The organism is Paenibacillus sp. 01T47 (assembly GCF_056398245.1).
Genome location: NZ_JBFTPA010000004.1, coordinates 115,344 through 173,014, shown reverse-complemented (window position 1 = coordinate 173,014; position 57,671 = coordinate 115,344). Strand labels below are relative to the sequence as shown.

At 43.5% G+C, this 57,671-nt stretch carries 55 protein-coding genes and 1 pseudogene (2 of these 56 cut by a window edge); 21 read left to right on the top strand and 35 right to left on the bottom strand.

Annotated features, from left to right (window positions below; translation table 11 throughout):
• Positions 1–370, bottom strand: the beginning of a protein-coding gene (locus AC1DOV_RS10740) for an alcohol acetyltransferase (protein WP_477549903.1). It extends 902 nt beyond the left edge of the window; the window shows 370 of its 1,272 coding nt (coding positions 1–370); it begins with the start codon at positions 368–370; its stop codon lies off the left edge, out of view.
• Between the two features lie 122 nt (positions 371–492).
• Here AC1DOV_RS10740 and AC1DOV_RS10735 point away from each other — a divergent pair, with 122 nt between their 5' ends.
• A complete protein-coding gene (locus AC1DOV_RS10735) occupies positions 493–1,314 on the top strand; it encodes a MerR family transcriptional regulator (RefSeq protein WP_477511104.1) in 822 nt (273 codons plus the stop codon).
• A gap of 62 nt (positions 1,315–1,376) precedes the next feature.
• Here the strand turns inward: AC1DOV_RS10735 and AC1DOV_RS10730 are convergent, their stop codons facing one another.
• Genes AC1DOV_RS10730 through gap form a run of 4 tightly spaced genes read right to left on the bottom strand, consistent with a single transcriptional unit; the run spans position 1,377 to position 6,025 of the window.
• Positions 1,377–2,177: a pyruvate, water dikinase regulatory protein gene (locus AC1DOV_RS10730; protein ID WP_477550046.1), complete on the bottom strand. Its 801-nt coding sequence runs from the start codon at positions 2,175–2,177 to the stop codon at positions 1,377–1,379.
• Entirely contained in the window at positions 2,177–4,834 is a 2,658-nt protein-coding gene (gene ppdK, locus AC1DOV_RS10725; protein ID WP_477549902.1) for a pyruvate, phosphate dikinase, read from the bottom strand. Before ppdK ends, AC1DOV_RS10730 begins: the two co-directional genes overlap by 1 nt.
• On the bottom strand, positions 4,821–5,000 hold the full coding sequence (locus AC1DOV_RS10720) for a GapA-binding peptide SR1P (protein ID WP_477511106.1): 180 nt from the start codon (positions 4,998–5,000) through the stop codon (positions 4,821–4,823). Before AC1DOV_RS10720 ends, ppdK begins: the two co-directional genes overlap by 14 nt.
• Positions 4,976–6,025 carry a type I glyceraldehyde-3-phosphate dehydrogenase gene (gap, locus tag AC1DOV_RS10715; protein WP_477549901.1) on the bottom strand — a complete coding sequence of 350 codons (1,050 nt, stop codon included), beginning with the start codon at positions 6,023–6,025 and terminating at the stop codon, positions 4,976–4,978. The genes AC1DOV_RS10720 and gap overlap by 25 nt, the downstream gene beginning before the upstream one ends.
• A 286-nt stretch (positions 6,026–6,311) precedes the next feature.
• Here gap and kynU point away from each other — a divergent pair, with 286 nt between their 5' ends.
• Positions 6,312–7,598 (top strand): kynureninase, encoded by a 1,287-nt coding sequence (gene kynU, locus AC1DOV_RS10710; RefSeq protein WP_477549900.1) that lies wholly within the window; start codon positions 6,312–6,314, stop codon positions 7,596–7,598.
• A 2,085-nt stretch (positions 7,599–9,683) separates the two neighbouring features.
• On the opposite strand, the gene AC1DOV_RS10705 is transcribed toward kynU, so the two are convergent.
• The 13 genes from AC1DOV_RS10705 to AC1DOV_RS10645 all read right to left on the bottom strand — a co-directional run bounded on the left by AC1DOV_RS10705 (position 9,684) and on the right by AC1DOV_RS10645 (position 22,324).
• Positions 9,684–10,472: a 2-keto-4-pentenoate hydratase gene (locus tag AC1DOV_RS10705; protein WP_477549899.1), complete on the bottom strand. Its 789-nt coding sequence runs from the start codon at positions 10,470–10,472 to the stop codon at positions 9,684–9,686.
• A gap of 3 nt (positions 10,473–10,475) precedes the next feature.
• Positions 10,476–11,507 (bottom strand): 4-hydroxy-2-oxovalerate aldolase, encoded by a 1,032-nt coding sequence (gene dmpG, locus AC1DOV_RS10700; protein ID WP_477549898.1) that lies wholly within the window; start codon positions 11,505–11,507, stop codon positions 10,476–10,478.
• 3 nt (positions 11,508–11,510) lie between these two features.
• Complete coding sequence (locus AC1DOV_RS10695; RefSeq protein ID WP_477549897.1) at positions 11,511–12,407, bottom strand: acetaldehyde dehydrogenase (acetylating); 897 nt, start codon at positions 12,405–12,407, stop codon at positions 11,511–11,513.
• Between the two features lie 13 nt (positions 12,408–12,420).
• On the bottom strand, positions 12,421–13,200 hold the full coding sequence (locus tag AC1DOV_RS10690; protein WP_477549896.1) for a 2-keto-4-pentenoate hydratase: 780 nt from the start codon (positions 13,198–13,200) through the stop codon (positions 12,421–12,423).
• 64 nt (positions 13,201–13,264) lie between these two features.
• Entirely contained in the window at positions 13,265–14,731 is a 1,467-nt protein-coding gene (locus tag AC1DOV_RS10685) for an aldehyde dehydrogenase (RefSeq protein ID WP_477549895.1), read from the bottom strand.
• Positions 14,732–14,742: 11 nt separating this feature from the next.
• The gene (locus AC1DOV_RS10680) at positions 14,743–15,207 is read right to left on the bottom strand and encodes a RidA family protein (protein WP_477549894.1); all 465 of its coding nucleotides are present in this window, start codon (positions 15,205–15,207) and stop codon (positions 14,743–14,745) included.
• A 13-nt stretch (positions 15,208–15,220) separates the two neighbouring features.
• Complete coding sequence (locus AC1DOV_RS10675; RefSeq protein ID WP_339203835.1) at positions 15,221–15,766, bottom strand: 3-hydroxyanthranilate 3,4-dioxygenase; 546 nt, start codon at positions 15,764–15,766, stop codon at positions 15,221–15,223.
• Positions 15,767–15,955: 189 nt separating this feature from the next.
• Positions 15,956–18,070 carry a stalk domain-containing protein gene (locus AC1DOV_RS10670; RefSeq protein WP_477549893.1) on the bottom strand — a complete coding sequence of 705 codons (2,115 nt, stop codon included), beginning with the start codon at positions 18,068–18,070 and terminating at the stop codon, positions 15,956–15,958.
• Between the two features lie 316 nt (positions 18,071–18,386).
• Positions 18,387–19,040 carry an amino acid ABC transporter permease gene (locus tag AC1DOV_RS10665; RefSeq protein WP_477549892.1) on the bottom strand — a complete coding sequence of 218 codons (654 nt, stop codon included), beginning with the start codon at positions 19,038–19,040 and terminating at the stop codon, positions 18,387–18,389.
• 14 nt (positions 19,041–19,054) lie between these two features.
• Positions 19,055–19,708, bottom strand: coding sequence for an amino acid ABC transporter permease (locus AC1DOV_RS10660; protein WP_441880947.1), 654 nt, complete (start codon positions 19,706–19,708; stop codon positions 19,055–19,057).
• 75 nt (positions 19,709–19,783) lie between these two features.
• Positions 19,784–20,572, bottom strand: a complete 789-nt coding sequence (locus AC1DOV_RS10655) for a transporter substrate-binding domain-containing protein (RefSeq protein ID WP_477549891.1) — start codon at positions 20,570–20,572, stop codon at positions 19,784–19,786.
• 26 nt (positions 20,573–20,598) lie between these two features.
• Positions 20,599–21,363, bottom strand: coding sequence for an amino acid ABC transporter ATP-binding protein (locus tag AC1DOV_RS10650; protein WP_441880946.1), 765 nt, complete (start codon positions 21,361–21,363; stop codon positions 20,599–20,601).
• Positions 21,302–22,324: an amidohydrolase family protein gene (locus AC1DOV_RS10645; protein WP_477549890.1), complete on the bottom strand. Its 1,023-nt coding sequence runs from the start codon at positions 22,322–22,324 to the stop codon at positions 21,302–21,304. Before AC1DOV_RS10645 ends, AC1DOV_RS10650 begins: the two co-directional genes overlap by 62 nt.
• Before the next feature lie 349 nt (positions 22,325–22,673).
• Between AC1DOV_RS10645 and AC1DOV_RS10640 the strand changes: the two genes are divergently transcribed.
• The 4 genes from AC1DOV_RS10640 (at position 22,674) to AC1DOV_RS10625 (ending at position 26,639) form a co-directional block, all read left to right on the top strand.
• Positions 22,674–23,291 carry a TetR/AcrR family transcriptional regulator gene (locus AC1DOV_RS10640; RefSeq protein ID WP_339203842.1) on the top strand — a complete coding sequence of 206 codons (618 nt, stop codon included), beginning with the start codon at positions 22,674–22,676 and terminating at the stop codon, positions 23,289–23,291.
• Between the two features lie 120 nt (positions 23,292–23,411).
• Positions 23,412–24,551, top strand: a complete 1,140-nt coding sequence (gene ald / locus AC1DOV_RS10635) for an alanine dehydrogenase (protein ID WP_339209701.1) — start codon at positions 23,412–23,414, stop codon at positions 24,549–24,551.
• 16 nt (positions 24,552–24,567) lie between these two features.
• Positions 24,568–24,774, top strand: a complete 207-nt coding sequence (locus AC1DOV_RS10630) for a 4-oxalocrotonate tautomerase (protein ID WP_441880944.1) — start codon at positions 24,568–24,570, stop codon at positions 24,772–24,774.
• A gap of 113 nt (positions 24,775–24,887) precedes the next feature.
• Complete coding sequence (locus AC1DOV_RS10625; RefSeq protein WP_477549889.1) at positions 24,888–26,639, top strand: methyl-accepting chemotaxis protein; 1,752 nt, start codon at positions 24,888–24,890, stop codon at positions 26,637–26,639.
• Positions 26,640–26,746: 107 nt separating this feature from the next.
• On the opposite strand, the gene AC1DOV_RS10620 is transcribed toward AC1DOV_RS10625, so the two are convergent.
• The 5 genes from AC1DOV_RS10620 to AC1DOV_RS10600 all read right to left on the bottom strand — a co-directional run bounded on the left by AC1DOV_RS10620 (position 26,747) and on the right by AC1DOV_RS10600 (position 30,182).
• On the bottom strand, positions 26,747–27,418 hold the full coding sequence (locus AC1DOV_RS10620) for a hypothetical protein (RefSeq protein WP_477549888.1): 672 nt from the start codon (positions 27,416–27,418) through the stop codon (positions 26,747–26,749).
• Positions 27,411–28,097 (bottom strand): hypothetical protein, encoded by a 687-nt coding sequence (locus tag AC1DOV_RS10615; protein ID WP_477549887.1) that lies wholly within the window; start codon positions 28,095–28,097, stop codon positions 27,411–27,413. The genes AC1DOV_RS10620 and AC1DOV_RS10615 overlap by 8 nt, the downstream gene beginning before the upstream one ends.
• 14 nt (positions 28,098–28,111) lie before the next feature.
• Entirely contained in the window at positions 28,112–28,741 is a 630-nt protein-coding gene (locus AC1DOV_RS10610; protein ID WP_477549886.1) for a DUF4004 family protein, read from the bottom strand.
• Between the two features lie 165 nt (positions 28,742–28,906).
• A complete protein-coding gene (locus tag AC1DOV_RS10605) occupies positions 28,907–29,539 on the bottom strand; it encodes a hypothetical protein (RefSeq protein ID WP_076270946.1) in 633 nt (210 codons plus the stop codon).
• A gap of 145 nt (positions 29,540–29,684) precedes the next feature.
• Positions 29,685–30,182, bottom strand: a complete 498-nt coding sequence (locus tag AC1DOV_RS10600) for an ankyrin repeat domain-containing protein (RefSeq protein ID WP_477549885.1) — start codon at positions 30,180–30,182, stop codon at positions 29,685–29,687.
• Between the two features lie 193 nt (positions 30,183–30,375).
• On the opposite strand from AC1DOV_RS10600, the gene AC1DOV_RS10595 reads away from it, so the two are divergent.
• On the top strand, positions 30,376–30,795 hold the full coding sequence (locus tag AC1DOV_RS10595; protein ID WP_441880938.1) for a GNAT family N-acetyltransferase: 420 nt from the start codon (positions 30,376–30,378) through the stop codon (positions 30,793–30,795).
• 159 nt (positions 30,796–30,954) lie between these two features.
• Here AC1DOV_RS10595 and AC1DOV_RS10590 read toward each other — a convergent pair whose 3' ends face one another.
• Both AC1DOV_RS10590 and AC1DOV_RS10585 read right to left on the bottom strand, forming a co-directional pair.
• Positions 30,955–31,959, bottom strand: a complete 1,005-nt coding sequence (locus tag AC1DOV_RS10590) for an alpha/beta fold hydrolase (protein ID WP_477549884.1) — start codon at positions 31,957–31,959, stop codon at positions 30,955–30,957.
• 219 nt (positions 31,960–32,178) lie between these two features.
• The gene (locus AC1DOV_RS10585) at positions 32,179–33,345 is read right to left on the bottom strand and encodes an MFS transporter (protein ID WP_339203852.1); all 1,167 of its coding nucleotides are present in this window, start codon (positions 33,343–33,345) and stop codon (positions 32,179–32,181) included.
• 298 nt (positions 33,346–33,643) lie between these two features.
• Here AC1DOV_RS10585 and AC1DOV_RS10580 point away from each other — a divergent pair, with 298 nt between their 5' ends.
• Both AC1DOV_RS10580 and AC1DOV_RS10575 read left to right on the top strand, forming a co-directional pair.
• Positions 33,644–35,152: an S-layer homology domain-containing protein gene (locus AC1DOV_RS10580; protein ID WP_477549883.1), complete on the top strand. Its 1,509-nt coding sequence runs from the start codon at positions 33,644–33,646 to the stop codon at positions 35,150–35,152.
• A 29-nt stretch (positions 35,153–35,181) separates the two neighbouring features.
• Entirely contained in the window at positions 35,182–35,901 is a 720-nt protein-coding gene (locus AC1DOV_RS10575) for an ankyrin repeat domain-containing protein (RefSeq protein ID WP_477549882.1), read from the top strand.
• Between the two features lie 117 nt (positions 35,902–36,018).
• Here AC1DOV_RS10575 and AC1DOV_RS10570 read toward each other — a convergent pair whose 3' ends face one another.
• From AC1DOV_RS10570 to AC1DOV_RS10560, 3 genes are all read right to left on the bottom strand, one after another.
• Positions 36,019–36,513: a P-loop NTPase family protein gene (locus AC1DOV_RS10570; RefSeq protein ID WP_477549881.1), complete on the bottom strand. Its 495-nt coding sequence runs from the start codon at positions 36,511–36,513 to the stop codon at positions 36,019–36,021.
• A 62-nt stretch (positions 36,514–36,575) separates the two neighbouring features.
• Complete coding sequence (locus AC1DOV_RS10565; RefSeq protein ID WP_430054551.1) at positions 36,576–37,022, bottom strand: acetyltransferase; 447 nt, start codon at positions 37,020–37,022, stop codon at positions 36,576–36,578.
• Between the two features lie 24 nt (positions 37,023–37,046).
• Complete coding sequence (locus AC1DOV_RS10560) at positions 37,047–37,862, bottom strand: GNAT family N-acetyltransferase (protein ID WP_477549880.1); 816 nt, start codon at positions 37,860–37,862, stop codon at positions 37,047–37,049.
• Between the two features lie 361 nt (positions 37,863–38,223).
• On the opposite strand from AC1DOV_RS10560, the gene AC1DOV_RS10555 reads away from it, so the two are divergent.
• The 4 genes from AC1DOV_RS10555 to AC1DOV_RS10540 all read left to right on the top strand — a co-directional run bounded on the left by AC1DOV_RS10555 (position 38,224) and on the right by AC1DOV_RS10540 (position 41,652).
• Complete coding sequence (locus AC1DOV_RS10555) at positions 38,224–39,036, top strand: alpha/beta fold hydrolase (protein ID WP_477549879.1); 813 nt, start codon at positions 38,224–38,226, stop codon at positions 39,034–39,036.
• A gap of 134 nt (positions 39,037–39,170) precedes the next feature.
• Positions 39,171–39,605: a YciI family protein gene (locus AC1DOV_RS10550; protein WP_477549878.1), complete on the top strand. Its 435-nt coding sequence runs from the start codon at positions 39,171–39,173 to the stop codon at positions 39,603–39,605.
• A 244-nt stretch (positions 39,606–39,849) separates the two neighbouring features.
• The gene (locus AC1DOV_RS10545) at positions 39,850–40,506 is read left to right on the top strand and encodes a transmembrane-type terpene cyclase (protein WP_477549877.1); all 657 of its coding nucleotides are present in this window, start codon (positions 39,850–39,852) and stop codon (positions 40,504–40,506) included.
• A gap of 246 nt (positions 40,507–40,752) precedes the next feature.
• Positions 40,753–41,652 (top strand): SDR family oxidoreductase, encoded by a 900-nt coding sequence (locus AC1DOV_RS10540; RefSeq protein WP_477550045.1) that lies wholly within the window; start codon positions 40,753–40,755, stop codon positions 41,650–41,652.
• An 84-nt stretch (positions 41,653–41,736) separates the two neighbouring features.
• On the opposite strand, the gene AC1DOV_RS10535 is transcribed toward AC1DOV_RS10540, so the two are convergent.
• The 4 genes from AC1DOV_RS10535 to AC1DOV_RS10520 form a co-directional block, all read right to left on the bottom strand.
• The gene (locus AC1DOV_RS10535; protein ID WP_477549876.1) at positions 41,737–43,422 is read right to left on the bottom strand and encodes a response regulator transcription factor; all 1,686 of its coding nucleotides are present in this window, start codon (positions 43,420–43,422) and stop codon (positions 41,737–41,739) included.
• Between the two features lie 28 nt (positions 43,423–43,450).
• The gene (locus AC1DOV_RS10530; protein WP_477511945.1) at positions 43,451–44,776 is read right to left on the bottom strand and encodes an ABC transporter substrate-binding protein; all 1,326 of its coding nucleotides are present in this window, start codon (positions 44,774–44,776) and stop codon (positions 43,451–43,453) included.
• 121 nt (positions 44,777–44,897) lie between these two features.
• Positions 44,898–46,679 carry a sensor histidine kinase gene (locus tag AC1DOV_RS10525; protein ID WP_477549875.1) on the bottom strand — a complete coding sequence of 594 codons (1,782 nt, stop codon included), beginning with the start codon at positions 46,677–46,679 and terminating at the stop codon, positions 44,898–44,900.
• Positions 46,680–46,705: 26 nt separating this feature from the next.
• Positions 46,706–46,888 carry a hypothetical protein gene (locus tag AC1DOV_RS10520; protein WP_477549874.1) on the bottom strand — a complete coding sequence of 61 codons (183 nt, stop codon included), beginning with the start codon at positions 46,886–46,888 and terminating at the stop codon, positions 46,706–46,708.
• 53 nt (positions 46,889–46,941) lie between these two features.
• Here AC1DOV_RS10520 and AC1DOV_RS10515 point away from each other — a divergent pair, with 53 nt between their 5' ends.
• From AC1DOV_RS10515 to AC1DOV_RS10490, 6 genes and pseudogenes are all read left to right on the top strand, one after another.
• Positions 46,942–48,336 (top strand): ABC transporter substrate-binding protein, encoded by a 1,395-nt coding sequence (locus AC1DOV_RS10515; RefSeq protein ID WP_477549873.1) that lies wholly within the window; start codon positions 46,942–46,944, stop codon positions 48,334–48,336.
• A gap of 98 nt (positions 48,337–48,434) precedes the next feature.
• On the top strand, positions 48,435–49,349 hold the full coding sequence (locus AC1DOV_RS10510; protein WP_477549872.1) for a carbohydrate ABC transporter permease: 915 nt from the start codon (positions 48,435–48,437) through the stop codon (positions 49,347–49,349).
• Positions 49,350–49,364: 15 nt separating this feature from the next.
• A complete protein-coding gene (locus AC1DOV_RS10505) occupies positions 49,365–50,180 on the top strand; it encodes a carbohydrate ABC transporter permease (RefSeq protein ID WP_076271505.1) in 816 nt (271 codons plus the stop codon).
• Positions 50,181–50,197: 17 nt separating this feature from the next.
• On the top strand, positions 50,198–52,231 hold the full coding sequence (locus AC1DOV_RS10500) for a DUF5107 domain-containing protein (RefSeq protein WP_477549871.1): 2,034 nt from the start codon (positions 50,198–50,200) through the stop codon (positions 52,229–52,231).
• 502 nt (positions 52,232–52,733) lie between these two features.
• Positions 52,734–53,897 (top strand): annotated as a pseudogene (locus AC1DOV_RS10495) (family 8 glycosyl hydrolase); the annotation flags it as partial.
• Positions 53,898–53,945: 48 nt separating this feature from the next.
• Positions 53,946–54,590 carry a discoidin domain-containing protein gene (locus AC1DOV_RS10490; protein ID WP_477550044.1) on the top strand — a complete coding sequence of 215 codons (645 nt, stop codon included), beginning with the start codon at positions 53,946–53,948 and terminating at the stop codon, positions 54,588–54,590.
• A 65-nt stretch (positions 54,591–54,655) separates the two neighbouring features.
• Here the strand turns inward: AC1DOV_RS10490 and AC1DOV_RS10485 are convergent, their stop codons facing one another.
• A complete protein-coding gene (locus tag AC1DOV_RS10485) occupies positions 54,656–55,246 on the bottom strand; it encodes a TetR/AcrR family transcriptional regulator (protein ID WP_477549870.1) in 591 nt (196 codons plus the stop codon).
• Positions 55,247–55,298: 52 nt separating this feature from the next.
• A complete protein-coding gene (locus AC1DOV_RS10480; protein ID WP_477549869.1) occupies positions 55,299–55,754 on the bottom strand; it encodes a VOC family protein in 456 nt (151 codons plus the stop codon).
• 223 nt (positions 55,755–55,977) lie between these two features.
• Here AC1DOV_RS10480 and AC1DOV_RS10475 point away from each other — a divergent pair, with 223 nt between their 5' ends.
• Positions 55,978–56,331 (top strand): PadR family transcriptional regulator, encoded by a 354-nt coding sequence (locus AC1DOV_RS10475; RefSeq protein ID WP_477549868.1) that lies wholly within the window; start codon positions 55,978–55,980, stop codon positions 56,329–56,331.
• Entirely contained in the window at positions 56,315–56,869 is a 555-nt protein-coding gene (locus tag AC1DOV_RS10470) for a DUF2812 domain-containing protein (protein ID WP_477549867.1), read from the top strand. Before AC1DOV_RS10475 ends, AC1DOV_RS10470 begins: the two co-directional genes overlap by 17 nt.
• Positions 56,870–56,932: 63 nt before the next feature.
• Here the strand turns inward: AC1DOV_RS10470 and AC1DOV_RS10465 are convergent, their stop codons facing one another.
• Positions 56,933–57,671: the 3' portion of a glycoside hydrolase family 3 protein gene (locus AC1DOV_RS10465; RefSeq protein WP_477549866.1), read on the bottom strand. Its footprint extends 875 nt past the window's final position; the window shows 739 of its 1,614 coding nt (coding positions 876–1,614); the start codon falls outside the window, past its right edge; the stop codon is at positions 56,933–56,935.

Genomic DNA, 57,671 nt, shown 5'->3' with positions numbered 1-57,671 from the left:
ATTCAATGGTTCCATTGCCATCCGTAAGGGAGTGAAAAACTTCAATCGATACTCTATTTTGATAATATAAAACCTTAAATAGGTAGCCGTTATTCGTATTCGGATCAATATCCCTGCATGGATACTGCTCGTCCTCTTCTATCACAATTTTCTCCGTATTTTCATCCAAGTAATTCCAAAACACACCTTTACGTAGTTTAACGGTAAACATCGGAAAACGATCAAATACGGTATCAGTCGCTTTTTGCAAGGCGTCAGCATCTATTCTATCCTTCAATACGGCTGAAATTCGATAAACTGAAGTGTTTTTTGTATTCGTAACGGATGGAAAAAGCTTTGCAGCATTATCGAGCTTATACCATTTGTTCAATTGGAATTTCTTCCTTTCTAGATTCATGCTGTTTAGCTCTTGTTTGTATAATCAATCGAATTTAATTACAATGAAAATCATAAACTCTTGTGTAACATAAGAGTCAATAGGAGCAGATTGACATGAGGACATACTACTCTATCGGAGAAACTGCCAAACGAAGCAGCACGACCATAGAAACCTTACGGCATTATGACAGAATTGGCTTGTTGAAGCCTGCAAAAGTAGATGTTCACACAGGTTATCGCTATTATTCAGATGAGGAATTGGTTTATCTGAACGTGATTAACTTTTGCAAACAACGAAGTATGCCTTTGAACGATATTAAAGAGTTGTTCGCAAATGACCATTATGAATATATAATTCCTTGTCTGATAGCGACTGAAGATAAAATAGATCAGGAAATCAAACAACTGCAACAAACTAAAAAATTGCTTTTAGCTTTGAGAGAACAGTATGAAACGCGTACGACACTCATACCTGAGCAGCTTTCCGATCATATTTTTTCAAGCAAAATGATTCCAAAAAGAATGATCTTAACGTTTCCTTCTATCCAGCAACCGAGCATTGAAAATTTCCAGCAGCTTCAAGATCTGCTCCTGCAATATAGCAGTGACGGCGAGGGAGATTCATTTATTTTCGAACATACAGCATTTATATTGACGACATTAGAGAAAGAGCAGTCTGAAAACCATTCTGTCCTCTTTGGTGTCTGTGAAAAGTGGCCTGCTGAGGCAGACAATATGGCCGTATTGCCAGCCGGAACGTATATTTATGGTTATTGCTCCGAAGAGCAAAAACCATTGGCCATGCAAAATATGATAAATGATGCAAAAACGAAATATGATGCTGAACTAGCATTTATTGTCCAATCGGTTATTTTTACAGGCATTTTTCAATGGGTATATGAGCTTCAAGCGTTATTGGTGCCCTGTTCAGAGTAAAAAGCAAACGGGACTGTCTCTCAAGGTCATAGACCTTAAGGGACAGTCCCGTTTTAGTAAAATTAAATATAGTCCATAATAAGTCCAGCCGTTTCTTCTATCGCTTTGTTCGTCACATTGATAACGACGCAGCCTATTTGCTTCATTAACGCTTGCCCGTATTCCAGCTCCTCTATGATACGCTGAAATGTTGCATATTGGGACCCCGTAGGAAGTCCAAGCACTTTCAACCGCTCCGTACGGATATTAAGAATATGCTCAGCATCCATCGTAAGTCCAATGATGCGGCGGCTTGGAATTTTGAATAGCTCCATAGGTGGATTGACCTCTGGCATGATGGGCAAGTTCGCGGATTTTATGCCTTTATGCGCCAAATAGATACTTAACGGCGTTTTTGATGTACGGGATACGCCAATCAGAACGACTTGGGCTTGCAGCATGCCGCGGGCATCCCGACCGTCATCATATTTGACCGCAAACTCCATCGCTTCTATTCTCCGGAAGTAATCCTCATTCATTTCATGGAGCAAGCCTGGTTGTCGTTTAGGCGTATTTCCATACGTGTCCACGAACGCCTGAAGCATCGGACCCATAATGTCCACTGCGCGAATTTGAAATCGTGTGGCTTCTGCTTTCATCATCTCGCGCAGTTCTGGCTGGACTAGCGTATAAGCGATAAAACCACCCTTTTCTGCCGTTTCCTTAACAACTTGCCGAACCTCATTTACGCTTCGTATATTGCTGAACCGCCTGACCGTAACTTGCTCTGGGTTAAATTGACGAATGGTCGCCTGAGCAACCGCCTCGGCGGTTTCGCCAATTGAGTCAGAGCAAATGACTAAATATTGCTGCTTATTGTGCATCATTGTTTTCCGAATTTCAGCTTAGCTTGAGCCGCAGCTATTCTTGCCAGAGGCACCCGGTAAGGGGAACAGCTGACATAATCTAATCCCGCGTTGTGGCAGAAAAAGATCGATTCCTTATCTCCGCCATGCTCCCCGCAAATGCCTGTTTTGAGCTGCGGTTTAAGCGATCGGCCTTTCTGAACAGCCCATTCGACTAAGAGGCCAACCCCTTCTATGTCCAGCACCTGAAATGGATTTACGGGTAATATCTCATGGTCAACATAGTGACTGAGAAACTTGCCCTCCGCATCGTCCCGACTATAGCCGAAGGTCATTTGTGTCAGATCATTTGTACCAAAAGAGAAAAAGTCAGCATGCTCGGCAATTTTGTCTGCGGTTAACGCCGCTCTAGGCACCTCAATCATCGTCCCTATTTTATAGGATATATGTTCATTATCTGGGCCTAGTACCGTTTTAGCGGCACCTTCAACGAGCGATCGCATCACTTTCAGCTCGTTCGCATGCCCCACAAGGGGAATCATAATTTCAGGTAAAACTTGAATGCCTCTATTTTTACAATTCAGTACAGCATGGAATATCGCAATGGCTTGCATTTCGTAAATCTCGGGGAAAAGAATGCCTAAACGACAGCCTCGTTGTCCAAGCATCGGGTTCATCTCTTGCAGATTGCGCACCTTGCGTATAAGAGCATCCAATGCTTGCTTTTCGCTGACATGCTCGTGAACATTTGCAGCTAGGAGTATTTGCTGCTGTCTCACAACCAGCTCCTCCAAATGCGGTAAAAATTCGTGTAAAGGAGGGTCGAGCAGCCTTATTGTTACAGGAAAACCATCCATCGCGGTAAATATACCTTCGAAATCGCTCTGCTGCATCGGGAGAAGCAGATCGAGTGCTCGTTGCCGCTCCTCCTTCGTATCCGCCAGGATCATGGCTTGAACGACAGGCAAGCGCTCCGCGGACATGAACATATGCTCCGTTCTGCATAAACCGATGCCTTCTGCGCCGAATGCTCTTGCTTTCTCGGCATCCTCCGGTGTGTCGGCATTCGTTCGAACGGCCAAATCGCGGACTTCATCCGCCCATTCGAGCAGTTCCTCCAGCTCCACGGTAATTTCTGGTTCTTTGAGCTTCACTCCGCCCATAATAACGCGTCCAGTGGAACCGTCCAGCGTAATCCAATCGCCTTCACGTACCGTGATTTCGCCGGCAGTGAATAACGCAGCATCTTTATCGATGCGAACTTCCTCGCAGCCGCATACACATGGCTTGCCCATTCCCCGAGCCACGACGGCGGCATGGCTTGTCATCCCCCCGCGGCTTGTTAACACGCCTTCGGCAGCGATTACGCCGTGAATATCTTCCGGACTTGTCTCTGCGCTAACAAGCACAACCCTTCTACCTTCGCGCACCCATTCCTCAGCCTTGTCAGCATCAAAAACAACTTGCCCTGTAGCTGCTCCCGGCGAGGCTGGCAGTCCCGTTGCCAGCACATCCAGCTTAGCATCCTCATCAATCGCTCGGTGAAGCAATTTATCCAAATGCTCCACCTCTATTCGAGCGAGCGCCTCCTCCCGCTTCAGTATGCCTTCCTTGGCAAAATGAACAGCTAGCTTAACCGCTGCTTGTGCCGTTCTTTTCCCATTCCGTGTCTGCAAAATGAACAGTGTGCCGTTCTCCACCGTAAATTCAATATCCTGCATATCCTTATAATGAGCTTCCAGCTTTGCCGCTGTTTCTACAAGTTGTTTAAATACTGCTGGCATTTCCTGCTCCAGCTTTGCAATCGGCAGAGGTGTTCGCACGCCAGCGACAACGTCCTCACCTTGGGCGTTGATCAAGTACTCCCCGTAGAGCATCTTGGCGCCCGTTGAAGGATTCCGGGTAAACAATACACCTGTTCCGCAGTTATCCCCCATATTGCCGAACACCATCGATTGAATATTTACTGCTGTTCCTTGATACTCTGGAATGTTATACGCTTTCCGATAGACGATTGCCCGCTGATTGTTCCACGAACGAAATACCGCTTCGACGGCTAGCTCAAGCTGGGTGTAAACATTTTGCGGAAACGTTTTTCGCGATTTAGCTTCTATTAACTGTTTATAAGAAACAATCAATTCCATCCAAGCTTCAGCCGGCAAATCCTTATCATCTTCTATAGATCTGCTTAGCTTCAATTGATGCAGCAGTGATTCAAAATATAAACCTTCGATATCAAATACGACGTTGCCGAACATTTGGATGAGTCTTCTATAACAATCATAAGCGAAACGCGGGTTTCCCGTTTGACGAGCAAGCGCCTCTACAGTAACATCGTTCAGCCCTAGATTAAGAATAGTGTCCATCATTCCAGGCATTGAATTAACCGAGCCCGAGCGGACTGATACCAGCAGTGGATTCTCATCCCCACCGAATGATTGTCCTTTCAGCTTTTCCACTTTCATTAAAGCATTCCGGATTTCCACGAATAGACCTTCCGGCAAAAGCTGCCCTCCAGCATAATAAGCTCTGCAAGCCTCCGTTGTAACTGTGAACCCAGGAGGAACTGGAAGTCCGGCATTCGTCATTTCTGCTAAATTCGCACCTTTTCCTCCGAGCAAATGCTTCATCCCTGCGTTGCCTTCATGAAAGAACAGCACTCTATTGCTCGTCATCACTCATGCCTCCTTGTATTCCCCCGGAATTGTAATTCGTGCAATTGGCTTGACCGCACTCCAAGTAATAGACCGTTACTTTTTCAGTATCCAAGGTATCAATGACTGAATCGCAATGCTTACAGAGTATCACTCCCATTTTCACCTTGCAGCGGTTTGTTTCCATCCCTCTACACCTCCGATAGAATGTGGATTGCATGCCCATTGCGCCAAATCCATGACTCTGCAGGAATAAGCCCACTCATTGTCATACCATGCCAAAACCTTTAATTGGTCTCCGCTCACCATAAGAGATGAACCATCAATAATAGCTGAAAACTCATTACCAATGTAATCCGTTGAAACAAGCGGTATATCGACTACATCAAGATAAGATTTTAAGTTCGTCGCAGCGGAAAATACAAAAGCTTGTTTTACTTCCTCATATGAAGTCTTTTTGGCCAGATGAACTGTCAAATCAACAAGTGATACATTAGGAGTCGGAACACGTACCGAGATACCTTGAACGAGCGAAGCTAAGTGCGGCAGTACATCAGTAAGCGCTTTACCTACTCCCGTTGAAGTGGGGATAATGGATTGTGCACATGCACGCGCACGTCTAAGATCTTTGTGAGGATTGTCCATATGATTCTGATCACTGGTGTAGGAATGTATCGTAGTCATCCAGGCCTGCTTTATGCCGTAAGCTTGATCTAGCACATCTAGTACTGGAGCAACACAGTTTGTCGTACAAGAGGCTGCGGAGATAATGCGATGTCGATTCGAATCAAAGCGATGCTCGTTAACTCCCATCACAACCGTAAGGTCGGCTCCCTTGCAAGGAGCAGTAATCAGTACCGTCTCGGCACCTGCCGCAATATGTTTTGATGCACCTTCACGATCAGTAAACTTACCCGTCGCATCAATTGCCAGCCTTACGCCAAGCTCCTTCCAAGAAAGCCGCGAAGGATCTTTTTCCGTCAAATATTTAATCTTATTATTATTAATCAGGAGATCTCCATCTTGTACAGATACATCTGCATCCCAGATGCCATGTACCGTGTCATATTTTAATAAATGTGCAATGGTCTCAACAGGATAGGTTGAGTTGACCGCTTTAACCCTCAGTCCTTTCATTTTTTTGGAAAAAGCTCTGCGTATAAGTAATCTGCCAATTCTCCCCGTGCCGCTAATGCCTACTCCAACCTCCATTACCATTACCCCCTGTTATGATTTGAATCTATATAATACATAACATATAAATAATTAGTGTGCAATATATAATTATATAAGACGCATAAATCGCATATTATTTACTTAGTTTTTATATATGCGTCATATACTGAAGTGAGTATGAATGTTAAGACGATTTACGCACGCCACTTGATCGACTCTTTTTGTTGATTGTACACCATTCTGAATAATATTGACACCATGTCATAATTATAATATAGTTATCTAAACAATAGTAGAATTTACTCAAGAAGAGGTGACATAATTGAAAGCGATTACGCAGGATTATTCGTTAGAGTACGCCAAACAATTAGATCATATGGATGAGCTGGCACATTTGCGCGAAGAGTTTTATGTACCTGATGGCATGATTTACTTAGATGGAAATTCGCTAGGCCTCATTTCCAAACGCGCTGAACGAACGATGCTTGAGATGCTTGAGTCATGGAAAACACAAACGATCGATGGTTGGACCCAGGGCGCGCGACCATGGTTTTTCTTGCCTGAATCCCTTTCCAAGCAGATGGCTGCCCTTGTCGGAGCAGATGCGGAGGAAGTGATTATAACAGGTTCTACATCAACGAATATTCATCAGCTTGTGTCGACCTTCTATCAACCATCAGGCAATCGCACGAAAATAATGGCAACTGATCTCGATTTTCCGACCGATATTTATGCTCTTCAAAGCCAGCTTCGCCTAAAAGGGTATGATCCCGAGACACATCTGATTCGTGTAGCCAGCCGTGATGGCCGAATGATTGAAGAAGATGATATTATCGCAGCAATGTCCGAGGAGATCTCTGTCATTCTGCTTCCGACCGTTCTATATAGAAGCGGACAATTGCTAGATATTAAACGTCTAACAGCAGAAGCACATGCTCGTGGTATTATAATTGGGTTTGATGGCTGTCATTCGGTAGGCTCTATTCCTCATTATTTCAGTGATTGGGACGTGGATTTTGCGCTGTGGTGCAATTATAAATATTTGAATGGCGGACCGGGCGGCGTTGCCTCTCTTTATGTGAACAAGAAGCATTTTGGCCGTGTTCCTGGTTTAACGGGTTGGTACAGCTCTAATAAAAGCAAGCAATTCGATATGGAGCACAATTTAACAGTCGAGCACACTGCAGGCGCTTATCAAATCGGAACACCGCATATATTCAGCATCGCACCGCTCATTGGAGCATTGGAAATTTTTGAAATGACTTCGATCGAACAAATTCGCGAGAAGTCACTGCATATATCACGCTACATGGTTGAGTTAATTAATCATGAGCTGCCGGGTCTTGGTTATGTGCTTGCAAATCCACAAGAGGATGACCGCCGCGGCGGCCATATCAGCTTGGAGCACGATGAGGCGATTCGAATATGCAAAGCTCTGAAGCAAAATCATGTCATCCCCGACTACCGTTCTCCGAACGTCGTGCGCCTTGCACCAGTTGCACTCTACACGACCTATGCAGATGTTTGGCAAACTGTACAAATTCTCAAGAACATCATCGTAGAGAAGCAATACGAAGCATTTGATACCAAACGCGGCGTTGTTGCCTAGTTGACTAACCGAATAACAAACGTAACGAAGCCCCCTCTCCGCAAATAGCGGAACGGGGGCTTTTGAAGAAAGACAGTAGATATTATTACGGAGTTTATTAATAGTATGGAAGGAGTTTCCACCCACGTTTAATAAACGCATCTGGTCAGCCTTCTCACCCATCCCTCCTCCTACATGTTCTAACGAACCCCATAGGCGCTATTTGATCAAATTAAGCTTGTTTTATTTTCTAACGAACCCCACACTCCCTATTTACCTAAGTTACCTCACATTTGGACATCATTTTGAGCAATAACGCCACTGGAGTTCGTTAGCGTTCAGAAAACACAATTTCCTGCCAAATAGCGTCTACTGGGTTCGTTAGGAATTGGAAGACTAAGCTCGCAACCTAGCCCCTACCTCGATACATCCTAACGAACTCAACAGGCGCTATTTGATCAAATTAGGCTTGTTTTAATTTCTAACGAATCCCACAATCGCTATTTACCTAAGTTACCTCACATTTGGACATCATTTTGAGCAATAACGCCTCTGGAGTTCGTTAGCGTTCAGAAAACGCATTTTCCTGCCTAGTAGCGTCTTCTGAGTTCGTTAGGAATTTGTAGACTAATCTCGCAACCTAGCTCCTACCTCAACACATTCTAACGAACTCCACAGACGCTATTTGATCAAATTAGGCTTGTTTTATTTTCTAACGAACCACACGCTCCCTATTTACCTAAGTTACCTCGCATTTAGACTTCATTTTGAGCAATAACGCCACTGGGATTCGTTAGCGTTCAGAAAACACAATTTTCTGCCCAATAGCGTCTACTGAGTTCGTTAGGAATTGGTAGACTACGCTCACTCCCCAGCCCCTACCTCAACACATTCTAACGAACTCCACAGGTGCTATTTGATCAAATTAGGCTTGTTTTATTTTCTAACGAACCCCACACTCCCTATTTACCTAAGTTACCTCACATTCGGACATTATTTTGAGCAATAACGCTACTGGGGTTCGTTAACGTCCACAAAACACAATTTCCTGCCCAATAGCGTCTACTGAGTTCGTTAGGAATTGGTAGACTAATCTCGAAACCTAGCTCCTACCTCGACACATTCTAACGAACTCCACAGGCGCTATTTGATCAAATTAGGCTTGTTTTATTTTCTAACGAACCCCACACTCCCTATTTACCTAAGTTACCTCACATTTGGATATCATCTTGAGCAATAACGCCACTGGGGTTCGTTAGTTCAGAAAACACAATTTCCTGCCCAATAGCGTCTACTGAGTTCGTTAGGAATTGGTAGACTACGCTCACTCCCCAGCCCCTACCTCAACACATTCTAACGAACTCCACAGGCGCTATTTTATCAAATTAAGCTTGTTTTATTTTCTAACGAACCCCACGCTCGCTATTTACCTAAGTTACCTCGCATATGGACATCCTTTTGAGCAATAACGCCACTGGGGTTCGTTAGCGTTCAGAAAACACAATTTCCTGCCCAATAACGTCTACTGAGTTCGTTAGGAATTGGTAGACTACGCTCACAGCTCATCCCCTACCTCGACACATTCTAACGAACTCCACAGGCGCTATTTGATCAAATTAGGCTTGTTTTATTTTCTAACGAACCACACACTCGCTATTTACCTAAGTTACCTCACATCTGGACATCATTTTGAGCAATAACGCCTCTGGAGTTCGTTAGCGTTCAGAAAACACAATTTTCTGCCAAATAGCATCTACTGGGTTCGTTAGGAATTGGTAGACTAATCACGCAACTTAGCTCCTACCTCGACACATTCTAACGAAATCCACAGGTGCTATTTGATCAAATTAGGCTTGTTTTAAATTCTAACGAACCCCACACTCGCTATTCACCTAAGTTACCTCACATTTGGACATCCTTTTGAGCAATAACGCCACTGGGGTTCGTTAGCGTTCAAAAAACACAATTTTCAGCCCAATAGCGTCTACTCAGTTCGTTAGGAATGAAAATGCAATTGTAATATGAGCATCCCCTCAACCAAAACAAACCAAAAATGACACCCAAACTGTTATCAGTTTGAATGTCATTTTCATTTCCAAGCCATGCTTATACGCAGCTTAAAGATACGCTTCCCAGATGAGCAAACTGTGCTTGAATTGTATCTCCCGGCTGAAAAGCAATTGCTTCCGTAATCGCTCCGCTCAGCACAATATCGCCCTTGCGCAGCCCTAAGCCGCGCTCGCCTAACTTATTAACAGCCCATGCGACCGATACAGCGGGGTCGCCCAGCACCGCGGCACCGGCGCCAGTAGCCATCACTTGATTGTTTTTCGAGAGCACAACGCCGATTTCAGGCAAATTCAACTCTCGCACGGGAACCATTTTGCTGCCAATTATAAATTTAGCCGATGAGCAATTGTCCGCTACAACATCCGCAAGCGTAAACTTGAAATCCAAATACCTGCTGTCTATTACTTCGATTGCTGCAGCAACATACTGCGTTGCACGCAGCACATCTTCACCGGTTATATTCGTTCCTTGCAGATCCTCGCCTATAAAGAAAGCAATTTCCGGCTCAGCCTTCGGATGAATCAACTGTTCGAAATCGATAGATTCCCATTCCAAAGCTAGCATATCGCTAGTCAGCTCACCGTAAATCGCTTCATAGACACCCATCATTTCCTGCTTTGCTTTGCTAGTCAGCCCCAGCTTATAGCCAATCGAACGCGTGCCAGCTTGAATCTTGCGCTGTAACAGCTGCTTTTGCACATCATAAGCCTTCTCTATTGTTAAGTCTGGATATTGATCTGTAACCTTAATTACTTCTCTGCACTCTTTCTCGGCATCGTACAAATACGTTACGATTTCTTGTTCCATTTCGCGTGTGATCTCCATCGTTTACAACACCCCGTTCTTATTTCTGTCCGCCAGCTCTGCGGCAACATCAACAATCATGTCTTCTTGTCCGCCGATAATGCCCCTTCTGCCAAGCTCAATTAGAATGTCGCGCGAGTCAATGCCAAATTTTTTGCTTGCGCGATCCGCGTGCAGCAGGAAGCTGGAGTATACACCCGCATAACCCATCACGAGACTGCCCGTGACGATTTCTTGCGGACGCTGAAGAAGTGGACCGACGATATGCTCAGCCAAATCCATCATTTTATACAAATCGATCCCGATATTCACACCTAATCGATCTAACACCGCAATTAAAACCTCTGTTTGGGTATTGCCCGCTCCAGCTCCCAAGCATCGCACGCTGCCATCAATTCGAGTTGCACCTTCTTCGATTGCTACAAGCGTATTGGCAACTGCCAAAGACAGATTATTGTGCGCATGGAATCCAATTTCGATCGATAAGGCTTGTTTTAACGCTTCAATTCGCTCACGAACCTGATGCGGCAGCAGCGCTCCGGCAGAATCCGTCACATACACAGCCTCAGCGCCATAACTTTCCATCAATTTCGCTTGTTCCACCAGTTTCTCTACGGGAGCGGAATGCGACATCATCAGGAAACCAATCGCTTCCATGCCGAGCTCTCTAGCCATATAAAGATGCTGGGCTGACACATCTGCTTCCGTGACATGAGTTGCTACTCGTACTAGGCTTGCCCCTAGAGCTCTTGCTTGCTTCAACTCATGGACCGTCCCTATGCCTGGCAGCAGTAGAACGGCGATCTTCGCTTGTTTGCTTTCATCTACGGCTGCTTCAATCAGCTTCATTTCATCAACGAGCGAACGGCCATACTGCAAAGTTGACCCGCCTAAACCATCGCCATGGCTGACTTCAATATTGTGCATGCCCGCATCATCAAGCGCACGAACAACGCTCCGCACCTGTTCCTCTGTAAATTGGTGTGCAACCGCATGGCTGCCATCCCGCAAGGACACTTCCGTAATTTGGACCGGCTGATTACTTTTTCGGTTCACCCTTTACACCTCGCTATTCGTTTCGCTAGACTGGTTTGATAGGCGGTTTTTTGCATAATCTTCTGCTACCCGGACAGAGGCAGCCGTCATAATATCAAGATTGCCTGCGTATGGCGCGAAGTAATCTCCTGCTCCCTCTACCTCGAGAAACACCGATACTCGATTTCCATCAAAAATAGGCTCCTGCTTCAAGCGATAGCCTGGCACGTATTCTTTTACGCGTTCAACCATGTCATAAATCGCTTTGCTTATAACAGCCTCATCCATATTTTTCACTTCGCAATAGACGGTGTCTCGCATCATAAACGGCGGATCTGCTGGATTTAAGACGATTAGCGCTTTTCCACGATCTGCACCGCCCACCTCCTCTATACCGCGGCGTGTTGTAATCGTAAACTCATCGATATTAGCCCGCGTGCCTGGCCCCGCGCTTTTGCTAGCAATTGTCGCTACAATCTCAGCATACACGACGTCTGCTGCTTCATTTATAGCATGAATGATTGGGATCGTTGCTTGCCCCCCGCATGTGATCATATTGACGTTCGTCGCTTGCAGATGATTGCCCATGTTTACGACAGGGGATAGGAATGGCCCAACTGCTGCCGGTGTTAAATCAATGACCATTTTCCCCATCTTTTGCAGCACTTCATTATGTTTAACATGAGCTTTGGCGGAAGTAGCATCAAAAATAATGTCCGCAAGCTCAGGATTGTCGATAAGCCCCTGAATGCCATTCGAAAAAGTCGCATATCCGCGTCCTTTGGCCCGCTCAAGTCCTTCCGAATTCGGATCGATGCCGATTACCGCTGTAAGTGTAAGCCAATCGCTTCTTTCCAGCTTGTACATTAAATCCGTACCGATGTTGCCAGATCCGATAATAGCTGCTTTCAATTTCCCCATATGGTTTGTCCTCCTACTCGAATGCTACGGATACCGACCCGATAGAACCAAATCGTGCTTCGATGTGGTCTCCGGCTTTAACCTGAACCGCTCCAGACAAAGCACCCGGCAAAATAATTTCTCCAGCCTTTAATGAAATATCAAATTCACTAAGCTTGTTCGCAAGCCATGCAATCGCATGGGCTGGATGTCCGAGTGCAGCTGCTCCCGCTCCCGTTGCGACTTGCTCGCCATTTTTAAATAAAATCATTCCAAGATCGCGTAAATCTATATTGTCGATAGACGTTTTTTTCTTCCCGATTACAACTTTTGCCGATGAACCATTGTCAGCTACCGTATCGATCAACTTGATTTTCCAATCTGCAATTCGGCTATCAATAATTTCTAATGTAGGCACAATATATTTTGTAGCTAACAGCACATCGAGGAACGTTACATCCGGCCCCTTCAGATCCCGATCAAGGATGAAGCCAATTTCCGCCTCAATGCGCGGCGCGATCATTTCATTTGCTTTTACGATGCTTTGATCTTGCACTTCCATATCATCAAGCAAATGTCCATAATCTGGCTCATTGACATTCAGCATCGTTTGCATCGCTTTGCTTGTTAGTCCAACTTTCTTGCCTATAATGTGACGACCTGCCTCCAGCTTTTGCTTGACGACCTGCAATTGTACGTGATAGGCATCGGTTACAGTTATTTCCGAGTAACGTTCAGTAAAAGGTGCGATAGCCACTTGTGTCGCTTCCGCTTCCAATAGTTCACTTGCCAGCGTATTGATGATTGGGTTCATAGTAAATGTCCTCTCTTTCCTCCTAAAAATAAAGCGGATGGTGACGATATCGTCACCATCTTCCTTATAGCTTCATCGTGATCGATTTGGCTTCTGTATAGAAATCAAAGCTATGACGACCGCCTTCACGGCCGATTCCACTTGCTTTCGAGCCTCCAAATGGGGTACGCAGATCGCGGAAATACCAGCAATTAATCCAAAACAATCCGGAGTTTACAGAAGCGGCCACACGATGTGCGCGGCGCAGGTCATTCGTCCAAACGACGCCTGCAAGTCCATAAATCGAGTCGTTTGCTATTCGAATCGCATCTTCTTCTGTTTTGAATGGAATGACCACGAGAACCGGTCCAAAAATCTCCTCCTGCGCAACTCGCATCTTGTTGTCTACATCATAAAGCACAGTTGGCTTATAGAAGTTGCCATTTCCAAGCCCTTCAACGCGTGTGCCTCCGCAGCCGAGCTTCGCACCCTCAGCGAGTCCTATCTCCACATAGCTGTGGACCTCTTCGAGATGTGATTTGGATACGAGTGCCCCCATATCCGTCTCTTCGTCAAGCGGCATACCTACTTTTATTTGATTAACAGCTGCAATAAATTTTTCCAAAAACGTATCGTATACGCTTTCATGAAGCAGCATTCGAGAGCCAGCAAGACAGATTTGTCCTTGATTACGGTAGATGGCATCGATTGAGCCTTTCACAACTTCATCCAAATCAGCATCTTCAAAAACGATATTAGCTGATTTGCCGCCCAGCTCGAGAGAAACTGGAATCAATGATTCTGCTGCATTTCGCATGACCGTCTTACCTGTACCCGACTCGCCGACGAATGAAATTCGGCGAACATAAGGATGGGAAGCCATAATTGTGCCAACCGTGCTGCCTGATCCGGCAATAATGTTCAATACGCCCGGAGGAAGCCCAGCTTCATTTGCAATTTCCCCAAGAACAAAAGCACTGAGCGGTGTGTTCGAAGCTGGTTTAACAACAACCGTATTGCCAGCTGCAAGTGCTGCCGATACCTTCCAGGTCATTTGCATGAAGGGCAAGTTCCAAGGAATAATGATGCTGGTTACGCCCGCTGGTGCATATTTGGTATAGGACATCATGCCTTGCTTTTCAAAATTTTCAGCATGATGATAGAGTGCCATTTCGGCAAAAAATCGCATATTCGATGCCGCTCTCGGTATATCAAAGCCACGGCTTTCTTTAATCGGCTTGCCGACATCAAGTGTTTCTAGTACCGCAATTTCTTGATGCCTTTGCATAATCAAATCGGACATGCGGCATAAAATTTCGGCTCTTTTCTCTACTGTCATATGGCTCCAAACGCCGCTTTCGAACGTTCTCTGCGCTACCTCGATCGCCCTGATCGTATCTGCTTCATTCGCCATTGCCACTGAGGCCAGCTTCATATTCGTTGCCGGATTAATCGTATCGAATGTGGCACTCGAAATGGAATCTACGAATGCGCCGCCGATAAATAGCTTCGCATCTTTTACAGCAGGATTTGCTATAAAGTCATGATTCATCTACAGCCCTCCTACTCTTCAATTTCGAGAGTCATTTCAATTTCAATGGCTGTGTTGTTTGGCAGCTGCGCCATTCCAACTGCGGATCTTCCATGCTTGCCCTTATCTCCGAATACATCAACCAGCAAGTCAGATGCGCCATTCATTACTTTCGGCTGCTGTGTGAAATCTTCTGTGCTATTTACGAAACCTAAAATTTTGACCACACGTTTCACTTTGCTAAGCTCGCCGAGCTCCTGCTTCACGACTTTTAATAAATTAATCATCGATTGCCGTGCAGCCAGATAACCTTCCTCGACGGTTAAATCCCTGCCCAGTTTTCCATGATACTCATCTACTCCCTGGCCTGCTGTGAAGAGCAGGTTCCCCGCCCTAACGTAGGTTACATAATTGCCTACCAGCGGACGTGAGGAGCCAAGCGTGATGCCAAGCTTTTGCAAGTTTTCTTCCGGTGTTGCCAGCGCTTGATTTTCCACCTAAGTCACCTTCTTATTCTGGTTTCCATTCCTTAACTTCTTCAGACATTACATGTCCGCATGATTTGCAAGTACGCACTTCTATATTTGAATTGAAGCTGTGGATCGCTCCTTTTACCTGTGTTTCAATATCGGTTAACTGTACGGTTACGCGGTGCATCTCGTGATTGCAGCTCTCGCAAAACCATACAAAATCCTCTAGCTCCCCTTTGTCGCGTTTGCGCTCAATAACGATGCCAAACGTGTCAGCCACACGATGCGGTGAATGCGGTACCATTGCCGGCAGCATGAATACTTCGCCTTCATTAACGGCAACAACCTTACGCTCGCCAGCCTCGGTAATACATTCCACATAACAAGAGCCCTTCACTTGATAGAAGAACTCATCGGACGGATCAATGTGAAAGTCTCTGCGTCTGTTCGGCCCGCCAAGCACCATTGCAATAAACTCAGAATCTTCCCATATTACCTTGTTATTAACCGGTGGTTTGAGCTGCTCCTTGTTATCTTCAATCCATTTCAAAAGATTAAAAGCGGTTAATGATTTAGCAGTTGCCATAATAAACCCTCACCTTCAAATCGATATTTTTTGGATAAAAGCTGATCTTGTTTTCACTATAAGATAATGTCGACATCATGTCAATATTAATATTGACGATATGTCAGTTTTATTTGAAAGCGCATTAAAAAAGGGAAAAGACCGCGTCGCCAATCGGCACTACTACGGTCTTCTCCCTGCCAAATCATCTTAAATACTAGTCACAACAATCGCCTTATCATCCTGATTCCACACGGCTTTACTTCCGGTTGCTAGTTCAATAAAGGAGATCGGAATATACGTTGTACCGCCCACCATGACTGAAGAAGCAGCCATCGGTTTCTTCACTCCATTCACCGTTGCTTCCTTCTGCCCAATCTGCAATTGAATGGTAACGCCGTCTTTTGTCCCCGTTACCGTCTTGGAAGCACCATTCCATTTCACTTCATAACCTAATTTCTCAAAAATAGTACGTAAGGGAACGAGCGTTGCACCATCTTTGCTAAACGGCTGTGCTGCCAAAGGGAGTGCCGCCTCACCGTTATGCTGCAGACTCGCCTTAGGCAGTCCGCTTACAGGATCACCAAGAAGCGGCGAAGAAAGGACGTACATCCCATGGCCAGAGAACACCCAAATTAAATGGCGATCCCATTCTACAAAGGTGCCATGCACAGGATCAGATTGATCGCTCATATATTTTTTACCTTCATCGTCAGTCAATTCGCCTGACATTTTCGGCACAAAATAAGCAGCAATTGTTGGTTTTAACGGATCTTTAAGATCAAACATTTGAATGCCTGCATTGTAGAATGCATAGGGCATATATTGTTGGCTTGGTGTACCTGGCTGAATTTCAGCATAGCCGGTACGCTTCGGTCCGAAGCTGCCTCGACGCTGGCAATAGTCCGTAAACGGCGCATCTGCCGGCGGTGTTGGACGAGGCATAATCGTTGCTATTTTCGGATTAAGCGGATCTTTAACATCAATTGCATAAATTTCTTTATACGGCTCATGGCAATCCTCGCTAAGCGGATAACCGCTGTAATAAACCATGCCTGTCGTCTCTACTTTACTGACGTCGATATTATCGCCCTCAGTTCCTGCAAAGCTCATCGGCATTTCAAGATGCGATACCGTCTTCATATTGTTCGGATCAGAAATATCTACAATGTAGAAGCCTAATCCACCCATCGCTGCATAACCGTATTTTCCGCCTTCTTCTACTGTTTTGGGAATAAACAACGGCATTCGCGATCCCATCCAGCTTGTTTTATTACCTGCTCGCGGATTTAGATTATATTGTGCTTCTTCGCCAATGCGTTGTCCTGGTACTGACCAAATCGATAGCTGCTTTGGTTTTGTTGGATCTGAGATGTCATAGACAAGCTGTGCACCTGAATAAAGATAGGTTTTATATTCTGTGTTCGCGTAGCTGTCGTCTGGAGCACCTGCAACAAATAAATATTTATCGCCGGAATAGACCGGGATGTCTTGGCAGCCAGATCCTTGCTGCGGCTTATCTTTGGAGTAAGTACTCGAATCAAGCGGCGTCTCGGAAAGAATTTTCCAATCCGTCCAGTTCGGGCCGTTCACCTCATAAATTCGGAAGCCGCGCAGCATTTCAAAGTCGCGAATTGCCTTTACTTCGTCTGGATTCGTGTACTTATTCGTTATTTTGCCGTAGCGCGGAACCTCATAGCACTGAACAGCTAAATTTTTATCTAATTCCTCGTTGTACTTCACGTTAAACGGGCCAAATTGATGCTCACCCGCTTGTTTGTCGATCCATTTTGTCGTAATAAGCTCGGCCTTTAGCGGGTCCGTTATATCAAACAAATTGTATTGATTGGTCTCATAGTCATACAAATAGCGACGTCCATCCAAATCAAAGGATGTTTGCCAGCTGTGTCCGTACCCCGCTACGAATGGATAAAAGGCTTCAACCTTCATGTTTTTAATATATTGATTCAAGTCTAGATAAGGCAAGCTGCCGTTGAACGGCTGTGGTCCTTCATTTTCCGGCATGACCGTCGGATGAGTAAATACGCCAGTCTCTACATTGTAACCCCAGCTGCCTTCTGCTGGTTCGGCGGGCTCACCCGGCAATCGTTTATGCGTTTCGTCTACTGGATACGGTTGTCCGGCATCAGGTGCATTCACGTTGACGCCTGTGCGCTTCGCAACATAGGCGCCTAAATTGGATTCTGCCTTCACGACAGTTGTATCTGAGGATGCAAAGATAGGTAAAGACGGAAAGATAAGCGTACTAACAACAGTTACGAGGAGAACACTACTAAAAATTCGCTGCCTGACCGCTTTTTTCATCAGTTCAAAACCTCCAGGAATAATATATTCATTACCTTTTGGAAACGCTTGCAATTGATCTGATCGAGCAACCCTGACAAAACATTCATGCTGTTCTTAGCTCGAACGTATTCAGCCCCTTTAACAGCCTCCTTCAAAAACATCAGATGTAATTCCAGAATCAACCTAACAATATATTGAATATGACACAGTGTCAATATGATTAATTTCATTTTTTTTATTCAAAAAAAAGGCTGCAACGACAAATAAGAGTCTGTCGAAATTACCATTCGCCAAGACTCATTTTCAGTCATCATTCCCTATCGATCACACAAAATTAAATCATTAAACGTCTTTCCAATCTGCGTGCAAGTAAAGAAAGCGTATAATTTACGATGAAGTAAAGAATAGCGACTAACAATAAAATTGGAATAACAAACTTAACATTATAGTTATAAATAATTTGTGCACTTCGCATCATTTCTGGGAGTGTAATTACGATAGCAAGCGAAGAGCCTTTGAGAATAGAAGTACACTCGCTGACGATAGGCGGAATCATCCGTTTTAGCGCTTGCGGGAGAATAATATGCCATATCGTTTGGACATAGGTTAAGCCGGAAGCCCTTGCAGCCTCCACCTGCCCCTTAGAAATGGAATTTAAACCGCTGCGGACAATTTCACATAACATAGCTGACGCATAAACCGTTAAGCCCGCTACTGATGCGGTAAACACGTCCAGCTTTAAGCCAATTTCCGGCAGTGCAAAAAAGATAAAGAAAAAGACGAGCAGAAGCGGAATGTTGCGAATTAAACCTACATAGAGAGCAATGATTCTCGCAATAATAGGAATTTTGGCGTATCTAATAATGCCCATGATCGTACCAAATACGAAGGCTAATACAATAGAGAGAGCTGATACTTCAATCGTTACTAAAAATCCTTTAAGTAAGTAAAGAAGATTATTCGCTGAGTAAGCACCTATGAAATCCATGACAGCTCTCCTTTCTAATCGCTCGCCGATAATTTCCGTTCTAGATAGCCGATAAAGAGACTGAGCGGAAGCGTCAATATTAAGTAGAAAATAGCTACAAAAATGTATACATCAAATACAATAAACGTATCCGATGAAATAATGTCCCCGTAGTACATAAGATCCTTGCCGGATATCGACCCCAGAATAGCAGATCCCATCACCAAATTTAGAAATTGATTGCCAAGAGGCGGGATAACAACTTTAATCGCCTGCGGCAAAATAATATGTCGCATCGTTTGAATGTAAGTAAGTCCTGATGCCCGCCCCGCCTCAACCTGCCCATGAGGTACTGCTTGAATTCCTGCCCTAATCGCTTCTGCAATATAGGCACCCGAATATACGGCTAATCCAAGCGTTCCGCTTACAAAGGCATTTAATTGGATCCCTACCGCCGGTAAACCAAAATAGAAGAAAAAGATTTGTATGAGCAAGGGTGTATTTTGAATAAATTCAATATACATCGTAGCCAAGCCCTTAACGGGCTTCACGGGAGAAATCTTCATGACGGCAACGATCGTTCCAATCACTAAACTTAATAGCAGCGCGAGCAGACTGACCTGAAGCGTTGTTAGAAAACCAGCCCAAAATTGTTCCCTGTATTCAAGTAAAATTGAAAAATCCAACATCTAACTCAGTCCTCTCCGCTTCTAGATGTCTAAGGAGATAAAGGGACGAATGAACGCATTCGTCCCCTCCTGCCATTATTCTGGTTTTTGTTTTAACCATTTTTCATATATTTTGTCGTACTCACCGGTTTCTTTTAATTTTTTAAGCGAAGCATTAACCTTATCCAGCATTTCTTTATCGCCTTTTCTAACTGCGATTCCCCATGGCTGATCTTCAATAACACCGCCAACTAGTTTATATCCCGGGTTTTCCAAGGCAAGTCCCATTAAAATAGCATTGTCAGTCGTTAGCACATCACCTTTGCCCGTGCTAAGCGCCGTAAACGCTTCGCCAAGGTTCTCATATTCAGATACGACTGCTTCCGGTGATTTCTCTTCAATTACTTTGCCGTCTCTCGTTCCTTTAACAGCGATAACCTTCTTGCCCTTTAAATCTGCAATGCTTATAATTGCTGAATTCTCCGGCACGAGCAGTGATTGCCCTGCACTGAAATACGGATCAGAGAAATCCACTTCCTGCTTTCTCTCTTCTGTAATTGTCATCGTGCGAACGATCAGATCGATGTCGCCATTTTTCAGCATCGGTATTCTTGTTTTACCATTCACTTCAACATATTCAATATTGTCTTCCGAGCCCGTGATGTCTTTTACGATAGCTGCTGCAATATCGAGGTCAAAACCTTTGGTTTTGTTATCTCCCGTGTCAACATAACCAAATGGAAAAGCATCTGCGCCAATTCCGACGGCAATTTTTTTCTGATCCTTGCCTGATGCCGGTTCTGCTTTACCTCCACACCCAGCCAGACTAACAGTAAGCAACACCGATGCAACCGTTATACTTAGATTCTTCTGCCATTTCTTCATACGTAAATCCCCCTTATTCCCTTTTATTAATGAACCAGAATTCGACTAAGAAACAATCTTGTTCTGTCTTCACTCGGACTTGCAAAGAAATGTTCAGGTTTTCCTTCTTCAACGATCTGACCTTGATCCATAAATATAACGCGATCGGCTACTTCACGTGCGAAGCCCATTTCATGCGTAACCACAACCATAGTCATGCCTTCGCGTGTTAGCGCTTTCATGACGTCTAAAACTTCACCAACCATTTCAGGATCTAATGCAGAGGTCGGTTCGTCAAAAAGCATGACTTTGGGCTTCATTGCGAGTCCCCTAGCAATAGCTACCCTTTGCTGCTGACCACCTGATAGTTTGGAGGGGAAAACATTTGCTTTCTCCGTTATCCCAACTTTATCAAGGTAATACATAGCCAGCTTCTCAGCCTCGTTCTTTGGCATGCCTCGGACTTTGATAGGAGCAAGCGTGATATTCTCGATCACTGATTTATGTGGATATAGATTAAAATGCTGAAACACCATTCCAATCTCTTGCCGCATGACATTAATATTCGTGTGCTTGTCATTCACTTTATGGCCATTCACAACAAGTTCTCCAGAAGTAACATTCTCCAATCGATTAATGCAGCGCAGAAGCGTGCTTTTGCCAGATCCTGATGGACCAATGATGACAACCACTTCTCCTTCTTTGATGTTTAGATCAATATCTTTCAGGACGTGGTTCGAGCCATAATGTTTATTTATTTTGCGAAATTGAATCACGCGGTGAACCTCCGATACGAAAGAATTTTGCAGCATTTCCGCCAAATAAAGCGGCCTTTTCTTCTTCGGTTAAGTTGAGGCTTTGTTCGATGACCTGGCCTGGAGGAACTTCCCTTAGCAAAAAGGGGTAATCAGAGCCCATCATAATTTGTTCATGACCAAATCTATCTATCATGAATTTGAGGTTAAGGGGATCGAATACTAAAGAATCATAAAACATTTTTTTGGCATAATAGCTGGGCGGATGTGTTGTTAAACGAAGCTGAGGCCAAACGTTCCACCCTTGATCAAGCCTCGGCAGAATATAGGGAAACGATCCTCCGCCGTGAGCAAAACAAACCTGCAAATCTGGGAATCTCTCCATCAGGCCGCTCCAAACAAAAGTAGCTGCTGCTAGAGCCGTTTCGCTTGGCATGCCTATCGTATACATGAAATTATGCCTTGGCGTTCTATCTTTTCCGAGTGTCTCCCATGGATGAATGAACAAGGGGACCCTCCATTCTTCAGCCATTTGGAAAAATGCAATAAAGGAAGGATCGTCTAAATTTTTACCATTTATGTTGGAGCCGATTTCAATTCCATTTAAATGAAGCTCATGCATGCAGCGATCCATTTCAAGAATAGCGGCATCAGCGTCCTGCATCGGGACGGTACCGAGCCCGGCAAAACGGTTTCTATGCTGCGCAACCGTTTCAGCTATAAAGTCATTCTGAATGCGTGACATCTCTATTGCTTCATCTAATGGTGCCCAATAAGAAAAGGTAACCGGAATTGGAGACAAAACCTGCATATCAACGTTTTCCCTATCCATATCCTCTATTCTTTTTTTGGGGCTCCATACTTGATCCGTTACCTCACGAAATGATTTGCCGGCTACCATAATCGTAGCACCGCAAGTACATGTTCGATTTAATATCGGCCATCGATCGCCCCCGTATTTCTGATAAAAATCGGGTAGCTGCTCAGGTATAATATGCGTATGCGTATCGATTCGCATGATTTGAAACCTCCTTATAAAAGGGATATCATTCTAAGTAGAAAAGCATGTGCTGGGATTAAAGATGACGAGATGTCAGTTTTTTTGAAAAAAAACACCATCGAATCCCAAATGAGGTATACTATTTAAATAAACCGCTTACAAATTGTGCATCCTTTGTAAACTTTCAGCTTGGATATCTATCATATTATGATGATTATGACATCATGTCAATAAGAATTATGCAAATTTGATTTTGGATGTTAGTCGATGAACCGCCATTCTTTTTTATATTTACAATAGGGATGTCATTCGACTAGAATGTATAGTACTCTACAGGCAATATTCTCTTGAAAGGTTGAGATCCTATATGGAAAACGAAATAAAAGATATCGATGGTCGACACCTTAGATCGCAGCAAACGAGGCAAAAGCTTTTAAAAGCAGCCAGAACCGTTTATTTAAAAGAAGGCTTCCAGAACAGTACAATTAATCAAATTATTAAATTGGCAAAAACCGGTTATGGTACAGCCTATACCCATTTTACCGGAAAAGATGATTTTCTAATCGTATTGATGGAAGACGTCATGCAGCAGTTTTTTGATATCGCGAATATCTCCTTCCAACCGACATCCAAAGAAGAGGCTAAAAAGGTCATTAAGAGTCAAGTACTCACCTTCTTCCAAATAGCCGAATCAGAACGAGACATGATGAAAGTGTTTGCTGAAGCTATGGGACTCTCATCCGCGGTAAATACAAAATGGGAAGAAATACGACACAAGCTTATTCAAAGTATAACGACTGACATCACCTACTCTCAGCAGCATGGTTTAGCTCGAACAGACTTAAAAGCAGAGCTCGTTGCATGCCAATGGTTCTATTCGAATGAAATGTATCAATGGGATATTGTTCATAACAGACACCAATATTCTCTCGAAGAAATTGCGAATACCATCACAACTATGTATACCGACGCTCTTTACTTATAAGGGCTCGGTATGCCTTTTTGGCATTCTTGCACAATAATATTGACACTTTGTCATATTTATTTTATATTGATGCTGCGTCAACTTGTTTGCACAAAATTGGTTGAAGGGATGGAAAAGCAGATGATTATCGGGGTTCCAAAAGAAATTAAAAACAACGAAAACCGTGTCGGAATTGCACCAGCCGGAGTAACGGCCTTCTTGAACAATGGTCATGAGGTTTGGATAGAAGCGCAAGCAGGAGCAGGCAGCGGATTCTCGGACGCTGACTACTTAGCCGCAGGAGCTAAAATTGTGTCCACTGCTCAGGAAGTCTGGTCTGCAGAAATGGTTATTAAAGTGAAAGAGCCGCTTGCAGAAGAATATGTTTATTTTCGTGAAGGCTTATTATTATATACCTATCTTCACCTTGCTCCAGAAGCAGAGTTAACGAAAGCATTGGTCGATCGCAAGGTCGTTGCCATCGCCTATGAAACAATTCAGTTCGATAATGGAGCTTTGCCGCTGCTCATGCCGATGAGTGAAGTTGCCGGACGAATGTCGATCCAGATCGGTGCCCAATTCCTTGAGAAGCCGCATGGCGGAAAAGGTGTTTTATTAGGCGGCGTGCCTGGGGTAGCGCCTGGTGAGGTGGTCATTATCGGCGGCGGAATCGTTGGTACAAATGCGATTAAGATCGCTGTCGGATTCGGCGCTTCTGTTACCGTACTCGATGTAAGTCCAGATCGCCTTCGGCAGCTTGACGATATGTTTGGCGGGCGTATTCGAACGCTAATGTCCAATAGCTATAACATCGCAGAAGCGGTAAAAAAGGCTGATCTTTTAATCGGTGCTGTTCTTATTCCAGGAGCGAGAGCTCCTCGCTTGGTGACGGAGGAAATGGTTAAAACGATGCAGCCGGGGTCTGTCATCGTCGACGTTGCCATCGATCAAGGCGGCTCTATTGAAACGGTGGACCGTATTACTACCCACAGCAATCCTACCTATGAAAAACATGGTGTCATCCACTATTCCGTTGCGAACATGCCTGGTGCCGTCGCTCGAACTTCTACGATTGCTTTAACTAATGTAACGATTCCTTATGGCGTACAAATTGCCAACAAAGGCTATAAGCAGGCTGCTCTAGACAACAAAGCCATTGCTAGAGGTATTAATATTGCTGAGGGCAATGTAACCTATAAAGCGGTTGCCGATGCACACGGATACGATTACATTGACATTTCCGACTATTTGAATACCCCTTCTAAGCAAGTTGCCGTGTAAGGGAGAATCATGAGATATGCCAATCGTAACGATTCAGATGATGGAAGGAAGATCAACCGAACAAATAAAGTCTCTTATTGCCAGCGTAACAGAGACCATTGCAGCAGAATTGAACTCTCCAAAGGAGCGAATTCGCATTTTAGTTACAGAAATCCCCTCCACCCATTGGGGAATTGCCGGTGTTCCAGCAGCAGAAATTATCGCTCCGCCTAAACATACGTAGTGACTTCCACCTGCATAAATTCAGCCACTTTATTGGACGGTGAGATCGGTACCGCCAATGATGGTGGCTATTTGTTTTGATAACTGTTGCTTAGAAAAGGGGTTTACCTAACGATGAAACAAATCAGCAATTCTAAACAAATGAAACTATCTTTTTTTGGAAAAAACCTGCTTCTCTCCGGTTTGAACATCGTCTTGATTGCGCTTATCCTCATTACAGCCAGCTATTTTATCCAAGAACGAGTTTTAGTCAAAACCTTAAATCAACAGGCAGAAGGTTTTGCAGCGCTTGCTGCAAGTGAATTCGAATTAGCCGAAGTTAAAGAAGCTTTCCAAAATCATGACGTAAACAGTCCGCTCCACAAAAAACTTATTGGGAAAATAGCACATTTTCAAAATACGAACAACAGTGTATCCCAATCCTATTTATACTCTGTTGATATCGCACAAGGAAAAACGCCGATTCTGCTAGCCGTCCCGCAAGACTATATTGACTCCGGCTACACGCCGGGCACCGCTTATGAGCAATCCCCCGTCATGCTGAAGGTCATGAAAAAGCTGCTCGAAAGCAAAAAAGCAGCAACAACAGACATTTACACAAACAGTTATGGACAATGGATAACCGTCGTTCATCCCATCATGGATGAGCAGAACAATGTCATTGCGGCATTTGCGATTGATCTTCATGCGGATATCGTCTCCGAAGGAAAAAAAGAGCTGCTCCTATGGACGTTGTCCGTTCTGATAGCAGCGCTTCTCGTCATTTTGTTTATCCAAATTGTTGTGCTGCGCAAATTGCTTTCACCTATTAAAGAGTTGAACGGTGCTTTTCGTAAAGTTAGCGAGGGTCAGCTTGATGTGAGTCTGCCCACTAATCGTCTGGATGAATTAGGCTTATTGAATGCCCGTTTCAATGAAATGATATTAAGCTTACGAGACATGATTAATGGTGTACAGCAAAATGCCCATCAAGCAACGATTCAAGCGAATGAACTAGCAACGAATGCCGAGCAAAATTCGAAGTCGCTTAGTGAGGTTTCACACCGCATTCGCCAGGTTGCTGTTGGCGCAGAAACGCAGGAACAGGTAGCCTTCGAAAGCTCTCGTGCGATGGAGGAAATGGCAGTGGGCATACAGCGTGTAGCTGAATCCGCAGCTAGTATGGCGGTTGCCTCTGAGGATATGTCTGAGGAAGCCTCACAAGGCAATCTCTATATTACGAAAGTTATCCATCAGATGGATGGCATCCATCAATCCGTTCAACAATCGTCCGCTTCCATCAACTCGCTAAGCGATCGCTCTAACGAAATTGTGCAAATTGTCGAGGTCATTGCTGGAATTGCATCACAGACCAACTTATTGGCACTGAATGCCGCCATTGAAGCAGCCAGAGCCGGCGAACAGGGAAAAGGATTTGCAGTTGTCGCAAGCGAAGTTAGGAAGCTAGCTGATCAATCCCATCAGGCTGCCACTCAAATTGGCGTATTAATCCTTGAGATTCAACGAGAAATAACGCAGGCGGTACATGCCATGGATGAAGGAACGAAGGAAGTAACACAAGGCATGTTAATCGCGGAGGAGACGGGAGATAAATTTCAAACCATATATGCGGCCACGCACAATGTTGCTCAGCTGATTCAAGAGGTTTCAGCCATATCTGAGCAAATGTCAGCGGGCTCTGAGGAAGTCGCCTCCTCTGTTCAGGAGCTCTCAACTATAGCTGAAAGCTCTTCAAAGGCTGCTATTGACGTCGCTAATGCATCGGATGCACAGCTCGATTCTACGAAGGAAATTAGCGCTTCCGCTGTATCACTTAATGAAATGTCCAAGCAGCTGCAAACATTAATTAGCAAATTCAAATTATAAAATAAAAAAAATGCGTCGGCAGATATAAAGCATACACTCTGCCGGCGCATTCATTTCCTCCCACCTAAATAGGGAAAGCTTATTTTGTTCAGGGCGTATTAAAAAAATCATAGTTTTACCTTGTTTTTCACAACTGCACTCTTATGAATTTTCAGTTCATCACGGTATTCCACCGTCTCAATTTCGCAGTCTATACCTATAATTACATTCTCTCCTCTAACGATACTTGCCTTCGTATAATGAAGCTCGATGTTATCGCCCTCGATCAACCCCGCATTGAATATAACCCCGTCCATCGATTTCATCAGCCTCAGCAATGTTCCCACTTTGCTTCTTTTAATTTTGATTTTGCTGCCTCCGACCTCTTTGGCAAAGCTAGGCCCGAACATACTAATAGCCAGCTTATCTGAGCTTAATAATCCATCGATATTTACTGCGCCATTTATGTGCAGCTCTTCCGCTTCACAATCACCTGCTGCATCCAATTGACCCGTTAATTTAATTTTGTCTACTCTAACTTTTCCTTTTGACTTCATCTCACCTCGTCCTTGCAAGCTAAGCCCGTTTAAGCTGCCGTCAACGGCACATACGCCCGTTATCTTCATATCTTTCGCAATTAAATTTCCAGCAATCTTGACTTCTCCCGTCAGCCTGAGCTTCTCACAATCCACATCGCCGTTAAATTTACATTCGCCTGTTATATTCACATTTTGATAAAACCCGCCCGCTGACGTTGTTTCACCTAATACTTTCAATGGATTCCGTATAGGCTCAGTCACTAACCTTCTCCTCCTTCATAATTGCAGCGCCGGGATGTACGGACAGCTTCGAGCGATATTCTACTCGTCCTATCGAGCAGCCCTGACCAATGATGACAACATTACCCCTAACGATATCTGCAGTTGTAAATTCAATATCAATATTGTCGCCTTCAATGACCCCAACACGCAGCTCAGGCTTTAGCTTCGGAATAATTCCACTGAATAATTTATTCCACATTCCCACGTCTGCCTGCCTGATGACCAGGTTTTCCACGCCAATCTCATTCGCTTTTCCTTGGCCTTGCAGTTGAAATTCCAGCTGGCCCGCACTGAGCAAGCCGCCAACCGTGAAGCCGCCCTTACCTGTAAAATGCTCTAGCTCACAATCACCTTTTATGCTCATCATGCCATTTAATTCACAGCTTTCGCCGCTAACTCCGCCCGCGATAGTAAGCAAACCATCCGCCTTCATATTTCCAAATTTCATATTGCCTTTCACATCCATCGTACCATTAACTTCAAGCTCATCTGCCGTAAGATGTGCCTTCATTCGTATATGTCCATTTCCCTTAAATCTACGCGCAACAATAGGTCCGCTTACTTTGCCAACACCATCTATAGATACGTTATCGTAGCTTCCACCTGCGGCACCGCTAACTCCGCTAATCTTTAAATCTGACAGCTGATATTCCGTCATCGCTCTTCCCTCCATTAAGAAAGCTTCCCTTTTAATTGTTCAATCAAATCACCTAAGCTTAGCTTGGCAACGAGTCGGACACCTTCGTCAAATACTAAATCAGTTGGCGAGTGCGCCATGATAAAGGAAGTCATCCCCATTTTTCGAATAAAAAATAGATCCCAGCTCTTCCCCTCGAACTTCCTGACCTTCTCGTTCAAGGTTTGAAACAACAGTTCTGCTTCCTCTAAGCTCAGCTCTCCGAGGCCAAGCAGGTAGTCAACTGCAAATAAATGCACAAGCTCGTCAAAAGAATACTGTCCACCAATTCCAGATAACGCTCCGAATCTGCTCAGGGTCATTGACGAAACAATGTTACGTTCTCCAATTTCTGCAGCAGTCAATGTCATATCGTTAATAGCGGAAGTATCAGATAACTTACCCGCTAGATCATCTAACGAAAGATCATCCTTCATATTAATAATGTTATGGATGCGCGCTAATATCGTCTGTTTTGGGAAAAAGGTTTCTTGTCCTGTAAACGTTGATTTTCGAATAAACCATTCCTCAGGAATAAGCTTCTTTCGTTTCCAACGATATAATTGCCCATACGAAATGCCGGTTAAATCCAGCAGCTCCTTTTTCGAAATTAAATCCTTATCCACTATAATCACCTCTCGAAATGATCGTAACATAACACTGTTACGTTGTAAATGAGAATATCGCAATAAAGAAAGGTTAGGCTGGCTTGATATTCTTCATTTATATAAAAGAAAAAGGCAGCTCCCGATTCCATTACGAATCAGAAGCTGCCTTTTAATGAAAAAATTTTAGGAATTTATGCCATGTTCATTTCGGATGTTATACATGCCTTGAATTAGCAGCTCCGCAGGATCCCGGTTCAACTGCAAATGTGTCAACAATAGATGTAACGGAATAGCGCAAACGTTGTTTCCGTCTTTAATCGTTGGAAATCCAGCTTCAAAGACTGGACCGTGTTCTTCGTTCCAAGCTAGACCCGCATGTACCTGTTCCGGAGCAAACTCTTCCGTCACAGCTGTTATACATTGCGGAACGAGGATTTTGTCGATTACCGCTTTAGCCTCCTCTTCACTTGCAGCTGCTTGTGAGAGAGGTTTCCCACCCTCGATCTCCATAAGATCGACGAAGAAAGAAGCCATCCACACCGCAGGATCATTCCCCGATTGGAATCTGTTGACCAACTCATGCAGGAAAAATCCGCAGGAATATACGCTGTCCGACTCATCCTTCACATGAAATACAAAAACTGGGCCATAAGCTTCGTGGTTCAACACTTGTCCTTCAACATCGTTAAATTGCATTTTTAAAGCTACGATGCCATTATGGTGAACAGCCTTAATAAGCTCCGCCCATTTCTCCTCGGTCATCGCCGAATCCTTACTGTTTACTTCCTCATTTGTTGTCTCATTGTTTATTGTCATAGTTTTACTCGTCTCCTATAACAGCATCATCTTGTAAATCTCGTTTTTTTCACTAGCCTATCCATCAGCAAGCTTTCTGCTCATTAATTATAGATTACCACAATTACTTACTTTGTTTATATGCAAGTATTTTCCAGACTCATAATCACCTACGAAGAAACTCAGCCACATTATGGTTTCCTTGCTTGACTGCAAGAGACCAGGCAGTATTCCCTTCTCGATCTTCAGTGTTTAAATTTGCTCCATGCTCAAGCAATAAGCGAATGATTTCAATATTATCATCATGAAAAGCTGCAGTATGCAAGCAAGTATGACCATTGCTGTCCAGAAGATTAGTATCGGCATGATGCTTCATAAACAAATTAATGAGATCTATATTCCTTTCGCCTGCAATTGCAGCATGCAAGGCTGTATTGGAGGGAATGAAAGAAATCTTGGAATGAGATACAGCATTAATGTCAGCACCATAGTCAAGCAATACCTGTGCCGCTTCTTTATTGCCAAAATGTGCTGCGAAACCAAGAGGTGTAAGCCCATCCTTATTTTCGGCATTTGCTAGGCTCGGGTCCAATTCTAATAAGCTATTTAGCTGAGTTCCTGACTGAATCGCTTGAAATAAATCTTCGATCAACGGACCATTCATTTTTTCCCCACTCCATTTCAACTGGTTTCATTCTACAACATTACCAAACTTTAATAGACGATTTCAATTATAATAAAATACGTTTATAAACTATTTTTTACTGCTTCTATTTCTAACAATTGTGATAGATTAAAATAGATAGGTATTTTTGCTTGCATGAGGTAAATGCAGGGATTAGAGAGGCGTGTGAAGTATGGAATTATACATATCAAATGAATGGACTAACGATGATAAATCGTATGTTAGCAGCAATATGTTTGCTTTTAATTTAAAGCATTTTCCTGATGACCTTAAAGGTCGCTATCAGGAGGTGAATTTATTTCTCAAAAACGCTGATGGGCAAATTTTCGGCGGGCTTCTTAGCGAAATATGCTGGAACTGGATGCAGATTGAGTACTTATTTGTTGCGGACGAAATTCGTAAATCCGGGTATGGCAAGCAGCTTTTAGACGAGGCCGAAAAAATAGCTAAAGCGAAAAACTGTGATTTCATAAAGCTGGATACCTTAAGCTTTCAGGCGCTCGATTTTTACAAGAAGCAAGGTTTCGAGGTGTTTGGTTCGATACCGAATGCTGGCGGTTATACGCACTTTTATTTAAAAAAAGACCTTTAACCGCTTTGCTTTTCTAATTAGAGCGCCAGATTAAAAAACCTCCATCGAAAGATGGAGGGAACCTTGTCGAAACTGATTATAAGAAAAATAATAGGACGATGCTCCTCCCTCATCTTTCCTTCTTACCTAATAAATGAAGAATTGAAACATTCATGTCCTCTAGTGTTCAAGCTGCTTCCATATTTTATTGAGCCACTCCGCAAATAACTCCTTCTCCTCGAATTGCGGATAATGAGCGGACTGTTCAAACAGAACAAAATCTTTCACAGGAGCATGCAGCACGTCAAAATATTGTTTTGCAGCATTCACCGATGTCATATAATCATATTTCCCCATCACAAAATAACTAGGAATATCCAGTGTCTTCACTACATCAATAATATTATTGCTCGCTTCCTCAGCGAGCAGCATCTTTTGTGTTACAGAAATTCCTCTTAAATAGCGAACAACATCAAGCAAATTATACTCAGGCTGAAACAGAAATCCTTTGTAATAATCCATGTTGTCGTCAATTATCCTTGCTGCACCGCCATATTTTCGAATGATCGATCTAGGCGTCGTTTCCTCCCCTTTTTCGATTGGTTCTCGAAGTGACTCTAATCTTTCCACTTCCTTGGTATTGTTAGCCAGCTTCGCCTGTTCTATAACGTATTGCAAACTATCCAATTCGCTCGTTACCGTATCAGCCACTTGCCCAATTCCGATATAAGCCGCAAACTTGTCAGGTGCCTTAGCCGCAGCTTTCATCCCAATGTATGTGCCAAAAGAATGACCGATCAGCAGCACTTTCTGTTGTCCAAATTTCGCGGTTACATAATCGGTCAACGCAAGCAGATCATCCACAAGCACGTCTGTCGTTAGATTAGAATAGTCTTCATTAAAATGATAAGATTTCCCGCTCCCGCGCTGGTCATAATGTACAATTGTATAATTTTTCTCAAGCAGATCTTGATATTTCCTTACATACGGAATTTCAGAACACCCCGGGCCGCCATGCACAAAAATGACAATCGGATTGCGTTTGTCTACTCCCCTAATCATCACTTCATGCCCAGTACCATTGATTTCAATTTGCTCTAACGTACTTATGCTGTTGTCACCTTTAATGCGAGGTGTCCACGTTGGGAATATCAATCCGACCAGAACAATCAGAACGATGATCATAATAGTGACCTTCCCTATTTTTATTATTTTCCTATTCAAGAGCTGGCTCCTTCAAAACGTTATTATCCTTTCATTATAAATGATTTCATTTTGACTTCATAATTAACGATTTCCTTGCTAAACTTTGCTGCTGTATGAAGAAATGAAAAAAACGACATCGCTGTCGTTTCTCATGGCTTTGATGATATAGAGGTAGTGAATTAAAAAAACTGAACACTATTATGATGCAGCTTCATCTGATGCAGAGAGCCTTTTTCCATAAACCCGATATAGAATGAGACCAAACAGCATGCCGACAAAAGATATGGCGGAAATAGACAAGTACAATGTTTTGCCTCCAAAGCTACCATACACAGCTCCGCCTACATAGGAGGCTAAGATGCCTGAAACACCAAAAAACAGCAGCGCAAGCACCGTTTGACCTGTCGCGCGCCATTCGGTTGGTACTATTCGATAAAGATACTGTATAGCTGCTGAATAGAACACAGGGAAAGTCAACAGCTGTAAAATTTGCAAATACGCGAGTATGTGCGGATCGGTAATCCAAGCTGACAGGAAAAACCGAAGGAAATAGAACACGGCTGAAAACGAAATAATAAGCAGCTCTTTACCTTTGCGCATCCACCAAAAGCTCAGAGCGAACACTACAATTTCACTGCCTGCTGCCAAGAAGAAAGCTTGACCAACCAATTCGGTACTCCCGCCAAGCTCACGAATGTATACGCCAAGAAAGGTATCGTTCATCCGTGCAGGGACGGAACAGATAAACACCAAGAGCAGAAACATTAGTGTCTCTTTATTGCTAATAAAATGCTTGAGGCTCTTTAAGGTAACTGGCTTGCCTGTCACAGGCGCATCCGGCATAATCCAACCTATAATAAAACTGATTAACCCGATTCCTCCAAAAAGCAGCGCCAAGCTATGTTCACCGAAATAAGAGATAACATAACCTGTAAGCAGCGCTGCTAAGGCATAACCCAATGCGCCATAAGTACGAATAGAGCCATAGCTGGTTCCTGAAGATTCGGCAATTGTAAAATTCAAGCTTTCCGTTAATGGATCGATGGACATGAGAAAGAAGTACAGCAGCATCGCGTACAGAATGAGCTGCGGATAACTGCTGGAATCATAAAGCAAATAACCAATTATGGTTGAGAAAAATAACAGTACCAACAATACTTTACGAATGGATTTGGTTCTATCGCTTATCATCCCCCATAAAGGTTGAGCGATGAGCGTAACAAATCCGCCTGTTCCTATAATGAAGCCAATTTGCGAAGGACTTAGTCCTTGTACATCTAAATAAACCGGAAGGAATGAAATAAACATTGCCAGCAGTGCAAAATACAAAAAATTAAAGCCTCGTAATAAGTTTGATGCCTTCATAAAAGTTTAGTTCCTCCACTTGTTTCTTAAATATAGCTATCTCAATCTTTTATTCTACCATGAAATGAAGTTTTATATGTGGCTCAAAATCAAAAAACGGCATCTCTGCCGTTTTTGGTTTCCATTTATGCTGCTGAATTTGCTTTCAGTGAGGCTTATCTCATTGCGCGAACATAATTTCGAAAATGTTAATGTGGATTTTATATTTTATTAATAACTGGTTTCTTGGGCGTTTAACTCTATCCTCTATTATAGAAACAGGCAATAACAACCGAAACGATCTGAGGAGGATTTACAAATGAGAAACTATAAGAAAAAAGCAGCAGCCCTTTTGGTTGCAGCTGCACTTGGAGCATCGACCATTCCGTATGCTGTTATGAACGTATCCGCAGCACCAGCAGTCATTACAAAAGTTTCTGCATCCTCACCATTATCCAATAAAGATATAGAAGCAGCTGTTAATGAGCTCGTAAAGCTTGGTGTTATGCAAGGTTATCCCGACCAATCCATGGGTACCCTAAACCCCATTAATCGTGCCGAACTTGCCAAAATGATCGTAAAAACTTTCCTTCTCGAAGACACTGCTCCAAATACAGTAACCTTAACGGATGTGAGTCCGAATGCTTGGTATGAAGATTATGCTGCAACGGTTGTAGCGCTTGGCATCATGCAAGCTGAGAACGGTCAATTTGGGCCTCGAGCTGTGGTCTCAGATGAAGAGCTGATTCAAGCCGTATCCAAAGCATTAAAGCGTGATCTCAAGTCCGTGAATGCATGGGCCAGTCCGTTCAGCTCTACGAATAATAACTTAACCCGCGGCGAAGCTGCTTATTTGTTGCAAACCGCTCACAAGGCTATTCCATCGGACCAAGCTAAAATCACAAACGTCCAAACGCTAAATGCCATTACCCTCATCGTGACTTTCGATAAACCGCTTACGACAACGGATGAAGAATTCACGAAGGCAAAAACAGATTTTGCATTTAACGATGGTCTTACTTTAACCAATATGCCGCGTCTAAAAACCGGTTCCATCGCAACCTATATCGTTCCTACTTCCGTTCAGCAAGCAGGCACAACCTATAATCTCACTTATAAAGGACAACATGCCGCTTCTTTTACTGGAAATGCAACGAAAGTAAATATGACAACAGCAAGCCAAGTAACAAATGATACGTTTGAGGTAGAAGCGCTGCAAGCAAACGGAGTAACTGACTATGGCTATATCATCTCAGCCTATAGCGGCGGTCGAGGTGCGAATGCATTCATCCTCGATGAGAACAACCAAGTAGGCGGCAAGACATTCCAAATCATTTCTTCAATGCAAGCTCGCCAAGTGACGATTACACCTGAAGGCGGTCAACCGATCATTGCGAAATATGTACCTTTCACACAATCAACAGATGGCAAGCAGGAGCCTAAATTCCGCCTTCCCGAAGGGCAAACATTGAAGCCGGGCGTGACTTATATGGTAACGTCAGATTGGGCTGCTATCGCGAACGCTTCCTTTGTAGCAAAAGAAATACCAACCTTGCAGTTAACTGGTGCTGAAGCTGCTAGTGAAACTACGATTCTCTTGACTCTAGCACAAGACCCTGGAGATGAACTATTCTCTGGCCGCAGTGTTGAGTTAACGGCGCCAACTGGCGAGAAGATCGTTGCTTCCTATAAATATTCCAGCCGTAAAGGCGCAGTTGGCGTATTTGATTTGGCGAAAGACACGAAATTAACGCCAGGAACAACGTACACAGTAAAACCGATAGGCTCGTGGGCAACCGCCCAAGATGTTACAATGTCCTTAAAATAAATTAATTTCTGAGAAAGGATGGGTGTGTGATGTTGCGATTAATTATAATCATGCTGGCTCTTGTCATTTCGGGCTGTCAGGAAAATAATGATCAGGAATTAACAAATGATGAGCAGCATGCAGCCCAATCGGTGAACAACGAAATGGACAAGTTGAATAAAGCTTTGTTAGCAGCAGCAAAACAAGGAGATCGAGCGTCAATAACTAAGCTGCTAGCCGAAGGTGCCGACATCAACGCGACCGACGATCAAGGCAGAACCTCTGCAATGATTGCAGTGCATACGAACCAGCTCGATGTGTTTAACCTCTTCATAGAGAAAGGAGCAAATATCAATATTCAAGATAATCGCTCTGATAACCCGCTCCTTTATGCAGGCGCAGAAGGGCTAATGGACTTCGTTCAAGCTTCGATAGCTGCCGGCGCAGATACAACCATCACCAATCGCTTTGGCGGTACCGCACTCATTCCAGCTGCAGATCGTGGACATGTCGAGATTGTAAGAGAGCTGCTAACCACATCCGACGTCAATATCGATCATGTAAATCAGCTTGGATGGACCGCACTTCTTGAAGCTATTATTCTCGGGGATGGCGGAGCAGATCATCAGGCGATTGTGCGATTATTAATCGATCACGGCGCTAATGTAAATCTTGCGGATTCAGAAGGCGTAACCCCGCTGAAACATGCCCAGAACCGGGGTTTTAAAGAAATGATTGAAGCCTTGCAGCAAGCTGGTGCACAGAAATAGCGGAACGATAATTTATAGAAGAACAACCCACCTGGAGTGGGTTGTTCTTTTGTTTATTTTGCAATCATTACGTAAACAGATATTTCAATTTCCCATTCTTTGAATATCTCTATTACTTCAACGAACATGTTTATTACTTTTAAATTTCTGTACTTTGTAATCATATGAGTGTAGTATCTTATCAATTATTGGCTTTCGTTCTGATTCGAATTTGTGATTCCATACAACCATGCTATACAAGTTCTTAATCGTTTGGTTGTAATTCCCTTTTTCCAATCCAAGTTTTTGTTTGAAATATCGTTTTAACATTTGAATATCTCGTATAAAAACATTTGTTTCTAGATAGATGATTATGTCTGCAGACTCGAAGCTTCGTTGAACCCATTTGTAATGAACACCCTCAATAATCCATTTCTCTTGATTTACAATATCTCCAAGAGTCGCATCACGCACTTCCTGAGAATTTCGAGTATCGCTTTCTTCTCCTCTTCTCCAAACAACGTTATCCAGTTGATAATAATTAATGTCTAATTGCTTTGATAACTTCTCTGCTAGATAAGTTTTACCACTCCCAACTTCGCCAATGATATGTATCTTATTGCAGTTTTTCAAAGCAAGTATCCTCCTTTCCCCCTCTACCTAAAGTATTATTCAATCCTGTGTTTCATTTGCATTCAACGCTTTAATACTAAGTGAAGTATCGGAAATGGTCGTCCTGAACTGTCTAGTTCAGATCGTCCTTGCTGCACAAAACCATATCGTTTGTAGAAGGTGAATGCTCCTTCGTTTTGCTCATTGACATCGACTTGGAGATTGCTGCCTTTTAATGCTTCGGCATGTTTTATTAATCGACTGCCTATACCCCTTCCGTGGTTGTCGGGGTGTACGAAAAGCATTTCGATCTTTGTTCCGTCAAGCCCAATGAACCCTGTCGGTACTTTGTTTTCATTTACCTCTACCCAAATCTCAACTTCCTTTAACGCACCGTTTTGAAGCATCTGATGATAGAATGCAATATCCTTATCTGTCAAAAATGTGTGCGTATGTCGCACAGCCTGATACCAAATATCCACTAATTTATCGTGATCGTTTTCTTGATAGGGAACAATTTTGTTTATAATAACTCATCCTCCGTATTCATTCACTCATTTGTCAGAGAGTTGTTTTAACCAGGAATAACTAATACTAACCTGCGAGAATCCAAGTGATGTATATAAACCTGCATCCGATGCGACATATACATTTTCAGCACCTAAAAGCCTGCATCTCCGCATTCCTTCCGTAAGTGCAATGCTTGCTAGTCCCATACGCCGGTAATCCGGATCTACACAAACAGGTTCAATATAGGCTGCTCGACTAAGATGATCATACCAGAACCCTGCATACGCAACAAAATTCCCTTCTTCATTTTCAATTACGATATTTATAGAAGGATCATATCCAGGTGCACTCTGCATATAGCCTGAATTCCATAAATCTTTGGGGTCCGGTTCGCCAGCATGATCAAATCCGCGCCATAAAACGCGCAGCCTACGTCCATCATCTTCTTTTTTCCAAATATTTCTTACATGAAGTCCTTCAGGCAGCTTCAGATCAGGGAGCTCGTCTACGATTGACCTGCCGGAGTAAACCTCATAGAGGGCAACATCCCGTATATATCCTCTTTCTTCTAATAAAGTTTTCAATGCTTCATTGCTCTCATCCACATGAAACTCTATACTTTTCCGGCCATCTTCTTTTATTTCATATAAATTCGCTTCCGCGTATTCAATCATTTCCGAATACAGGAATGTATAATTCGGGTCTACATCCAAATATACCTCGCCTAGTTCGCTCTCGAAATGAGCAACTGCTACGATTTCTCCATCTTCTTCCCACAGTCCGATTTGTTCGAACACTCCAGCTTGTTTCAGCGGAACGATATTGGGATGAAAAACGATATATTCCCACCGGGCTGGCATAAATACATGACCAACCGACCATTTTCCAAATATACTTTTTAGAAAATCTCTAACCCTGATAAAATCATTCCTCTCAAACTGCTATTCGGTTGCGCCTTTGACGATCTACAACTATTTAAGCATAGTTACTGCAAATCAGAGATACTAGGGATAAAATAGATATAAACAAATAATCCTGCGCTTTAGATAGCAAATCCCTTTCAATCCTTCATTTTATGCAAGTTTACATAACCCTCGTTGTTGCTATTAAACAGCAGGAAAAATATTTTTTAAATTATTTATGAAATAGTGTCGATATTCCCATCAGCGGTTCGTCGTCTTAATAAAGACATAAGGCTATTTATTCTAAGGAGGCAATCAAATGTATACCGCAACTTCTAAAGACGGAACCAAAATCGCATATGACAAAATGGGTAAAGGGCAAGCACTCCTATTAGTAGCGGGTGCTTTCAGTTACCGAAAATTCCCCGCACAAGTACAGTTAGCACAATTATTGAGCGAGCACTTTACGGTTTTCAACTACGACCGCCGAGGCCGCGGCGATAGCGGCGATACACAGCCATATGACACAACCCATGAAATCGATGACCTTAAGGCGATGATTGAAGAGGCTGGCGGCTCAGCATATGTTTGGGGACTGTCATCTGGAGCAGTTCTCGCCCTACAGGCCGCTTCGAATGGAGCTAATATCACGAAACTGGCTTTGCATGAGCCGCCATTTGTTGTCGATTCAGCAGATCGCAAAGCGCCGAAAGACTTTGCACAACAGGTCAAGAAGCTGATTGCACAAAATCACCGTGCCGATGCTATCAAATATTTTATGACTAAAGGAATGGGAGCCCCCTCCTTTATAGTTGCCATGATGCGCATGATGCCAAGCGTTTGGTCTAACCTTATGGCCGTCGCACATACGCTCCCTTACGATGCAGCATTATTGGATGGCTTTATGGATGGAAAACCACTTCCTGCCAAGCTTTGGAGTACGGTTACAATGCCAACACTGGTGATTGAAGGAACCGAAAGTCCAGCTTCACTGCGGCGGGGTGCCCAGGCCATTGCGAAGGTGCTCCCACATGCCCAGCTCGTTAGTAAAAAAGGGCTTGGACATACCAAGAAGCTCGACGCCAAACGAATTTCTGTGGAGCTTATCGCTTTTTTTAAGAACAATCACTAAATAAAAATAATAACGAATAGATGTAGATGAGATGTCGATCTATCGATGATTAATTCGTCGAATAAGTAGAAGCTGAATTATCGGACTTACTTCAATCGGTATAAGCTTCACTAAAAAATAGGAGGAATACACCTATGAGATTTATGATGATTGTAAAGGCTACAACAGATTCAGAGGCTGGGGTTATGCCAAGTTTGGAGCTCATTAATGCGATGCAGAAGTATAATGAGGAGTTGGTAAAAGCCGGTGTCTTGCTTGCTGCTGATGGACTGCTGCCAAGCACCAGCGGCATTCAAATTACTTATCCGGAACCAGGCGGCAAGCCGAAGGTGATAGACGGGCCGTTTACGGAAGCCAAAGAATTAATTGCCGGTTACACGTTGATTGAGGTCAAATCCAGAGAGGAAGCCGTTGAATGGGCGCTTCGATTCCCGGACCCCCATGGATTTGGCCAAGGCGTAATTGAGCTGCGACAAGTATTCGAGGCAGAAGACTTAATGAACAATCCCGAAACCCTTGCAAAGGAAATGGAGCTTCGTAAACAAGTTGTCGACCAGAAGAATGCGTGAATTCATCCTCTCTTCACCACGCTATTAATTTGTTGAAAACGCTAAGTTTTGAGAAAGGAGATCCTTGTCGATCTCCTTTTTCATTTTCCAACTAACAATAGCCTGGCTTCCCTTTGTGGGCATAACAATTCTTCTCTTTTTTCGTTCAAGGGTCTACAGGACATACTAATTTCATATAGATAGACAAGCTAGATGCCTGTACTAGTTGGGCGAATCATATTAGAAAGGATGCGATTGTCGGTATATGGAGCATCTGTTGCCTTTAAAAGTAGAGTTTCTTCTCATGTTTGGGGTAGCACTATTTTGGACGATCGTCTATATTCTCGTTATTTACAAAGGGTTTAAGGATCAAGCCTGTGGAATGCCGCTCGCCTGCATATGTGCAAATATTACTTGGGAATTTCTATTTACCTTTATTATGCCGTTTCACCCGCTTCAGCAAATCGGGACCTTAGTGTGGTTCCTGCTTGACTGCATTATTCTGCTTCAATTCCTCTACTATTCCAAAGGCACCTATCCTAAACTCGTTATTCACGCTTCTGTTTTCGCGCTGCTTGTGATCGCATTTCTGCTGCATTATGGTATGGCGGTTGAATTCCATGATAAGATGGGCATTTATTCGGCCTTTGGCATTAATCTGCTCATGTCGATTCTCTTCATCCGAATGCTGATGATCAAAGACTTGAAGGGACAATCCCTGTCTATCGCTTATTTCAAAATGATAGGTACCTTATTCGCTTCGATCCTCTGCTTCTCGCTCTTTCCGCAATCTCTATTATTGTTTATCATGTATGTTTTGATCCTTGTACTGGACATTGCTTATATCCTACTTGTTTATAGACTTTCAATTAAAACCGTTCACAAACATACGATCAATAAAACACCGCATATCAATGCCTGATTCCTGCTAGCGAAAGCTTAGAAAGCGTAAACTTTCGCTAGCGGATTTCTGCGGAATAACCTTGCTCGGCAATTAATTGCTCGGCTGCATCAAGAATGATCGCTTTGCTTCGTGCAGCATCATAAGTCCTTTTCTTCTAAACAGCCATCTTTATAAACTCCCTCCATTATGCAAACTAACTAAGAGTTGCATTTTTGCCACTGGGTGAATACCCTATTGCAATGAACTCAAATGGAGGATACCATGATGATTCCGTTTTATCCCTATTATGGCTACGAAACAAAGTGCAAACAGGAGCCCCTAACCTTTCCGCCCCAGCATCAAGACAGGCAGCCAGGCCTTGAGTACAAAATGAACCCATTACCGATTTCCGACAACCCCGCGTATAAAGGCAGTGGAAAGCTGGCCGGCAAAGTAGCGATCATTACTGGAGGAGACAGCGGAATTGGCCGAGCTGTTGCCATTGGCTTTGCCAAAGAGGGTGCTGATGTCGTTATCGTTTATTTGTACGAACGTCAAGACGCGCTTACAACTCAGCAAATGGTAGCGCAATACGGTGGTCGCTGCCTGCTAATTGAAGGTGATCTTCGCAGGCCAGAGCTCTCCACAGAAATCATCAGAATAACACTCGAGCATTATGGAAAAATCAATTGCTTGGTGCTTAACCAAGGAGTCCAGTTTCCTCAGACGAGTATTTTGGACATCTCGAATGAGCAGCTGGAAGATACTTATCGGACCAATATTTTTCCTCATTTCTATTTGACGAAAGCCGCGCTTCCATATCTTCATCCAGGCAGCACCATCATCAGCACAGCATCCGTAACGGCTTATGCAGGTGCCCCGCTTCTGGTCGATTATTCTTCAACAAAAGGGGCTGTCGTATCTTTTACCCGTTCGTTATCGCTGCAGCTCGTTAATTGCGGGATACGCGTTAATGCTGTTGCACCGGGTCCGATATGGACACCTCTGACCGTCTCCAGCTATCCAGCTGAATATGTGCAAACATTTGGCGCCAATACGCCGATGAAACGCGCAGGACAGCCATTCGAGCTTGCTCCAACCTACATTTATTTAGCTTCAGACGATTCATCATTCGTTACAGGCCAGGTATTGCATGTCAATGGTGGAATCATGACAGAAACTTAGTCTTCGCTGCCTTCTTACCTTTTCACAAAATAAGGGGTTGCTCCTCAAGTAGATTAACCTACTTGAGAAGCAACCCCTTAGCATTTATGAATGCTTTAAATAATAGGAAGCCGTCATGGGACGTTTCTCACATTTCTTGCGATAGGTTACTGGACTAAGTCCAGTCACCTTCTTGAAAATTCGGCTGAAGTGCTCAGGATTAACATACCCTACACTTTCTGCTACATCGTAAATTTTCAACCCGTTCTCTAGTCCTTCTTTCGCTTTTTCAATTCTTAAATTAGTTAAATAGTTGATAAAATTAATACCGATTTCTTTCGCAAACTGTTTGCTAAGATAACTGTCGCTCACACCGACCATGGCGCAAATCGTAGACAAATGCAAATCTTCATTAAAATGATTATCTAATATCGCTTTAGCTTTCGCTACAACAGGGCTCAGCCAAGCAGCTGTTTTGTCGAGCTTAGGATGCAGCTTATCATGCAAGGCATCAAGAAATAATTGCAGCCATTCCATGGTCTCCTCCCATGTCTCTATACTCCGGACATGCTCAAACGGTTGAGGAAATCTTTCATGCAGCTTATCCCACGACATTCCTCGCTCATGCATCAGCGTACCCGTTTCCCAGATCAAATCGCTGAGTGCTTTTTTGATAGGATCAGGCGAGGATGGAAAGTATTCAAGCAGCAGCTTGAATCCGTGCTGAATGGACTGTTTCCATCGCATAGGGTCGGTATCTTTTAGCGCTTGCAGCAGCTCGAGCTTAAATGGCGCCCATGCTTCTTTCCAATTGTCCTTCTCTGCACCCATTGATCGTTCAGCTTCTGGATAGATCAAGTGGTCATATCCTTGATAGTAACTAAGAAAGGAAAGCCGTTCAGCTTGACGGAACAAACGATTCCACTGCATGACTCCATTGGCAGAGTCACTGATGCCGATCGATAAATGAAGATTCAAAAACTGCCGCAGCCTTATTTTCACATCCGTTAAGACGGCTTGGGTCAAACTTCGAATAGCCATCGCACTGCATTGCTCAGGGAAGGTGAAATATAGGATATAGTTCCGTTCATCATGACGACAAACGCGGCATATTCCTTCATTTCTATCCGTGTTCGTTACGGTTCTAATGGTTTGCATAATGATTTGCTTCGTATGCTCGAAGTGAACCACTTGAGATAATCTAATGAAGGCTACCTTCTGATTTTTCTCGCCCAACTGTTTCCGAACGATATTCAATCCTAATTTCAACTGTTCATCGAGTTCATATTCAGATGAGCTCAATCCATCTGACACCGACAGCTGATGGAGCATGGAACAAACGATTTCGTCTTCATCTAGGGCAGACAATTCAGGTTCCGCAGCCTTGCTCTGCTCACGCCTATTCAATTCCTCCACTGTCTTATTCAGCACAGGCGCAATATATTGTTCATCCAATTTCGCCTTTAGCATATAATCAAACGCCCCAAGTACAAATGAGTCTCTTACATAGCCATAGTCGCCATATGCACTAAGCATAATAATAAGCGGCGGGCGTTCGAACGACACATCTCTAAGTGCTGCAAGCAGCTCCACACCATTCATGCGCGGCATCTTTATATCTGCGAAGATGATGTCGATATCCTGACGATCTTTTAGAAGATGCAATGCTTCTTCTCCGTCGCCAGCCTCTCCTGCAATTTCAATATTTGTTGAAGTTAAAGCGATATATTCCCGAAGCGCTAATCTGGCTAAAGGCTCGTCATCCACGATAAAGGCTTGGTATTTCGGCATCTTACTCCCCCTCATACATCGATAGGCTTTAATTATGCTGAACATATTGCACCGCTTTGCTCCAGTTTTCATTCATCTTGTTCTGAATGCCTGCTACCGACTCGCCTGCAAAAATTTCTTGCGCCAGCTTTTTCTCGTCATACTGCGCTGCGTTTTTCACTTGTACAAATTTCTCATCTAACGCGGAATACATAAAAGGTACAAATGGATGCTCTCTATTCTCCTCATTAAAAAAGGGAAGTATGGACTGAACATCCGTTAACGTCGATGAGCTTTGTGAGTTATTTATAAAAGCCTGATAAACCTCGGGGCTGAATACCCATTCTAGAAATTGTATCGCTTCTTCTTTGTTTTTGGAGTTTTTGTTAATCGCCATATACTGGTCCGGCATCGTTACAGAAAGCAGCGGTTCTTTGGTCGTTTCCCTCCACGGCAGTGCAAAAGCACCTATATCCTCATCATTGCTCACTTTTGCCACATGATCCGAGTAATACCATTGACCGAGTGCGATCATTGCCGCTTCTCCGGACTGAAACAATTGTTTCGCCTGATCAAAGCCAATTTCGAGCGCGTTGGGACCAGCTAATTTATTTTCAGCGATCGTCTTGAGCATATCGGCTGCTTTGCCAAAGGCTGAGCCTTCTCCGAATGGCTTCAATTCGTTTGATATATTGGCCAAATAGTTCTCGTCCTTCGAAAGGATTGGCGGTCCAAATTCAATAAATGGATAGAAGGTCCAATCATCTTTGCCCCCGATAGCAATCGGAATATATTTGCCGTGCAAATTAATTTGATTCAGCACATCCATAAATTGTCCTAAGGTTTGCGGAACACTAACGCCCACCTCTTCAAAAATACTTGGTCTATAATACACATACTCAGAGAAGGATATGAGCGGCAAGCCAAGTGTTTCCCCCTCTATTTCAGCTGGGTATTTATTTCTGCTCGTTGCTTGCAATTGATTAAGAGACAACAATGAATTTTTATAAATAGGCAAATGACCCGGTTTCAAATAAAATAGGTCAGGCAAATCATTTGCCGTCAGACGCACCTTTAAATATTGGCCGCTATTATCTGGAATCGTCTCTACTTCCACTGTTACATTTGGTTTGAGAGCCGAATATTCCTTCACCTTCTCCGTCCAAAATTCGATATCCGTCTTCGATTCCCATATTCCAAATTTCATTTTTACCGGCTGATTTTGATTGGAGGTTTGTTTCTGCGGTGTATTAACAACCAAAGAATAAATCGTATCATTGGTATCAGCCTTAAACATACCGATCCATCCTGCAAGCAAGCCTACCGATATCAAAGTAACGACTAAGACTGTGACAATATTTTTGTTAAATTTCATTTCCACTTCTCCCAGCAAAACCTGAACCCGCAAACGAATGATTGCGCTTTCAAGTATATGGCATTTATTATACAGCGTTTATGGTTAGAAAAGATGACATTTTTAGTTCAAACATGATCATTTATGCTGAAAAATCAGCCATTTCCTCATCCGGTTCATTAATCAAAGGCAATCGAATGCTAACCTTTGTTCCCTGCGGCAGATTAGACTCGTACCGTAATCCATATTGCAAGCCGTAGTGCAGCTGTATCCGTCGATGTACATTTCGATTACCCATTCCGCTAAACGTATAGGAGGCCGTTCTATCTTCAAGCTGATCAATGACGTCTGACGTCATTCCCATCCCATTATCTGCGATCGTAATGAGTAAATTTTTATCCTCCTTTGCGATTGTGATTGTGATGATTCCAGGGTAATCAATATCCTTCAGACCATGAATGATGCTATTTTCCAATATAGGCTGCAGCAATAGCTTTAACAGATAATGTCCTGTAACCTCAGGATCGATGTTCCATTCCATTTGGATGGACCTGCCGAAACGTATCTCCATTATGTACAAATAATGCTTCAAATGGTCGACTTCGTCCGCTATCGTAGTTAGAAGCCCGCCGCGGTTAAAAGAGGAAGCTAAAAGCTGTGTCAACGAGTGAGTCATGTTGCGGATATTGTCCGCTTTGCTTATTAAAGCCATAAACTTAATTGCGTTTAACGTGTTGATTAGAAAATGCGGATTAATTTGCGACTGCAGCGCGGCAAATTCAGCTTTACGCTTTTCGACCTCCTGCTTCTCACGCTGGCTTATTAACTGGCGAACCTGTTCGGTCATTAGATTAAAGGAATGGCCCAGCCTCACCATCTCCAAGCTGCCTGAGCCTGTAAATTTCGCATTTAAATCTCCACCCGTTACACGAACCATTTGGTGGAGCAGCACACGGATCGGCTTTGTCACATTGGAAACAAAATAGAAGGAAACGAGCACAAACGCTAAAATGATCAAAATAGCGAGAAACCACACAAACGAATTTACATTCCGGTAATTGGCGAGCAAATCTGCGAATGGAATAATTTGAACAATGTACCAATCCGTATTGTCTACTTTTGCATACGTTATTAATTTCTTATTGTCCTCTGAGTCATCCACGAAAGACCCTTCTACCCCGCGGCTTATTTCTTTCGACCAATTGTTCACAACGTGGCTTCCTCTATCAATAACTGTATTCGAAGCGATGATTTGACCTTTGCCGCTTACAATATGCAGAACTGATTCCGAATTATCGCGTGACTGCAAAATATGATCGAAAGTTCCGCTTTCAAATGTAAATAGGATCAATTCCATTTTGGACATTCGATTAGTCGTGCTTGGAGAGAGCGCAGCGGCCATCATGTACGGATTGTAATTCCCATAAAGAGCGTTGGGAAGCATGCCTTGAAACCGTATGACATCAGGCTTGCTAATCGTGTCACGGTACCAATCTTGCTCGCGTACAGCAGAGTCATCCATCATCATGTTTTTTAAATAAGAATATGATTTTCCGTTATCAAAAAAAAAGTTAACAGAGAGCACACGGCCAGAGACGGATGCGGTGTACTTCTCGATCATTATTTTCAGCTTATTGGCAGCCTTCTGCTTCTCGATGCCGCTCAAACGATTAATATCAAAAATGGTGAAAATGACATCCTGATCTACGCCAATCGAAGCAAACAGACCAGACATGCGATTGATTTCTTGACTTACTGAATATGAAAGCGCTTTCGATATTTGCAGCGAGCGCCCAGTGTTTTGTTCGAGAATATCCCGTTCGTAAATGTTCAATATAACGGAGCATATTAAAAAGACAGGTACGATAACAACTGAAATAAAAAATAGTTTTAATATGGTAGACATGCGCAAGTTTTTTTGCATATTGGCTCCTTGATTAGATGTTAGGCTTACTCCTCGTATATAACCACCTCAAGCTCATCGCTGTCAATATTCATTTTGGCAAAATCAGTTTCCTTTCTATTAATAAAGTAATGCACCAGCTCGCTGTTTGCTGTAACCGCTTCCTTATGAGCAATAACCAAATATAAATTGAGTACAAAATATGACGGATTCAGTTCAAAAATGGTCATGTACCCGGTTGCATACCCAGCTGTATACTTACCAAAAAAAGGAGGAGTCAACAATGCAAAGAAACAAAATATTTTCGATTTTATTAACAGTAATGATGATCTTTTTAGCCGTCGGGTGCTCAAACTCGAAGAGCAACAACCCGGAGGTTACCAAGTCTCCCGCTCCTGCTGCAACAACCGAGCCCACTTCTGCTGCCGAGCCAAGTCCTGATGCTGCCGGCCTTGAAGGCAAAGTCGTCTTCTGGTCCATGTGGAGTGACACTGAACCGCAAGCAAAAGTGATTAAAGTGGCAGTCGATGAATTTAAAGCTGCTAATCCAAAAGTTACCGTCGATCTGAAGTTTACAGGACGGGATATTAGAAAGCTCATTAAACCAGCACTCGACGGCGGCGAACAAATCGATATATTCGAGGATGATCCTTCCGTTACAATGGCGATAGTTAAGGACCATTTGCTGAAGCTGGATGAATATTTGGCTACACCCTCTGTAGGAATGGAAGGAAAATCATTGCAAGATTCACTTATGCCAAGCTTAATGGATTGGACAAAATCGTTGTCAGTAACAGCAGGACTTGAAGAAGGCCACTATGCGATTCCGCAGCAGCCGTTCGCTGTACTATTTTTCTACAACAAAGAAGTGTTTGAGAAAGCAGGAATTACGACTCCGCCTAGCTCATGGGAGCAGTTTATGGAATATTGTGAGCTGATTAAGAAATCTGGCGTTGCTCCAATTACATTCGATGATGCATACCGTGATTTGTTCATCGGCGGATACCTCAGCAGCGCAATGGGCAATGAATGGGTCGACGCACTCGTGAATGACAAAACAGGCGAGATGTGGAAGGATCCGATCATCCTTCAGTTCGCCAAAGATATGGTCATGATGAAAGAGAAAGGTTACTTCTCTTCTAAGCTTGCAGGCAGTAAATACCCAGCTGCACAGCAGGATCTCGTATTCGGTCAATCCGCAGCTTATCTGAACGGCACTTGGCTTCCGAATGAAGTTTCTGCCACAGCAGGTCCTGATTTCAAATGGGGCTCCTTCCAATTCCCAACTGTGCCTAACGGCAACGGAAAAGGCCAGAATGAGCTGACATTTGGCGCACAAGCTCTTATGCTGAACAAAAACAGTAGCAATAAAGAAGTTGCTATCGAATTGGTTAAATATCTGGTAAGCCAAAAAACACAAGCTGAAATGGTGAAGCAAGCTCAAGCTATTCCCGTTTCTATCGATACAGAATGGCCAGCAGCACTCGCTGAAGCAGAAACAGCAATTAACAACGCTAAGGTCAATGCGCCTTGGGGCTACGGAATCAACAACTCCGCTGACTTCTCCAAAGGTGTAATCGTACCTGTATTTATGGAGCTTGCCGCTGGTAAATTAACGGCAGACGCTTACGTCAACAAAATGAGTGCAGAAGCCAAAAAGTTTTATGGCACAAAATAACGTTAATTAAATACTTCGATCATTGTGCAGCGATCCTTCGGATTGCTGCACAATGACGTTATAACGGATTATGAATCATATCCGGGAGGGAAATTTACATGCAAATTAAAAAACCGATGATTGCCCTTTTCCTTTTGCCGGCGGTACTCATCTATCTTGCAGTCTTTCTATATCCAACGCTTAGAGCTTTGCTGATGAGTTTCTATTCCTTGCCGTCCATATCAAGCAAAATGTCAGAGTGGTCATTTATCGGATTCGAAAATTACTCAGACCTGTTCCGCAACAGCTATTTTATGGACTCTGCATGGAATGTATTGAAAATATGGCTGTTTGGCGGCATCATCACGATTTGCTCCGCCTTCCTATTTGCTGCTATTTTATCATCCGGCGTCCGCGGCAAAACGTTCTGGCGCTCGCTCGTTTATTTGCCGAATACCGTATCTGCAGTCGTGTTATCCGTTATTTGGATTCATTATATATTCAATTCAAGCTATGGCTTCTTAACGAAGCTGTTCCGTTTCCTTGGACTCGATATGCTTGCCGATATTCAGTGGACGAGCGACAGTTATTTGTTCCTCTCCATGCTGCTGGCGTACTGCTTTGGTTCCATCGGCTACTTTATGCTTATCCTTAACGCCGGAATGGACCGTATTCCACGCGATTATTACGAAGCTGCTCTGCTCGAAGGGGCTAATCCATTGCACAAGTTTTTCCGAATCACGCTGCCGCTGCTTCAGGACATATTCCGTATGACGCTCGTTTTATGGACGGTAACAGCCGTGAATTTCTTTGTCTGGTCCGCTACCTTTGGCGGTGCGAGTGAAAGCGTCGCTACGATGACGCCGGGCTACTTTATGTATCTCAAAGTGTTTGGCGACGGCACTTCAGTTTATACGACGGATGCCTTTAATGTAGGAGCAGGCGCGGCAGTAGGCGTTAGTATTACGATATCAATTCTAATCCTATCCGCCATCATCAATCAGTTCTTCCGTAAAGAACGTCTTGAATATTAAAGATGAGGTGTTAGCATGGTTAATAAAATTCGGTACGTCCCGCTCTATTTGTGGCTGCTGTTCACGATTGTATTGTTTGGTTTCGCCATTCTAGCTTCACTGAGCACAACCAGAGGCATTTTTACAAATTCACTATTTGAGAGCGGCATTCATTTCTCCAATTATATAGATTTATTCAAAACCCAGAAGATGGGACGGTACTTTCTGAACAGTGTCATTTATACCGTTTCAGCTTGCGTTGGTGTTCTCGTATTCGCTGCTCCTGCCGCTTATGTTTTGGGCAGAGTAAAATTCCGCGGCAAAAAAATAGTCAATCTGATGTTTTTATCCGCAATCTCCATCCCTGGCCTGCTCATATCCATCCCGCTTTTTTCATTGTTCGTTGAGCTGAAGCTAACGGGTTCCATTATTACGCTCGTACTAATCTATATTTTCACTAATATTCCGTTTAGCGTATTCCTTCTCACCGGATTTTTCGCTTCCATTCCGAAGGAGTTGGAGGAATCAGCAGCTGTTGACGGCTGCGGACCTATCCAAACGTTTATCAAAATTATATTGCCCGTTGCCCAGCCTGGCCTCATTACAGTTTCTATTTTCAACTTTATGTCGATATGGAATGAGTATTTGTATGCGCTTATATTTGCTGGTGATCCGAAATATCATACGCTCGCGCTTGCATTGCAATCCATCGTACTCGGCTTTACCAACACAGGAAACTATTCCGGTATCTTTGCAGCATCCATCATCGTATTTTTGCCTACTTTCATTTTGTATTTGTTTATTTCCAAGCGAATTGTTGCAGGCATTACGGTTGGATCAGTAAAAGGATAGAAAGGAGTTCATTCACTATGCGTGTATATCAATCTACCTTACGGATCGAAGGCTCAAGCATTGGCGGTCAAAATCCGCTGCCTATGTTCCGAAATCGTCAAACACATAGAGAAGTCAGCGATAACGGCACTCTTCCAAGCGAGCTGCGATCGAAGCTAGGATATGAAGCAGGGGAACGTTATTTACCCTATCGAATGCAGGATCGTTATACTAGAGATCGGAAAAATCTATTGCTAGAAACTATCGTGCTCGAAAATGAACATTTGCAGGCTGTTTTTTTACCTGCTTATGGTGGAAGATTGTATTCTCTTACGGAGAAAAAAACGAATCGCAGCCTTCTCTATACGAATCCGGTGCTGCAGCCTGCCAACCTAGCCATATTGAACGCTTGGTTCTCTGGAGGAATCGAGTGGAATATCGGTCAGCTCGGACATACGTTTACCACATGCTCCCCCGTTCATGCAGCCATTCTGCAAGATGAGAACGGAAACGATTTTCTAAGGCTTTATGATTATGAGCGCTGTAAAAACGTGTTCTGGCAAATTGACTTTCATTTGCCCGCTGGTTCAAACAAGCTCATTCTTTATGTGCGGATCGTTAATGACAATGACAAGTCGGTTCCGATGTACTGGTGGACGAACATCGCTGTAGAGGAAACACCGCAAGCCCGTCTTTTTTCATCAACAGATGAAGTCATTTATATTGACCATAAAGTGAAAGGATTTGGCCTTGGCAAGCTGCCGTATCTGCCGACTGTACCGGGCAAAGACGTCACCTATCCGCTGAGCTTTCCTTTCTCGAATGAATATTTCTTTCAAACGCAGGCAGGCTGTGATGCGCCTTGGGAAGCTGTCGCTTATGAGGATGGACGATTGTTTTATGAACGCTCCACCTCTCTTCTCCGTTATCGCAAAATGTTTTGCTGGGGAAACCATGCCGGAGGAAGACGATGGTGCGATTATCTTGCTAACCCCGGTGAAGGAAATTACATTGAAATTCAAAGCGGCTTAGCGCCTACGCAGCTGCATGGACTTGATATGCCTGCTCAATCGGAGTGGGATTTCACGCAAGTAATCGGCATGACCGATATTAAAATCGACAAAGCCCACCAACAGGATTGGAATCAGGCGAATCAATACATTCAAGATTGTGTGGATCATCATATCGATGCCGAAGAAATGGAGAAGCTGCATGAGTCCATGCGAGTTCTCGCACAACAAGCGCCTGAGCAAGTCCTTTATACGGGCTCTCCATGGGGTGCGCTAGAGCAGCTGCGCCGAGAACTGAAGGAAAATCGAACGATTCCTGAAGGCTTTTATTTTACTAAGCTAAGCACAGCACCAGAAGCCGAGCATAGCAATTGGCTTTCCCTTCTTGAAACAGGAACGCTTCCAGTCCACGACGTGCAAGAAGTGCCAAAAGCATGGATGGTTCAGGATGAGTGGCTTGCCCTGCTTGAAGAGAGCCTTGAGCACCAAGAGAATCAATCATGGAACGCTTATATGCATTTGGGCATCATGCTTTATGAGCGAGGAATGGAGCAGGAAGCTATCGATGCATGGGAGAAATCGATAGACATTCAACCATCCGTATGGGTGTATCGAAACCTAGCAGAAGCGATGAAATATGTCGGACGAATCGATCTGGCGCTTGCCTACTGGAAGAAAGCCTATCTCGTTTCCAACTCGTTCCCTGATCGAGCTTTGGCTGAAGAATATTTAAATTTGCTCATTGCTGACAAACAGTACGAAAAGGCGTGGCAAATGTACAATGAATTGCCTGAAGCCTATTCGAGCAGTGACCGCATTCAAATTATAGTAGGCGTTGCCGCACTTGAGCTTGAACAGGATGCATTCGTTAAGCAATTGTTCCTTAAGGAATTTGCGGTCATACGAGAAGGTGAAATATTAATCATAGAGCTATGGTATAAATACAATGCCAAGAAGCTTGCACAATCAAGGGTTGAATCCTATTCCGAAATACATCTTGAAGAGGCGAAAAATAAATTTCCGCCGCCAACCAATATTGACTTCAGAATCATAGGTGAATAAAAAGATGACGGTGCGTAGTAACGTACCGTTTTTCTGTGCTTTGAGAATGCTGCCTCGCCCTATTCTGTTCCGTTTTAGGCATAATATAAAAATTGAAATTGGCTGTAGACATATACAAATTTTGTGTGTTACATTGATTAACATAGAGGCATGAACGAAAAACAACCATCAAGAATGGATGGCTAGAAGTAACTTGGTTGATTCTATAGTGTGTCCTGCACCTTTAGTCTCATCTGAATTACTTTTTTTATAGGCCTAAAGTTAAAGCGCTTAAACGTTTTTATTTTTTGTGTTTAAATTAAAGCGCTTTAATTTTGTTTAAGCTTGATTACATGCAAAGGAGGCTGCGAATCTGTCGACGGTTATACAACTATAATTTTAGGAGGAGTTTTAATTGCGCACTTTAAAAGCAAACAAAAGTATGATGAAATGGATGGGTCATGTCTTTCTCTGCTCAGCGATGCTTCTAACTTTATTGGGTGCACCCGCTCCACTTCAAACGAAGGTGCATGCTGCAGGAGAGCTTAGACCATTTCCGCAGCAGCTGAGCTATCCTGGCATTATAAAACCTAACCATGTCACTCAGGCAGCTATGAATACAGCAGTTTCGAGTTATTATACTTACTGGAAATCAACCTATCTAAAAAATAACCTCTCCTCATTGCCAGGCGGCTATTATGTCAAAGGGGATATTACAGGAAGCGCTGAAGGTTACGACCCGCTTGGTACTTCAGAGGGGCAAGGCTATGGCATGGTCATCACCGCTTTGATGGCAGGTTTCGATTCAAATGCCAAAACCATTTATGACGGCCTATTCAAAACCGCTAGAGCTTTTAAAAGTTCGGGCAACTCAAATCTTATGGGCTGGGTTGTTGCAGATGCTGCTGGAGCACAAGGACATTTTGGCTCCGCTACCGACGGTGATTTGGACATCGCTTATTCCTTAATACTTGCTGACCAGCAATGGGGATCAGCTGGCACGATAAATTATTTGGCAGAAGCCAAAAAAATGATTACGAACGGTATCAAGGCGAGCAATGTCACGACGAATAACCGCCTGAACCTTGGCGATTGGGATGCTAAGAGTGCATTAAATACCCGTCCCTCCGACTGGATGCTCTCGCATTTAAGAGCTTTTTATGAGGTGACAGGAGATCAAACCTGGTTGAATGTCATTAACAACTTGTACACGGTTTATAGTCAGTTCTCAAGCGCCTATTCAGCTAGCACAGGGCTGATTTCAGATTTTGTTGTCGACAATCCTCCAAAGCCAGCTCCACAAAACTACTTAGATGAATTTCCAGAAACTAATGAATACAATTACAATGCAAGCCGGGTTCCGTTAAGAATCGTAATGGACTATGCTTTCTACGGCGACACGAGAGGCCGGGATATTGCTAACAAAATGGCCGTATGGATCAAAGGCGCCACAAGCGGCAATCCGAATAACATTAAAGATGGATATAAACTAAATGGCGGAGTTAGCGGTTCCTACGCAACTGCTGTTTTTGTATCGCCGTTTATTTCAGCAGCAACCACGAGCAGCACGCACCAAGCATGGGTAAATGCTGGATGGGATTGGATGAAAAACAAAAAAGAATCCTATTTCAGCGATTCCTTCAATTTGCTTAATATGTTATTCATTTCAGGAAACTGGTGGATACCAACTGCTGGGGGAACTACGGACACCCAAGCACCTACTGCACCAGCGAATTTGACTGCATCCGCTGCATCAAGCAGCCAAATTAATTTGAACTGGTCAGCTTCTACCGACAATGTTGGCGTATCAGGTTATCAAGTATTTCGCGGCGGCACATTAGTAGGCTCTCCTTCTGGCACGACCTATACTGACACTGGCCTAAACGCTTCCACGTCATATAGTTATACAGTGAAGGCCATTGATGCTGCGGGCAATCTTTCTGCGAGCAGCAATACAGCCAGCGCAACAACGAGTCCGAATTCAACAACAACGAACCTTGCTTTAGGCAAGACCGCTGTAGCAAGCTCAATTGAGGGAACAGGATTTGAAGCTTCCAAAGCGACGGATGGCAATTCGACGACAAGATGGGCGAGTGTTGAAGGAAGCAACAACGAGTGGATTTACGTAGACCTTGGTTCCATTCAAAACGTCAACCGTGTGAAATTAAACTGGGAAGCCGCTTACGGTAAAGGCTATAAAATCCAAGTTTCCACAAATAGTACAACTTGGACAGACGCTTTTACAACGACAACAGGCAATGGAGCCATCGATGATATTACGTTTACATCCAAAAGCGGAAGATATGTAAGAGTGCTTTGCACGGCGCGAGGCACAGCTTACGGATACTCACTTTTTGATTTCGAGGTATACGGCTCTTAATAGGTAAACACACACAAAGCCTGACCGATAACTGTCGGTCAGGCTTTGTTTTGTTTGCCTCTCATTTAACGAAGGCCGTCTAGAAGCTTACGCAGCGTCTGCAAACAATCCTCCATCGCTTCAGCAGCCTCAGCGGTATCCGATATTTGTGCGAGCCAAAGTGCCGCTTCATTCATAGCTCCCGACAGCAAATGAGTGGCAGCATCCAGACGAACACCCTTAAGGTAGCCCTGCTGCTGCATCATTTCCAGCTGTTCAAGCAGCAATTTCATCGACTGCTGCTCATCCAGAAGCCGCCACTCCTCCCAGCCAAGCACGGCAGGACCATCGATTAGCATGATCCGCCTGTTTTGCGGCTCGATTGCAACAGTCACAAATGCGCGGCATCCCAGACATAATTGCTCCCACAAATCGTCGCTAAGCAAAGCCTCTTCCTCCAGCCGCTGCGCTACTTCAGATTGAACAAGTGAAAGCACCGCTCGGAATAAACCTTTTTTGCTGCCAAAATGGTGATAAACAGCCCCCCGAGTGACCTCAGCATCTTTGGCTATTTCCTCTAGTGAACTGTCCGCAAATCCGAAAGTGGTAAAATGATGCCTCGCCACATCCTCTAGCTTATGAATCGTCTCTTCCGTATCTTTTTTCGTTTTCCTCATCCTGTTGCTCCTATTTTCTTAAAAGCTCAGAAGGAGCTTTAAGCAAGCTTATTTAATTATCAGCTGCTGCTCCCTCTTGCTGCCACACGGATTGCACATAGTTCATGCTTTCTTGTTCCGAGGGCGGAATAATTGCAATGACATCTATTAATACGCCGCCGGGATCAGAGAGAATAAAATGTCGTTGCCCAAAATCCTCATCGCGAATATCCTGCTCCAAAGACAGCTTCGCATCAAGGACCAAGCGCTTGTACTCACTATCTACATTATCAACTTCCATGTTAAGAATCAATCCTTCAGCTCTCTTACGATAGTTCGCGGGAACCGTGGAATGACTTGCTGATAGCAGCGCTAATTCATAAAAGCATTGCCCTCCACCCGTCTTCCGCAAGCTCACATACCAGTCAGACTCGTACACAACTTCAAAACCAAAGTAACGTTGATAAAAATCAGCACTTTTCGCTACATCCTGTGACATCACAACTGGATAAAAACTGTTCATTTTCAAATGGAAGCTCTCCTTTAGTATTTATAGGATTGAATATAGTTGGATTTTAACATACATACAGTATGTATGTAAATAGCATATGATTTACTCTGCATGTTTAAGTGACTTAACCCAATAATATAAAATTTTACAATTAATCATCAAGCACTTATTATATCCATAACAGATATATCAACAATGGATATATCCATTAAAGATACATCTTTGAAGTGGGGGTGATCTATTGTCTAGAAATAACTCGCTGCAAATGGATCAGTTAACTGATTCTGCCTACTACATTTTGCTTGCTCTACTATCGCCAAAACATGGGTACGCAATCATGAAGTATATCGAAGAACTGACGAGCGGTGAGATTAAGATTGGGCCAGCTACTCTCTATACCTTGATCAAGAAATTGCAAGAAACCGACTTTATTGTGCTTAATAAAGACGAAGACGAGCGCCGGAAAACCTACCACGTCACCGAAAAAGGAAGATCTATTATCGCTAGTGAAATCGAGAGAAGACTGAGAATGGCGCAGCACGGTAATGTTGCACTGCAATCTGCGAAGGAGGAATTTAATGATGGAAATGGATAAAAAGACTCGTTATATGGCATCAGCAGGGCTTGCTTTTGCAGAACATAAAGAGATGAACAAGCTAAGCAAACTATCCGAGCAAGGATGGTTTTTAGAAGAATTCTCCTTTTTAGGTTATACACTGCGCAATGGACCCAGCCATAAACTTATTTATTGCCTCGATATACGTCAATTACAAGAGAACGAACTAAACAATTATAGAGAAATATTCGAAGCTGGCGGTTGGAACCATGTATGCTCATCAGGTGATCTTCATGTTTTTTCGGCGGAACCAGGAACAGAACCCATATACACAGATCGAACATCGACGTTTGAGAAATATTCAAGAACACTTAGTTTGTACAAAATGGCTTCATTTATCTTGTTGGTTTTAACGATTGGCATTATCGGACTGCTTTATTTATCTGCTGAAGTATGGCAGAATGTCATTATTCAAAATGCCGCTGCAGTAGGTTTGGTATTTTTCTCTATTTTACTAGTCCCGTCAATTATGATGTTTGTGGCCTATTCCCTCCGAGTAAACAAGCTTAAAAGCTAGAATGGAATTGCTATACGGAGAAATGACCTTTCGGAAATTAAGAAGGTCATTTCTTTTGTCAGGCTAGCGATAGCTCAAGCCAAAGTTTCTTGAGTATTCGTTATTTAAGGTCACAGGCAGCTTCCCTTGTGGCTTGGAACCAAATATGACCTTCACAGCAGCTTCCCACGATATCGGAATCGGTGTTATCCAGTACCAATTATCAAGCGCATAGGTTGAAATATATGCCTTCACGTTCTGATATCCCAAAATATCGCTTGGGTTTCCAAGGGAGACAGCTGCTACCGGCTTTCCAGTTGCAAGTATTCCGTTCACCAGATCCACTTGCCCTTGTGGTATTTGCTGATCCGACTTTGTAAACACAATAATTCGATCTGCATTTTCAGCCTTCTCGACCGCCTTCTTAACCGCTGACTTTGTAGCATCTAACACTTCTCCCGCAGCTTCTGCTGCCTGATAAGAAATGACTTTGCCTTTGCTTATTTGCCTAACTGCTTCTGCAATCTGATCCGCATAAGCCATACTTACGACAAGCGTTGTCTGATTTGCTTCCGCATCAAATGGAAGGACATTGTCATTTTTGATGAGCGTTATGGAATCCAGTGCCATTCGCTCAGATAACTCACGGTGTTCTTTTTTCCCCACTACTTGGCTCACATGATTAATGTCTACCAAACGATGCTCAAACATCTCTAGCTTGAATTTATAGGTTAGTATCCGTTCCACCGATTCATCCACTCGGCTTCTCTCGAGCTTGCCAGCCTGCAATGCTTCATAAAGGGACTCCAACGTATCGAATTGA

Excerpts from the sequence above, each read along its gene's own strand:
- AC1DOV_RS10735 (WP_477511104.1), top strand. The coding sequence starts at position 493 with ATGAGGACATACTACTCTATCGGAGAAACTGCCAAACGAAGCAGCACG.
- AC1DOV_RS10730 (WP_477550046.1), bottom strand. The coding sequence starts at position 2,177 with ATGCACAATAAGCAGCAATATTTAGTCATTTGCTCTGACTCAATTGGC.
- ppdK (WP_477549902.1), bottom strand. The coding sequence starts at position 4,834 with ATGACGAGCAATAGAGTGCTGTTCTTTCATGAAGGCAACGCAGGGATG.
- AC1DOV_RS10720 (WP_477511106.1), bottom strand. The coding sequence starts at position 5,000 with ATGGAAACAAACCGCTGCAAGGTGAAAATGGGAGTGATACTCTGTAAG.
- gap (WP_477549901.1), bottom strand. The coding sequence starts at position 6,025 with ATGGAGGTTGGAGTAGGCATTAGCGGCACGGGGAGAATTGGCAGATTA.
- AC1DOV_RS10705 (WP_477549899.1), bottom strand. The coding sequence starts at position 10,472 with ATGGAGATCACACGCGAAATGGAACAAGAAATCGTAACGTATTTGTAC.
- AC1DOV_RS10695 (WP_477549897.1), bottom strand. The coding sequence starts at position 12,407 with ATGGGGAAATTGAAAGCAGCTATTATCGGATCTGGCAACATCGGTACG.
- AC1DOV_RS10690 (WP_477549896.1), bottom strand. The coding sequence starts at position 13,200 with ATGAACCCAATCATCAATACGCTGGCAAGTGAACTATTGGAAGCGGAA.
- AC1DOV_RS10685 (WP_477549895.1), bottom strand. The coding sequence starts at position 14,731 with ATGAATCATGACTTTATAGCAAATCCTGCTGTAAAAGATGCGAAGCTA.
- AC1DOV_RS10675 (WP_339203835.1), bottom strand. The coding sequence starts at position 15,766 with ATGGCAACTGCTAAATCATTAACCGCTTTTAATCTTTTGAAATGGATT.
- AC1DOV_RS10670 (WP_477549893.1), bottom strand. The coding sequence starts at position 18,070 with ATGAAAAAAGCGGTCAGGCAGCGAATTTTTAGTAGTGTTCTCCTCGTA.
- AC1DOV_RS10665 (WP_477549892.1), bottom strand. The coding sequence starts at position 19,040 with ATGGATTTCATAGGTGCTTACTCAGCGAATAATCTTCTTTACTTACTT.
- AC1DOV_RS10660 (WP_441880947.1), bottom strand. The coding sequence starts at position 19,708 with ATGTTGGATTTTTCAATTTTACTTGAATACAGGGAACAATTTTGGGCT.
- AC1DOV_RS10655 (WP_477549891.1), bottom strand. The coding sequence starts at position 20,572 with ATGAAGAAATGGCAGAAGAATCTAAGTATAACGGTTGCATCGGTGTTG.
- AC1DOV_RS10650 (WP_441880946.1), bottom strand. The coding sequence starts at position 21,363 with ATGCTGCAAAATTCTTTCGTATCGGAGGTTCACCGCGTGATTCAATTT.
- AC1DOV_RS10645 (WP_477549890.1), bottom strand. The coding sequence starts at position 22,324 with ATGCGAATCGATACGCATACGCATATTATACCTGAGCAGCTACCCGAT.
- AC1DOV_RS10640 (WP_339203842.1), top strand. The coding sequence starts at position 22,674 with ATGGAAAACGAAATAAAAGATATCGATGGTCGACACCTTAGATCGCAG.
- ald (WP_339209701.1), top strand. The coding sequence starts at position 23,412 with ATGATTATCGGGGTTCCAAAAGAAATTAAAAACAACGAAAACCGTGTC.
- AC1DOV_RS10630 (WP_441880944.1), top strand. The coding sequence starts at position 24,568 with ATGCCAATCGTAACGATTCAGATGATGGAAGGAAGATCAACCGAACAA.
- AC1DOV_RS10625 (WP_477549889.1), top strand. The coding sequence starts at position 24,888 with ATGAAACAAATCAGCAATTCTAAACAAATGAAACTATCTTTTTTTGGA.
- AC1DOV_RS10615 (WP_477549887.1), bottom strand. The coding sequence starts at position 28,097 with ATGACGGAATATCAGCTGTCAGATTTAAAGATTAGCGGAGTTAGCGGT.
- AC1DOV_RS10605 (WP_076270946.1), bottom strand. The coding sequence starts at position 29,539 with ATGACAATAAACAATGAGACAACAAATGAGGAAGTAAACAGTAAGGAT.
- AC1DOV_RS10600 (WP_477549885.1), bottom strand. The coding sequence starts at position 30,182 with ATGAATGGTCCGTTGATCGAAGATTTATTTCAAGCGATTCAGTCAGGA.
- AC1DOV_RS10595 (WP_441880938.1), top strand. The coding sequence starts at position 30,376 with ATGGAATTATACATATCAAATGAATGGACTAACGATGATAAATCGTAT.
- AC1DOV_RS10590 (WP_477549884.1), bottom strand. The coding sequence starts at position 31,959 with ATGATCATCGTTCTGATTGTTCTGGTCGGATTGATATTCCCAACGTGG.
- AC1DOV_RS10585 (WP_339203852.1), bottom strand. The coding sequence starts at position 33,345 with ATGAAGGCATCAAACTTATTACGAGGCTTTAATTTTTTGTATTTTGCA.
- AC1DOV_RS10580 (WP_477549883.1), top strand. The coding sequence starts at position 33,644 with ATGAGAAACTATAAGAAAAAAGCAGCAGCCCTTTTGGTTGCAGCTGCA.
- AC1DOV_RS10575 (WP_477549882.1), top strand. The coding sequence starts at position 35,182 with ATGTTGCGATTAATTATAATCATGCTGGCTCTTGTCATTTCGGGCTGT.
- AC1DOV_RS10560 (WP_477549880.1), bottom strand. The coding sequence starts at position 37,862 with ATGCCAGCCCGGTGGGAATATATCGTTTTTCATCCCAATATCGTTCCG.
- AC1DOV_RS10555 (WP_477549879.1), top strand. The coding sequence starts at position 38,224 with ATGTATACCGCAACTTCTAAAGACGGAACCAAAATCGCATATGACAAA.
- AC1DOV_RS10550 (WP_477549878.1), top strand. The coding sequence starts at position 39,171 with ATGAGATTTATGATGATTGTAAAGGCTACAACAGATTCAGAGGCTGGG.
- AC1DOV_RS10545 (WP_477549877.1), top strand. The coding sequence starts at position 39,850 with ATGGAGCATCTGTTGCCTTTAAAAGTAGAGTTTCTTCTCATGTTTGGG.
- AC1DOV_RS10540 (WP_477550045.1), top strand. The coding sequence starts at position 40,753 with ATGATTCCGTTTTATCCCTATTATGGCTACGAAACAAAGTGCAAACAG.
- AC1DOV_RS10535 (WP_477549876.1), bottom strand. The coding sequence starts at position 43,422 with ATGCCGAAATACCAAGCCTTTATCGTGGATGACGAGCCTTTAGCCAGA.
- AC1DOV_RS10530 (WP_477511945.1), bottom strand. The coding sequence starts at position 44,776 with ATGAAATTTAACAAAAATATTGTCACAGTCTTAGTCGTTACTTTGATA.
- AC1DOV_RS10525 (WP_477549875.1), bottom strand. The coding sequence starts at position 46,679 with ATGCAAAAAAACTTGCGCATGTCTACCATATTAAAACTATTTTTTATT.
- AC1DOV_RS10520 (WP_477549874.1), bottom strand. The coding sequence starts at position 46,888 with ATGACCATTTTTGAACTGAATCCGTCATATTTTGTACTCAATTTATAT.
- AC1DOV_RS10515 (WP_477549873.1), top strand. The coding sequence starts at position 46,942 with ATGCAAAGAAACAAAATATTTTCGATTTTATTAACAGTAATGATGATC.
- AC1DOV_RS10510 (WP_477549872.1), top strand. The coding sequence starts at position 48,435 with ATGCAAATTAAAAAACCGATGATTGCCCTTTTCCTTTTGCCGGCGGTA.
- AC1DOV_RS10505 (WP_076271505.1), top strand. The coding sequence starts at position 49,365 with ATGGTTAATAAAATTCGGTACGTCCCGCTCTATTTGTGGCTGCTGTTC.
- AC1DOV_RS10500 (WP_477549871.1), top strand. The coding sequence starts at position 50,198 with ATGCGTGTATATCAATCTACCTTACGGATCGAAGGCTCAAGCATTGGC.
- AC1DOV_RS10485 (WP_477549870.1), bottom strand. The coding sequence starts at position 55,246 with ATGAGGAAAACGAAAAAAGATACGGAAGAGACGATTCATAAGCTAGAG.
- AC1DOV_RS10470 (WP_477549867.1), top strand. The coding sequence starts at position 56,315 with ATGATGGAAATGGATAAAAAGACTCGTTATATGGCATCAGCAGGGCTT.